Source organism: Variovorax sp. OV084 (assembly GCF_900111625.1).
Lineage (GTDB): Bacteria > Pseudomonadota > Gammaproteobacteria > Burkholderiales > Burkholderiaceae_C > Variovorax.
Genome location: NZ_FOII01000003.1, coordinates 1 through 55,734, shown reverse-complemented (window position 1 = coordinate 55,734; position 55,734 = coordinate 1). Strand labels below are relative to the sequence as shown.

Below are 55,734 nucleotides of genomic sequence, written 5' to 3'. Positions count from 1 at the left end.
GGATTCGCCGATGCCGACACGCTGCGCCGCGCGTTCCAGCGGCAGGTCGGCATCACGCCCGCGGAGTACCGCAAGCGTTTCGGGGCGGCGTCAGTCAGTCTGGAATGACCGCCGTTACCTCGATCTCGACCTTCGCGCGGTGCTCGACCAGCGCCGCCACCTGCACGCAGGTCATGGCCGGGAAGTTGCGGCCCATCGCATCGCGGTAGACGGGGCCGAGCTCGGCGAGCCGGCTGCTGTATTCGTCGCGGTCGGTCACGTACCAGGTCATGCGCACCATGTGCTCAGGGCCCGCACCGCCTGCGCGCAGCACCTCGGCGATATTGCGCAGCGCCAGGCCGCATTGGTCGATGAAGTCGTCCGACTCGAACTGCTGCTGCGCATTCCAGCCGATCTGTCCGCCGACGAACAGCGTCGTGCCGCGCGCGGCAACGCCGTTCGCATAGCCTTTGGGAGGCAGCCAGCCTTCGGGCTGCAGGAGTTTGTGGATCATGATGTTGTGTTGAGTTGTCTCAGTTTGAATCGCTGGAGCTTGCCGGTTTCGGTGCGTGGCAGCACCGGCACGAACTCGATTTCCCGCGGGTATTTGAAAGGCGCGATCGTCGCCTTCACGTGGTCCTGCAGCGCCTTCACGAGGGCTGCGTTGCCCTCGTTGCCGGGCTTCAGGACACAGAACGCCTTCACGATCATGCCGCGGTCGGCATCGGGCTTGCCGATCACGCCGCACTCGGCCACGGCCGGGTGCTTGAGCAGCGCGTCTTCGACCTCCGGACCGCCGACGTTGTAGCCGGCCGTGATGATCATGTCGTCGGCGCGTGCCTGGTAGAAGAAGTAGCCGTCGTCGTCCTGCACGAACGAATCGCCCGGATAGTTCCAGCCGTTCTTCACGTAGTCGGCCTGGCGCGGATCGTCGAGATAGCGGCAGCCCACTGGGCCCTGCAGCGCGAGTTTGCCGACCGTGCCGCGCGGCACCTCGTTGCCTTCATTGTCCACCACCTTCGCGGTGAAGCCCGGCACTGCCTTGCCGACCGCGCCGCGGCGCACGTCGTCGCCCGCAGCCGAAATGTAGATGTGGAACACCTCGGTGCCGCCGATGCCGTCGAGCATCTCGATGCCGGTGGCGTCCTTCCACAGTTGGCGCGTGGCGTCGGGCAGGGCCTCGCCGGCACTTACGCTGATGCGCAGGCTGGGCATGCCGTGCTGCTTCACGAACGGCGCCATCTGGCGATAGAACGTCGGTGCCGTGTAGCAGATGGTCGCGCCGACCTCGTTGATGAGCTTCACCAGCCCCTCGGGCGTGAACGGCGCGTCGGGAAAATAGACCGAAGCCCCCGCCCACATCGGGAACACCAGCAGCCCACCGAGGCCGAAGGTGAAGGCCAGCGGCGGCGAGCCCACCACGATGTCGTCGCTGCGCGCGCGCAGCACATGGCGCGGCCAGGTCTCGCACATCGCGAGCACGTCGCGGTGCGTGGTGACGGGCGCCTTCGGCTTGCCCGTGGTGCCTGATGTGAAGGCCAGCAGCGCGATGTCGTCCGATGCCGTGGGGCAGGCCTTGAACACACCGCTCTTCTTCGCCGCGCGTGCAGAGAGCGAGTCATCCGCATCGGGCTTGTTGAATGCAATCACCGTGGCGAGCACCGGATGTGCCTGCTGAGCGATCACGAGCTCGTCGAGCAGGCGCCCATCGCACAGCGCGGCCACGGGTTGCGCCTTCTCGACGATCTCGCCCAGCTCCTTCGCGCGCAGCAGCGGCATCGTTGCCACCGCGATCAGCCCGGCCTTCACCACCGCGAGCCACGACAGCGCCATGGCCACCGAGTTGCCGCCACGCAGCAGCACGCGATTGCCCGGCATGAGCCCGAGGTCTTCCATCAGGACCTGCGCGATGCGATTGACCTCGATGGCCGCTTGCGCGTACGTCAGCGTGCCCTGCGGCGAACGCAGCATCGGCTTGTCGCCGATGCCCTTGGCCACCGCCTTGTCGAGCAGCTCCTCGACCAGGTTCAGCTGGTCGGGCAACTGCAGCTCGGGCAGTTCGTAGCGAAAGACGGGCAGCTGCGCGGCAGGCGGCAGGCGGTCGTGAACGAAGCGGTCGACTTGGGCAGACACGGTGTTTATCCCCGCAGAACAGATTTACCGATGATCAGTTGTTGGACTTCCGTCGCGCCCTCGTAGATGCGCAGCGAGCGGATGTCGCGGTAGAGGCTTTCAATCTTCGTGCCAACCTTCACGCCGAGGCCGCCGTGCATCTGCAGCGACATGTCGATCACGCGGCTTGCGTTTTCGGTGGCGCACATCTTGGCCATTGCGGCTGCGGCAGAGACGTCGCCCACTGCCGGTGCACCGCGTTGCTCTGCATCGTCGCGCATCCATGCAGCGCGGTACGTGAGCAGCGCAGCGCTGTCGATCAGCGCGGCCATCTCGCCGAGCTTGGCCTGCGTGAGCTGGAAGTCGGCCAGCGTCTGGCCGAACATGCGGCGGCTCTTCGAATGCGCAATGGCTTCAGCCAACGCGCGACGACCCATGCCGAGCGCAGCAGCCGCTACCGAAGCGCGGAAGATGTCGAGCGTGCGCATCGCGAGCTTGAAGCCGCCGTTGAGCTCGCCGAGCTGCGCCGAGCGCGGCACGATGCAGTTTTCGAAACGCAGCGTGGCGAGCGGATGCGGCGCCATCACGTCGATGTGCGCAGAGGTGTCGAGGCCGGGCGTCGCTGCATCGACGATGAAGGCCGTGATGCCGCGCGTGCCACCGGTGGGGTCGGTCTTCGCGAAGACGCAGTAGAAGTCGGCGATGCCGCCGTTGCTGATCCAGGTCTTCTCGCCGCTGAGCTTCCAGCCGTCGGTGGTTGTTTCGGCGCGCATGGCCATCGCGCCCACGTCGGAACCCGCTTCGGGCTCGCTGAGCGCGAAGGCCGCGATCTTGCTGCCCTTGGCAACCGCCGTCAGGTAGTTGGCGTGCTGCTCCGGCGTGCCTGCAAGTGTGATCGCCCCGCTTCCGAGGCCCTGCATCGCGAACGCGAAGTCGGCAAGCGGCGAGTGAAAAGCAAGCGTTTCGCGCAGCAGCACGAGGGCACGCGAGTCGAGCCGTTCGAGCGCGCCGCCGGACGTGCCCGGCACGCAGTAGCGCAGCCAGCCGCCGGCGCCGAGCCGCTGAACCCAGTCGCGGCAGGCGGCACGGTCATCGCGCTCGTCGACTTCCTGCGCAGCGGCCCAGGGCAGCAGGCCGTCGGCGAGCGCGCGATGCGCATCGTCGAAGAACGGCAGCGCAAGGTGCGCAGTCGATGGCGGGGCGGGTGCTTTGGTCATCATCGCGTCAGTCTCCGCCGAACACCGGCTTGCGCTTGGCCGCGAAGGCTTCGTACGCGCGCTTGAAGTCTTCCGTCTGCATGCAGATAGCTTGTGCCTGCGCTTCGGCCTCGATGGCCTGGTCGATGGTCATTGACCATTCCTGCGACAGCATGGTCTTCGTCATGCCGTGCGCGAAGCTCGGGCCTTCGGCCAGCTCGCGCGCAACCTTCGTGGCGGCTTCGAGCAGCGCATCGCTTTCATGCAGCGCGTTGAAGAAGCCCCAGGCGTGGCCTTCCTGCGCCGTCATCGCGCGGCCGGTGAACAACAGCTCCGATGCGCGGCCCTGGCCGATCACGCGCGGCAGCAGCGCGCAGGCGCCCATGTCCGCACCGGCAAGACCCACGCGCGTGAAGAGGAATGCAGTGCGCGTGGCGGGCGAGCCGTAGCGCAGATCGCAGGCCAGAGCGATCATCGCGCCGGCGCCGGCACACACACCGTCGATGGCTCCGACGATGGGCTGCGGGCACGCGCGGATGGCCTTCACCAGATCGCCTGTCATGCGCGTGAACTCCAGCAGCTCGGGCATGCGCATGCCGGTCAGCGGGCCGATGATCTCGTGCACGTCGCCGCCAGAGCAGAAGTTGCCGCCCGCGCCGGTCACGACGATCGCCTTCACGTCGGTCGCGTAGTTCAGCGCGCGGAACAGGTCGCGCAACTCGGCATACGAGTCGAACGTGAGCGGGTTCTTGCGCTCCGGCCGGTTCAGCGTGACGGTGCCGACGCCGGCCTCGTAGCTCCATGCGAAGTGCTCGGCCTTGTAGGCTGCCTTCGCTTCGAATTGCGCGCGCATGGGGTTGCCTGCGCCGATGTAGTGCTTCATTCGGTCTCCACGATCAATTGGTTGTGTGAGTGTTCCTTGACCTTGCCGAGCAGCTTGTGGAGCTGGGAGATCTCCTTGCCGCTGAGGCCCGCGAAGGCTTCGACGATCCAGTCTTCGTGCTGCTGCGCCATTTCGTTGAAGAGCTTGCGCCCGCGCGGCGTGAGGCGCACGCGCCAGGCGCGGCGGTCGCCCTCGACGTTGATGCGCTCGACCAGCCCTTCGGTCACGAGCTGGTCGGTGATGCCGGTCACGTTGCCGCCCGTCACCATCATGCGGCGCGAGAGCTCGTTCATCTTGAGACCGTCGGGCGAGCGTTCGAGCTGCGACATCAGGTCGAAGCGCGGCAGCGTGGTGGCGAACTGCGAGCGCAGTTCGTTGCGCACCTGCTTCTCGATCAGCTGGGTGCAGGTGAGCAGCCGCAGCCAGAGCCGCAGTGCTTCGGGGTGTTCGCTGTGCGCGCGCGCTTCGAGGTCCATGTCAGTGCGTCTCCTCGCCGCTCTGGGCGGCCATCGCGGCATTCGCTGCCGCTGCGAGCTGTTGCTGCTTGGCGATCTCGCGGTACATCTGGTCGCGTCCGCTCAGGTATTGCTTGGGCCAGTCGACGTCGCGGCTCTGCAGCTTGGCGGCTTCGTGCAGCGTCCACGCCGGGTCGGCCAGGTGCGGACGCGCGACGGCGCACAGGTCGGCGCGGCCGGCGGCGATGATGCTGTTGGCCTGGTCGGCGTCGGTGATGGCGCCGACCGCGATGGTCGAGATGCCGACCTCGTTGCGGATGCGGTCCGAGAACGGCGTCTGGTACATGCGGCCGTACACCGGCTTCGCGTCGCGCGTGGTCTGGCCGGAAGACACGTCGATGAAGTCGGCGCTGGCTTCCTTGAAGAGGCGCGCGATCACGATTGCATCGGCATCGGTGTTGCCGCCGGGCGCCCAGTCGTGCGCGGAGATGCGCACGCTCATGGGCTTGTCTGCTGGCCACACGGCGCGCATGGCGCGGAACACTTCGAGCGGATAGCGGCAGCGCGCTTCGATGTCGCCGCCGTACTCGTCGGTGCGCAGGTTGGTGAGCGGGCTGATGAAGGCCGACAACAGGTAGCCGTGCGCGCAGTGCAGTTCGAGCCAGTCGAAGCCGCATTCGACGGCGCGACGAGTGGAGGCGACGAACTGGTCGCGCAGCGTGTCCATCTCGGCCCGCGTGATGGCGGCGGGCAGCTGGTTCTGTTCGCCGTAGGGCAGCGCGCTCGCAGCCAGCAGCGGCCAGTTGCCGCTTTCAAGCGGTTCGTCGGTGCCTTCCCAGCCCACGCGGGTGGAGCCCTTGGGGCCGCTGTGGCCGAGCTGCATGGCGATCTTTGCGCTCGACTGCGTGTGCACGAAATCGACGATGCGCTTGAACGCTGCCTGCTGCGTGTCGTTGTACAGGCCCGTGCAGGCCGGCGTGATACGGCCTTCGGGCGTCGGGCTCGTCATTTCGACGAACACCATGGCGGCGCCGCCGAGAGCACGTGCGCCCAGGTGCACGAGCAGAAAGTCTTGCGGCACGCCATCGACCGCGCTGTAGGTGGCCATCGGCGACACCAGGATGCGGTTCTTCAGCGTGAGCCCGCGCACCTTGTAGGGCATGAGCATCGGCGCCATCGCCTTGCCGCCCGCAAGCCATTGCTCGTAGCCGCCGAGCCATTGCGTGTCGCGCACGCGCAGGTTCTCGTGGCTGATGCGCTGCGAGCGCGTGAGCAGCGAATAGGCGAACTGCTCGATCTCCATGCCGGTGTAGCGCGGCACGTTCTCGAACCACTCGGTGGAGTTGCGCGCGGCGTTCTGGATCTTCAGTACCTCGACGCTGCGGCGCGCTTCGTAGCCTTCGAGCACATGGTCGACCGTGCCGCCCTGCGCGAATTCGTTGGCCAGGTCGATCGCGTCTTCCAGCGCGAGCTTGGTGCCAGAGCCGATGGAGAAGTGCGCCGTATGCGCGGCGTCGCCCATCAGCACCACGGGCACCGAGCGGCCTTCGACGTCGATGCGGTGCGTCCAGCGCTCGCACACCACGCGCGGAAAGCGGATCCAGTTGGCCGAGCCGCGCAGGTGCGTGGCATTGCTGATGAGCGAGTGGCCACCGAGGTACTTGGCGAACAGTTTCTCGCAAAAGGCGATGGCCTCGGGCTGCTCCATCCGGTCGAGGCCATGGGCCTTCCAAACGGCCTCGGGCGTCTCGACGATGAAGGTCGATGTCTTGTCGTCGAACTGGTAGGCATGCGCCTGGAACCAGCCGTGCTCGGTCTGTTCGAAGGCGAAGGTGAAGGCGTCGAAGGTCTGGTGCGTGCCCAGCCAGACGAAGCGGCAGTTGCGCAGATCGACGTCGGGCTTGAACACGTCGGCGTAGCGCTGGCGGATGCGGCTGTTGAGGCCGTCGCTGGCAATGACCAAGTCGGCCTTGTACTGCGCGGCAATGGCCTGGTCGTCGGTGGCGTCGGTCTCGAACACCAGATCGACGCCAAGCGCGAGGCAGCGCTCCTGCAGGATGTTCAGCAGCCGCTTGCGGCCGATGCCGCAGAAACCGTGGCCTCCCGAGCGCACGTGGCGGCCCTTGAAGAACACCTGGATGTCGTCCCAGTGATGGAACTCGTTGCCGATGAGCGCCGCGGTGTCGGCGTCGGCCGCGCGCAGGTTGCCCAGCGTCTGGTCGCTCAGCACCACGCCCCAGCCGAAGGTGTCGAAGGGGCGGTTGCGCTCCACCACGGTGATCTGCAGCGCAGGGTTGCGCGCCTTCATCAACAGGGCGAAGTAGAGACCCGCCGGCCCCCCGCCAATGCACAGGATGCGCTGGAGGTCCGAAGCCGGAGCGGATTTGAGCGGGCTGATGCTGTTCATGGTTCAATAGTTTAGACATAAACAATTTCATGTCAATCCCGATTCGCACCGGGCGCCCGGCGTGCCGCTCGCGGCCCCCGCTGACACGGGTAGTCATGCAAAAACTTGGAAAAATCAATACCATGGGCCCCATGCAAAACTTGATACCCAAGATCGAGTCGCAGCTGGCTTCGCTGCCTGTCCCCATCGCGCTGGAGCTGCCAGATGGCCGGCGCGTTGCCCAGGCGGGAGCCCGCGTCACCCTGGCCTTCAAGGAGTGGACGGTGCTCGCCAAGCTGGCGGCCCGACAGGTGGGAGCCATCGGCGAGGCGTATGTCGAGGGCAAGGTGCAGATCGAGGGCGCCATGCGCGACCTGATCGACGCCACCGTCGGCATGCTGCCCGGCAACCCCGCCGAAACCGACACCGGCTGGTGGAGCCGCCTGCAGCACCGGGCCAAGTCCCACGGTTCGCATTCGCTGCGCAAGGACGCGGCCCAGATCGAGTTCCACTACGACGTCTCCGACGACTTCTACGCGCTGTGGCTGGACCCGCGCCGCGTGTATTCATGCGCTTACTTCCGCACGCCCGACCTCACGCTGGCGCAGGCGCAGGAAGCCAAGCTCGACCACATCTGCCGCAAGCTCATGCTGCAGCCGGGCGAGCGCTACCTCGACATCGGCTCAGGCTGGGGCGCGCTGCTGCTGTGGGCGGCCGAGCACTACGGGGTGGACGCCACCGGCATCACGCTGTCGAAGAACCAGCATGCCTACGTGCAGCGGCTCATCGAGCAGAAGGGCCTGCAGGGCCGCGTGCGCGTCGAACTGCGCGACTACCGCGAGCTGTCGGTCGACCAGCCCTTCGACAAGATCTCGTCGGTCGGCATGTTCGAGCACGTGGGTGCGGCCAACATGCCGACCTACTTCCGCAAGATCCATTCGCTGCTGAAGCCGGGCGGCCTGGTGATGAACCACGGCATCACTTCGGGCGAGCTCAACTACCGCCAGCTGGGCGCCGGCATGGGCGACTTCATCGAGAAATACATCTTCCCCGGCGGCGAGTTGCTGCACGTGACGCACGTGCTGCGCGAGACGGCCGCGGCCGGCCTGGAGATGGTCGACACCGAGAGCCTGCGCCCGCACTATGCGCGCACGCTCTGGGCCTGGTCGGATGCACTCGAGGCGCAGCTCGACACCGCGCGCGAGGTGCTGCAGCGCAACGGCGGCCGCCAGGCCGAGAACGCCGAGCGCGTGCTGCGGGCCTATCGCCTCTACCTCGCGGGCTCGGCCATGAGCTTCGAGCAGGGCTGGATCTCGCTGCACCAGATGCTGTCCACCAGGCCCGACGGCAAGGTCGAGCACGGCGTTTTGCGCGGCGCGCAATCGGTGTACCCTTTTGCCCGTGACTACATCTACAAGTGAGTGAAAACACCATGCTCTATCGATTCCAGTCCCGAGCCTCCCCCGACTTCGTGATGCTCGAAGTGCATGCGCGCCAGTTGCTGGACATCGTCGGCAAGTCGGCGGCCCCGCAGGGCATCATCACGGTCGAGCAGATCCCCGGCGCCATCGCGGCCATCGAAGCCGCGCTGGCGCGCGAGGGCTCCAACGCCCACAACAACGACGACTACGCCGTCGAAGGCCACGCCAACGAGGCCGAGAAGCAGCATGTCGGGCTGCACCAGCGTGCAATCCCGCTGCTTCACATGCTCAAGGATTCGCTGGCCGAGAAGAAAGACGTGACCTGGAAGACCTGAGCTCCGTCAGTCGACTTTCGCGCCTGAGTCTTTGACGACCTTCGCCCACTTCACGTGCTCGCTCGCAATGAGCTTCGTGAAGTCGGCGGGTGAATTTCCGCTCGGAATCGCGCCCTGCGCGAGCATCTTTTCCTTGATGGCCGGCGTGCCCAGCGACTTGGCCACTTCCTGCTGAATCCGGTTCACGATTTCGGGCGAGGTGCCGGCCGGTGCCAGCAGCCCGAACCACGAACTCGCCTCGAAGCCCTTGAGCGACGGGCCTCCCACTTCTTCCACGGTCGGAATGTCCGGCAGGGCAGGCGAACGCTGCGCGCTCGTCACGGCCAGGGCGGTGAGCTTGCCTGCCTTGATCTGCGCCATCGACGAGGGCAGGTTGTCGAACATCACGTCGGCGTTGCCGCCCACCATGTCCAGCAGCGCCGGGCCCGAGCCCTTGTACGGGATGTGCGCCATGAAGGTGCCCGTCATGCTCTTGAACAGCTCCCCCGCCAGGTGGATCGACGTGCCACTGCCACTGGAGGCCATGTTCAGCTTGCCCGGGTTGGCCTTGGCGTACTTGATGAAGTCCTGCACGTTGCGGATGTTCAGCGTCTTGGCCTTGTCGGCGTTCATCTCCATCACGTTCGGCACGGCGGCCACCAGCGTGATGGGCGCGAAGTCCTTGATCGGGTCGAAGGGCAGCTTGGGGTACAGCGCGCGGTTGATGCCGTGCGTGCCCACCGTGCCCATCAGCAGCGTGTAGCCGTCGTTCGGCGCGCGCGCCACGATCTCGGCGCCCACGTTGCCGCCCGCGCCCGCACGGTTGTCCACGATGAACTGCTGGCCGAAGGCCTTCGACAGTTCGGGCGCCACGGCGCGCGCCAGGATGTCGGTGGTGCCGCCAGCCGCAAAGGGCACGACGATGCGCACCGGCTTGGTCGGCCAGGTGCCTTGGGCCCACGAAGGGGCGGCCATCAGGGTCAGGGCGGTGGCTACGGATGCGGCCAGCGCGGTGCGGCGACTGGGCTTGAAGAGAGGGAAAGAAGAAGTCATGCGCGCGTTTGTACAGGTGCGCGCCACGGGCGTCGCGGGTGAAAACCCCGTGAGCCGGTGGGTCGACGCACGGTCGGCTCAGGCGACCTGCATGCGCTGCGCAAACCGCTCGTTGCGAAAACGCTCCAGCACGAAGTCGATGAACACGCGCGTCTTCGGCGGCAGCAGCTTCTTGCTCGGGTAGTAGAGCCACACGGCGCCCGCGTCCTGGTGCCATTCGGGCAGCAGCCGCAGCAGTTCGCCGCTGCGCAGCCCGCGCTCCACGAAGGGCATCGGCAGCATCGCCACACCCAGCCCCATCAGCGCGGCATGCGCGATGGCTTCGGGGTCGTTGAAGATCGCGCGCGGCCGGGGCAGATCGACCGTGACCTCCTCTCCGCGTGCCTGCCGCAGCGTCCAGCTGCGCAGCCGCCCCGTGGGCGAGGAGCGGCGCAGCAGGGTGTCGAGTTCCACCAGATCCGAGGGGTGTCGCGGCCGCTTGCGCCCCTCCATGTAGCGCGGCGACGCCACCGCCACCACGTGGATGCGCGCCAGCTCCCGCGCCACCAGCCCGGCCGACAGCTCGATGCCGCCGCCGATGGCAGCGTCGAAGCCCTCGCCGACCAGGTCGACCTGCTGGTTGTCGAAATGCCAGTCCGGCAGGATGGCCGGGTAGCGCGCGAGAAAGTCGCCCATCAGCGGCAGCACGTGCTCGCGCCCGAAGGCCTGGCCCATGCTCACCTTCAGCGTGCCGGCGGGCTGACCGTCGTCGGTGTCGATGCCGGCCACGGCCTCCTGCAGCGTGGCCAGCGCGGGGCCGATCTGCGCCAGGAAGCGCTCGCCGCCCTCGGTCAGCGTGAGGCTGCGCGTGCTGCGCTGGAACAGCCGCACGCCCAGCCGCGCCTCGAGCCGCGCCACATTCTTGCTGACCGCGGCCGGCGTCAGCCCCAGGCGCCGGGCGGCGGCCGAGAAGCTGCCGCCCTCCGCGCTCTGCACGAAGGATTCGAGGTGATTGAGCGGTTCCATGGCCGCATTTTCATTCTCATCTTCAACTTTAGGTTGAATTTGATTGCGCCAATTGATGGCTACCGCCGAGGGAATGAAATGCCGACACTGAAGGTCTTCTTTCTCCCGTCCTCCTTCAACTGATCGGAAAAATCATGACTTCCAGCACTGCTTCTTCTTCCCCCGTCCTGGCCGGCAAGGTCGCCTTCGTCACCGGCGGTTCGCGCGGCATCGGCGCCGCCATCGTGCGCCGCCTGGCACGCGACGGCGCCGCCGTGGCCTTCAGCTACGCCAGCTCGGCCGCCCCGGCCGACGAACTGGTGCGCAGCATCCAGTCCGAAGGCGGCCGCGCCCTCGCGCTGAAGATCGACAGCGCCGACGCTGCCGCGCTCACCGCCGGCATCGACGAAGCGGCCCGCGCCTTCGGCAAGATCGACATCCTCGTGAACAACGCCGGAGTGTTCCTCGGTGGCACCCTCGACGACTTCTCGCTCGAAGATTTCGACAAGACGCTGAACGTCAACGTGCGCGCCGTGTTCGTCGCGGCCAAGGCGGCCTCACGCCACATGGGCGAAGGCGGCCGCATCATCAACATCGGCAGCACCAACGCCGAGCGCATGCCCTGGCCGGGCGGCAGCGCCTATGCGATGAGCAAGTCGGCGCTGGTCGGCATGGTCCAGGGCCTGTCGCGCGACCTCGGCCCGCGCGGCATCACGGTCAACAACGTGCAGCCCGGCCCGGTCAACACCGACATGAACCCGGTCGACGGCCCCAACGCTGCCGCCATGCACGGCCTGATGGCACTGGCCCGCCATGCCCATCCGGAAGAAATCGCCGGCATGGTCGGCTACCTGGCCAGCCCCGAAGCCGCGTTCGTGACCGGTGCCAGCCTGAACATCGACGGCGGCTTCGCGGCCTGACTGTTGCTCGCCAGGCCGGTCCCTTCTTCTCTACTTATTTTTCTTATTAGAGATAGTAGTAGTAGATAAGGGTAAACCCCCGCTGTGGAAACTGTGCTTTTTTCCATGGCTGACAACGACTTGCGCTGCCTGCTTCGCTGTGCGCACCTCTGCTTTCGGGGCTGCCTAGAAAAAGGAACAACTTAAGGGCGATCGGGCCGGCGGTGGACAACCGGTCCCTTGTGCCAAAACTTTCCCCAGAGTTTTCCCGAACGTGTCGCGGCGAACAGTCGCACGACCGATAGCGGCCTCGATTCCTACGCCACTGAAAGACGCCTCGGCAATCGGTTGCAGGACGAGCGCCCGACCTGTGCCGCGGGCCTTCGATCCGCGAACGCGTGTGGCATCGTCCTGTCCTCCTTCCGCTTGCTCGCGGCCATCCACCTGCCAGGAGGCACATACCATGATCAAGATCGGCATCGTCGACGACCACGCCGTCGTTCGCACAGGCCTGAAGGCGTTCTTCTCTACATTCGTCGACTTCCGCGTTGCCGGCGAAGCAGGCACCGGTCGCGAAGCCATCGATCTCGTGCGTACCGCCGACCTCGATGTGCTGGTGATGGACCTGTCCATGCCCGGCCAGAGCGGCATCGATGCGCTCGCCATGGTGCGCGCCAAGGCGCCGGACCTTGGCGTGCTGATTCTCAGCGGCTACCCGGAAGAGCACTACGCGGTGCACCTGATCCGCCAGGGCGCCTCGGGCTATCTCAACAAGGAATGCGAGCCCGATGAAATCGCCAAGGCGATACGCACGGTCGCGCTGGGCCGCCGCTACATCTCGCCGTCGGTGGCCGAACTGCTCGCGGGCCAGCTGGAGCGCAAGGACAACGCGCCGCCGCACAAGCATCTGTCGGAGCGCGAGTTCCAGGTGTTCCTGAAGCTTGCCAAGGGCGAATCGGTGGGCGCCATCGGAGAGGCGCTGTCGCTGTCGGTGAAGACCGTCAGCACCTATCGCACGCGGCTGATGGAGAAGATGAACCTCTCCACCAACAGCGACCTGACCTACTACGCCATCAAGACGCAGCTCATCGACTGAGCACGCGGCGCGTGACCTCCGGCATGCGCGGATCCGACGGAGCTCGCCTATCCTCGGGGCTTTCATCCGACCCGACCCGCGTCCCATGCGCTTCCGATCCATAGCCCCGACACCCGCCGCGAACATCGCGCAAACCGCCATCGACGTATCGCCAGACCGGCCGGCGGCAGGGGGCTGCGGATGCTGAGCCCCGCGGCCCGGCGCCGGACCGTCATTGCGCTCCTGGTCGCCGGGGCGTTCGTCGCGACTGGAGTGTCCGTGTACGGGGCTGCGACCTATCTCAATCTCAATCCGTCGCGGGAAGTGGGCTCGGTGGTCGACGAGTTCAACGGCGTGAAGGTCTACTACAACGGCGGCGTCAACAACTCCGAGGGACGCAACCTGTTCCGCGATGGCTACAACCTGGGCATCAAGTACCAGTGCGTGGAGTTCGTCAAGCGCTATTACTTCGAGCGTTTCGCCCACCGGATGCCGGACCCCTATGGCCACGCCAGAGATTTCTACGACCCGGCCACACCGCACGGCGCCCTGAATGGCAAGCGCGGGCTGCGCCAGTACCGGAACGCGCAGTCCGAGCCGCCGAAGGTGAATGACCTGATCGTGTTCGCGCCCACGCTCTTCAACCCCTACGGGCACGTCGCCATCGTGGCCGGCGTGACGGACCGCGAGATCGAGATCGTGCAGCAGAACCCCGGGCCGTTCTCGCACAGCCGGGCCCGCTTCGCGATGGATGCCGCCGAAGGCCGCTGGACGGTGGCGGGCGGCGTGCTCGGCTGGCTGCGCCCGGACGGCGGTGGCAGCGCTGCCGGCAAGCCTGCATAGTTTTGCCACCCCTCGACCTTCTTCGAAGACCGGCCAGATGACCACAGTGCAGCAGCAAATCGGCATTTCAGTGGCGGCGGATGTCGCCGTTTCCGCGCTGGCAATGTCGCCGCCTTCGGCCGATGCCTGCCTGGTCCTGGCCCATGGTGCCGGCGCGGGCATGGCACATCCGTTCATGAACGCGGTGGCCGAGGGGCTCGCGCAGCGGCGCATCGCCACGCTGCGCTACCAGTTTCCCTACATGGAACAGGGCGGGAAGCGCACGGACGCGCCGGCCCTGGCGCATGCCACGGTCCGCGCGGCGGTGGCATGCGCGTGCGCGCACTTCGGGGGGCTTCGCCTCTTCGCCGGCGGCAAGTCCTTCGGCGGCCGCATGACCTCGCAGGCCCAGGCGCTGGCGCCGCTGCCGGACGTCGAAGGGCTGGTCTTCCTTGGCTTTCCGCTGCACCCGTCGGGCGCGCCGTCGATCACGCGCGCCGCGCATCTGCAGGACGTCGACGTGCCCATGCTCTTTGCACACGGCCCGCGCGATACGCTGGCCGAGCCGCGGCAGTTCGACGCAGCAATCCAGGCGCTCGGGCCGATGGCCACCGTGCTGGAGATCGACGGTGCCGACCACTCGTTCCACGTGCTCCGGCGCTCCGGGCGCACCGACGAGGAGGCGCTCGACGAACTGCTCGACGGCATCGCCGTGTGGGCGCAAGCGTGGCGCCTCGGCTGAGCCGGGCCGCCGATGCTTCAGCCGGCCATGGCCGTGCGCTTCACGAAAAGGCCGGGACCTCCCGGCCTTTTTCACGCGCGCCTTCGCCCGGATAGCGCACGCATTGCAGCGCCTCGAAACCCTTCTGCGTGACCGCCAACACTTGCACCACGCGCAGGCCCGGCATCTTCGCGATGTCCGCGGCCGAGGGCACCAGCGCGAGCACCAGTCCGGCTGCACGCAGTTTCAGGACTTCATCGATGTCCTTGCGCGAGGACATCACCATGGGTAGCCGCGTGGCGGCAATCTGCCTGAGCATGAGCATGTCTGTGAGCATTTCTTGTCTCCTTGTTCATCGGCGACAAAGGCCGGGAGAGCGTTCGGAATAAGGCCTCCCGCCAGGCGGGAGGGATGCGAAAGGTACCGGGCCGCACACGCCCGCAACGTAGGACCGCATCCCGCGACAAGGGTCGCAATGCGCTCCGGGAATTCCCGGATGCCCAGAGCCCCGCCGCGATGGGATAGTTAGTTCGCCCTTCAAACTAACTAATTTCTTACACGGCTGATCCCTGCGGGGCGCACCAACATTGGAGAGACATCGATGCAACTGAAACACACCCTGGCCGCCATGGCCTTCGGTCTTACGGCCGTGGGCGCGATGGCGCAGACCGTGGTCGGCGTGAGCTGGTCGAACTTCCAGGAAGAACGCTGGAAGACCGACGAGGCTGCCATCAAGGCCCAACTGGAGAAGCTCGGCGCCAAGTACATCAGTGCCGATGCGGGCGGCTCGCCCGAGAAGCAGCTCGGTGACATCGAGGGCCTGATGTCCAAGGGCGCCAAGGCGCTCATCGTGCTGGCGATGGACAAGGACGCCATCCTGCCCGCCGTCACCAAGGCCACGCGCCAGAAGGTGCCCGTGGTGGCGTACGACCGGTTGATCGAGGCGCCCGGCGTCTTCTACATCACCTTCGACAACGTCGAGGTCGGCCGCATGGAGGCGCGCGAAGTCTTCAAGGTCAAGCCCAAGGGCAACTACGTGATCATCAAGGGCTCGCCGAGCGATCCGAACGCCGACTTCCTGCGCGCAGGCCAGCAGGAAGTGCTCGACGCCGCCGTCAAGAAGGGCGACATCAAGATCGTCGGCGACGAATACACCGAAGGCTGGAAGCCCGAGGTCGCGCAGAAGAACATGGAGCAGATCCTCACCAAGAACGGCAACAAGGTCGACGCGGTGGTCGCGGCCAACGACGGCACGGCCGGCGGCGCGGTGGCTGCGCTCACGGCCAAGGGCATCCGCGGCATTCCGGTGTCGGGCCAGGACGCCGACTTCGCAGCGCTCAACCGCATCGCGCTGGGCACGCAGACCGCCACCATCTGGAAGGACTCGCGCGAACTCGGCCGCGAAGCCGCCACCGCCGCCGTGGCGCTGGCCGCCGGCAAGCCGGTAGACAAGGCCGCGCCCTGGGCCGGCGGCGCCAAGAAGATCTCGCTGTCCTCGCGCCTGCTGACGCCGGTGCCGATCACGCGCGACAACCTCGACGTGGTCGTCAAGGCCGGCTGGATCAAGAAGGACGAGCTTTGCAAGGGCGCCTCGGGTGCGAGCGCGCCCGCCGCCTGCAAGTAAGCCGTAGCAACGGACGCGCCGGTCGCGCGTCCATCCGCGCAACGCTGCCGCCTCGGGCTGGCCCATCACGGGCCCGGCCAGGGCAGGTTGCGCACCTGTAGTCCCTGGGGGTTTCAAGAATGAGCAATCCAACACCGGGCTGGTGGCGCCGCACGGGCATCGACCTGCGGCTGATATTGATGTGCGTGCTGCTGGCCGTGATGGCCGTGGTGTTCAGCGTCATGTCGGGCGGCGTGTTTCTGTCGCCCGAAAATCTCTACAACGTCGCGCAGCAGACGGCCGTGGTCGGCATCGTGTCGACCGTGATGGTGCTGGTCATCGTGGCGCGCCACATCGACCTGTCGGTCGGCTCGGTGATGGGCTTCGTCGGCGTGCTGATCGCGTACCTGCAATACACCTCGGGCTGGTCGTGGCCCACGGCCTGCCTCGCGGGGCTCGCGGTGGCGCTGCTGGTGTCCATCTACCAGGGCTGGCTCACGGCGGTGCTCGGCGTGCCGTCGTTCGTGGTCACGCTGGGCGGTCTCATGTCGTTTCGCGGCGCGGCCTTCCTGGTGGCCGACGGCAAGACGCAGCCGGTGAACGACGAATTCTTCCAGCGCCTGGGCGGCGGCTACGACGGCGGCATCGGCGTCACCGCGAGCTGGGTGCTCGCTGCCATCGTGGCGCTGGTGCTGTTCGGGCGCATGCTGCAAAAGCGCCGTGCGCGCCAGCGCTACGACATGCCGACCGAGGCGCTGTGGCTCGACGTGCTGATCACCGCGGTGCCGGTGGCGGTGGTGATCGCCTTCGCATGGGTCATGAACAACTACCAGATCTCATCGAAGAGCGAGCCGCAGGGCATTCCGATTCCGGTGCTGATCTGGGCGGTGGTGGCGATCGTGCTGTCGTTCATCGTGCACCGCACGCGCTTCGGGCGCTATGTGTTCGCGATGGGCGGCAACCCCGACGCGGCAGCGCTGGTGGGTATTCCGGTCAAGCGCGTCACGCTGATGCTGTTCGCGCTGCTGGCGGTGCTGGTCACCATTGCGGCCATCGTGTCGATCGCGCGGCTCAATGCGGGCACCAACTCGCTGGGCACGGGCATGGAGCTGTACGTGATCGCGGCGGCCGTCATCGGCGGCACGGCGCTCGCGGGCGGCAGCGGCTCGATCTTCGGGTCGGTCCTGGGCGCGCTCATCATGCAGTCGCTCGACAGCGGCATGCTGCTGCTCGACGTGCCCATCGGCAAGCGCATGGTCATCATCGGGCAGGTGCTGATCGTGGCCGTGGTGTTCGACGTGCTGTATCGCCGCAAGTTTGGGGAGAACTGAAATGGCAGACATCGACACCTCCAGACCCCTGGTGGAACTGCGCGAAATCCGCAAGGCCTTCGGCGGCGTCAAGGCCGTGGACGGCGTGAGCGTCAATCTCTACCCCGGCGAAGTGGTCGCGCTGCTGGGCCACAACGGCGCGGGCAAGTCCACGCTGATGAAGATGCTCGCGGGCGCCTACCCCATCGACTCCGGCGACACGCTGATCGCGGGCGAGAAGGTCAACATCCGCACGCCCGCCGAAGCGCAGGGCCAGGGCATCGAGACCATCTACCAGACCCTCGCGCTGGCCGACAACCTCGACTCGGTGTCGAACCTCTTTCTCGGCCGAGAGAAGATGACCCCGTGGCGCACGCTCGACGATCACTTCATGGAAGTGCAGGCGCGCAAGGTGTTCCACCGCCTCAACAAGAACTTCACCAACATCCGCGTGCCGGTGCGCAGGCTCTCGGGCGGGCAACGGCAGGTGGTGGCGATCTCGCGTGCGCTGTACTTCAACGCGCGCATCCTCATCATGGACGAGCCCTGCGCGGCGCTCGGCCCCGAAGAAACCGCGATGGTCGGCGGCCTCGTGAAGCAGCTCAAGGCCGATGGCGTGGGCATCTTCCTCATCACGCACGACATGCCCGACGTGTTTTCGTTGAGCGATCGCCTCGCGGTGATGAAGAACGGCAAGCTGGTCGGTACCTACCGTACCGCCGACGTGACCGAAGACGAAGTGCTCGGGATGATCATTGCCGGCAAGCGGCCCGAGGGCAAGGAGCAGGCCCATCACGCCGACACCGCCGCGCTCGCCTGATGTTGTCGTGAAGACGATAGGCGACCAGCAACTGCTCAAGCGCATGAACCGCAGCGTGCTGCTGCGGCTGCTGCGCGCGCAGCCCGGCCTGTCACGCGCGCGGCTGGCCAGCGAGAGCGGCCTCACCAAGTCGACCGTGAGCCTGCTGGTGCGCGAGCTGATCGACGAAGGCTGGCTCAGCGAGGCCGGCGCCACCGTGGCCGACGGGCTCGGCCGGCCTTCGACGCCACTGCAGATCAATGTCGGCGTGCGCGCGCTGATGGGCGTGGAGATTGCGGTAGAGACTGTGCGCCTCGTGTGCGTCTCGCTGCAGGGTGAGGTGCTTCACTCGAACACCCACGCACTCACCGACGGCTCGCCGGCCGGCGTGTGCGCGCAGGTCGCGCGCATGGCGGCCGCCGCGAATGCGCAGCTGGAGCAATTGGGCCTGCGCCTGTCGAGCATCGGCGTGTGCGTGCCCGGCGCGGTGGACGACTGCACCGGCGTGGTCCGCTTCGCGCCCAACCTCGGCTGGCGCAACGTGAGCCTGCTGCCCGCGCTCGAAGAAGCCTTTGCCGCCATTGGCCTGCCTGGCGTGACCGTGCAACTGCAGAACGACGCCGATGCCGCTGCGCTTGGCGAATACGAGTTCGCGGCGGGCGAGGGCGAAGACCCGCTGGTCTTCGTCAACTGCGACGTGGGCGTGGGCGCTGGCGTGGTGCTGAACGACCGGCTCTTCACCGGCGCGCAGGGCATGGCCGGCGAGATAGGCCACACCATCCTTGAACTCGACGGGCCTCTGTGCTCGTGCGGCCGACGCGGTTGCGCCGAGGCCTTCTTCGGCTCGCGCGTGCTGGAGCGCAAGGGGGTCGACCTGCCGCGCGCCGCCGCCTTCTTCGGCGTGCTGCTGCAGAACCTGTGGGTCACGTTCAACCCGCGCGCGATCGTGCTCGGCGGCAAGGCGTGCGCCGAGCATCGCGGCTTTGCGCAAGCGGCGTTCGAAAGCATGAAGCGCCACGCCGACGATGCCGGCATGCCCGCGCCCGACCTGCGCACCGCGCGCTACGGCGCGCTGGCCCCTGCGGTGGGCGCAGCTGCATTGGCGCTGCACGAATACCTGCGGCCGTTGCAGCCCGATGCGAAGGCGCGTCGCGCGCGTGCGCTGGCCCGCGCCGCGGCCTGATCAGTCCGCGGCGTCTTCTTTCCAGCCGCGCAGCCGGCGATAGAGCGTGCCGCGCGACACGCGCAACTGCCGCGCCGCCTGCGACACATTGCCGCCGTGCGCCACTAGCGTTTCCTCGATCAGCTTGCGGCTGTGCTCGCGCAGCGTTGTCTCGGCATGGGGCTCGGGCTCGCAGGCTTCGGCAGCAGGCATCTGCGCATCCTGTTCGATGGCCAGCGGCGTGGCTTCGCCGGGCATCGCCACCGCATGCCGGAAGTCCACGCCATCCGCGCCCTTCAGCCGCGCCTGCACCCACACGCCTAGCCCGCTCGCCAGCCGCAGCGGCTGCGCCGCCTCACGCCGCCCAAGGCGCAGCAGGCTCGCAAGGTCATGCCCCAGCAGGCATTCGACATCGCGCTCGTCCGCCGCTTCGGGCAACCGCCCCAGGAGCCGCGCGCCCGCGTTGTTGAGCCACGCGATCGTGCCGTCGGGCGCGATGCCGGCCAGCGCCTCGAGCGGCGTGCCCAGCAGCGTGGGGCTGGCCTGGAAGCGCAGGATCAGGTGGTCGCGCGACTGCGCCTGCAGCAGCCGGTTCTCGATGGTCGTGGCATAGAGCGCCACCATCGATGCCGCATCGAAGCCGAAGCGCCGCGCCTCCGCCGTGAGGTCGAGCACGCCGGCCAGTTGCCCCGTCACGTCGCGTATCGGTGCTGCCGCGCACTGCATCTGGCACAGCACGTCGAAGTAGTGCTCCGCGCCGTTGACCGTGCAGGCCTGGCCGGTGCTCGCCACGATGCCCGGTGCCGTGGTGCCGACGATGCGCTCGGAGATGTTCACGCCCACGCGCGCGGTCTTGCACAGCACCGGCTGGTGCGCCATGGCGGGCTGCTGCGTGACGTGCACCAGCACGCCCTCGCTGTCGGTGAGGATCACGCGGCAGTCGGTGCCCGCGAGCGCGTGCTCCATCTGCACCAGCTCCTGCCGTGCCACCTCGAGCAGTTCGCGGTTGCGCGCGAGCGTGGCGTGCAGCCGGCTCGGCGTGACCGCGTCGAAGGGCACGATGCGCTGGCGGTCGGTGTGCGTGCGGCTGCAGCGCATCCACGACTGGATCACCGCCTCGCCGACGAGGCCCGAGGGGCGCACGCCTTCCTCGAAGAACTGCTGCCGCGCGAGCGCCACGCGCTGCGCGGGCGTGCTGGCAAAGAGTTGGCGCGGCGCATCCGCCGTGCCGATTCTTCTTCCGTCGAGGGCCATGGTGTTCGCTGCCTCCCGCAAGGGACCGAGTCCGGGACCAACGCTGAATGTGTTCCGCAATGGAACAGCGCCGGACTGGGGAAATCCCGAAGATGAATGCGAAGCCCGCACAGACCATCCTTGAGCCACAAAGGAGACCTGCGATGAAAAAAACACACTCCGGGCTGCTCGTGCTCGCCGGCGCTTTGCTGTGCCTGGGCGCAAACACGGCGGCCACGGCCCAGAGCGCACAGGACCGCGCGGCAGCCGCCACCAAACGCGTGGACGGCAGCTTCATCCGCGCCAACGCGGCGCAGAAGAAAACACCCGACTGGCCCAGCGTCGGCCTCGACTATTCGGAGTCGCGCTTCAGCCAGCTCGACCAGGTGAACGCCGGCAACGTCAAGCAGCTGGGGCTGGTCTGGTCGTACAACCTCGAGTCGACGCGCGGCGTGGAGGCCACGCCGCTGGTGGTGGACGGCATCATGTACGTCACCGCCTCGTGGAGCGTGGTGCATGCCATCGACACCCGCACCGGGCAGAAACTGTGGACCTTCGATCCGCAGGTCGATAAGTCCAAAGGCTTCAAGGGCTGCTGCGACGTGGTGAACCGAGGCGTTGCGATCTACGAAGGCAAGGTCTACGTGGCGGCCTACGACGGCCGCCTGATCGCGCTCGACGCAGCCACCGGACAGAAGGTCTGGGAGAAGAACACCATCGAGGGCCAGAAGGGCAGCTACACCATCACTGGTGCGCCGCGCGTGTTCAAGGGCAAGGTCATCATCGGCAACGGTGGCGCCGAGTACGGCGTGCGCGGCTTCGTCACCGCGTACGACGCGAAGACCGGCGACCAGAAGTGGCGCTGGTTCGTGGTGCCGGGCGACCCGGGCAAGCCCTTCGAAGACGAATCGATGGCGCGCGCTGCCAAGACCTGGGACCCGAGCGGCAAGTACTGGGAAGCCGGCGGCGGCGGCACCGCATGGGACAGCTTTGCCTTCGACCCCGAACTCAACCTGATGTACGTGGGCACCGGCAACGGCTCGCCATGGGCCGCCAAGGCGCGCAGCCCCAAGGGCGGCGACAACCTCTACCTGGGCTCGGTGGTGGCGCTCAACCCCGACACCGGCAAGTACGTGTGGCACTACCAGGAGACGCCCGGCGATAACTGGGACTACACCTCCACGCAGTCGATGATCCTGGCCAACGTGAAGATCGACGGCAAGGCCCGCAAGGTGCTGCTGCATGCGCCGAAGAACGGCTTCTTCTTCGTCATCGACCGCACCAGCGGCAAGTTCATCTCGGCGAAGAACTTCGTCGAAGTGAACTGGGCCACCGGCTACGACAAGAACGGCCGGCCCATCGAGATTGCCGCCGCGCGCCAGAACGAGAAGCCCGGCGACAGCATCCCCGGCCCCTTCGGCGCGCACAACTGGCACCCGATGTCGTTCAACCCGCAGACCGGCTTTGCCTACCTGCCAGCGCAGCACGTGCCGATCAACCTGATGGACGACAAGGACTGGAAGTTCGACCAGAACGCGCCCGGCCGTCCGCATGCCGCGCTGGGCTGGAACACCGGCAAGTTCGCCAACGTCGAGCCGCCCACCAGCAAGCCCTTCGGCCGCCTCGTGGCGTGGGACCCCGTCGCGCAGAAGGAAGCGTGGGGCGTCGACTACGCATCGCCATGGAACGGCGGCACCCTCACCACCGCCGGCAACCTCGTGTTCCAGGGCACGGCCGATGGCCGCCTGCTGGCCTACAACGCGAAGACCGGCGAGAAGCTGTGGGAAACGCCCACCGGCACCGGTGTGGTGGCCGCGCCCTCGACCTACATGGTCGACGGCAAGCAATACGTGTCGGTCGCGGTGGGCTGGGGCGGCGTGTACGGCCTGGCGCAGCGCGCCACCGAGCGGCAGGGCCCGGGCACGGTCTACACCTTCGCGGTGGGCGGCACGGCCAAGATGCCCGACTTCGTGCAGTACCGCATGGACAAGCTGGTGCAGGGCGTGAAGTACGACCCCGCCAAGGTTCAGGCCGGGACCATGCTCTACGTGAGCAACTGCGTGTTCTGCCACGGCGTGCCCGGCGTGGACCGCGGCGGCAACATTCCCAACCTCGGCTACATGGACCCGGCCTACATCACGAACCTGGACAAGTTCATCCTCAAGGGCCCGGCCATGGCGCGCGGCATGCCCGACTTCACGGGCAAGCTCTCGGGGGACGACATCGAGAGCATCAAGGCCTTCATCCAGGGGACGGCGGACGCCATACGCCCGAAGTAGGGAGGGCCGCTCTCTCCTTCTCTACCGGCCGCCGTACCAGTACTGGGTGCTGGCGGCCCAGGTCGAATCCGGGTATTTCGCGTGCAGGGTCTGAAGGCCCTTGCGCGACCAGTCGCCCACCGCCTTGTCCGGGCAGGCGTAGCGCGCCATCTTCACCGCGACCGATAGCGCCTGCGGCACCAGCGGATCAGCGCGGTTGCGCTGCATCAGCGCCAGGCTTTCCTGGGTGAAGTAGATCGAGTCCTGCGGAATGGCGCGCAACTTTGCGACCAGCGCGGCCTGTTGCGCGCGCTCTTCTTGCGGCAGGAACTCGGGCATCTCGAAATCGGCAGCCGTGGCGGCCTGCGGGCCGGTGGTCATCACGCCGAGCGGGCGGCACCACTTGCTGTAGCTGCCGGTGGCCATGCTGCGGTCGTACGCCGGTTCGAGCCAGGGCTTGAGCGGCGTGGGCCGGATGCCGTCTGCCACGGGCCAGTGCGGCGGCAACAGCACCTCGGTGGTGCTTGCCATGCGCTCCAGCAGCAGGTGACGCCAGGCGGCGGTGTCAGTGACCGACAGCGCCATCGAGCGGCGGATGCCGGCGATCATGTCCGGCCCCTTGGCGGTAGCCCCCTGCGACGGTGACGCGATACGCATCTGCGCAGCGCGGCGAGCGCTGGCGTAGTCCTCGGCCAGCACGGCGCGGGTCCATGCGGTCTCCAGCAGGGAGTCGCGCAGCGCGGGCGAGAGCGCCGGGTCGGCCGCGAGCCGCAGCCACATTGCGAGCGGCGCGCGCGTGTTCAGGAAGCGCGTCGCGTCGTCGTCGAAGGTGCTGGCCAGCGGCACCGCATTGGGTTTGGCTTCCATCGCCTCGGGGTCGCGGCGAGCAACCACCAGGCGGATCGCCAGGCGGCGCCATTCCTCTTCCGACGAGGCCGTGGGCAGCAGCAGCGCCTTCACGAGGTTCTGGCCCGAGAGGCTGTGTGCGATCAAGGGCGAATCGGCTGCATCGGCGATCAGTTCGCGTGTCTCCTTGAAGCGGCCCTGGGCAAACAGGCGCTGGGCGCGCAACTGGGTGGCGGCGAAGCGTGCGGGGTGGTCTTCGGGCACGGCCGCCAATGCGGCCTGCAGTTCGGCCTCGCGCTTGTCGTCGGTGGCGGTGCTCACGGGCACCAGGCTTGCCGCGGCCATCAGCCAGGCGAGGTCGTGCGTGCGCTGGTAGTTGCTCCAGCTGAACTTCTCGCGCCACTTGTCCTGGGCGGTGATGCCGCTCGCCGGACCGTTGAAGCCGCGCACCGTGTTGAGCCACTGCACGAGATCCGACTTCTGATCCGGGCCGGCGTACGAACAACCGGCCATCATGCAGTAGCGGAACTCGTGGTTCAGCAACAGCAGCCTGGCGGCGGCGACATCGGGTGCGCCCATGGTCTTCAGGCTGTCGGCCAGGCGCTGCAGGCGCGTGCCGGGCGTGAGGTAGCGGATGCGCAGTGCCTCGGCCAGCCGGTGCACCGACGGATGCAGCGCCTGGAGGCGTGGGTTCTTCAGCAGCGGCAGCGCGATGGCATCGACCGCTTTGGTAAGTTCGGCCTGCTGCTTCAGCGCCTCGGGGCTTTCCTTGCCGGCGTCGTCCCGTTCCGAGAAAGACGGCTCGCCGCCCGGGTTCTGCCGCGCCAGCACGCGCAGCCGCATGTAGGCCGCGAGGTCGCGCCAGGGGCTGGCCTTGTCGGCCGCGATCTCGGTGAACGCGGTGTCGGCCTCGTCGAGATCGTCGGCGTAGAAGCGCTGTGCGGCCAGCTGGTAGGCATGGTCGGCCTGCAGCCAGGCGGGGGCGCGGGGTGGCAGTTCGGGGATGGTGCCGGGCTCCTTGTTGCAGGTGTCGAACACCGCGTCTTGCGCCTGCAGCCAATGCCGCACGTAGGGGGTGGCCGCCTTGTCGCCGGCGGCACGCGTCATGCGCTGGGCCAGCGTCTTCGTGGCATTGCGGAAAGCGTCGCCGTAGAAGCAGTTGGGGCTCGCCTGCAGGCTGTTGGCGTTCCATTTCGGCTGCTGCTGCGAAGGCGCCAGCAGGGCAGGCCTGTCGCGGGGCGACTGGGGATCGAGCTTCGCATTGGCGTCGTCGCGCGCTTTTCGCCATTCGATCCAGGCGTCGTCCGTTTCGGCCATGCCGTTGTCCTCTCGCGGCAGCTTCTCCAGCAGATCGGAGAAGGCCCGCACGGCGTCGGAAGAGAACGGCTGGCCGTGCAGGCGCCAGTACCAGAGCACCTGGTAGGGCACGAGGTAGTCGGTGTAGTAGCCCGCGGGCCGCTCGACGAACTCGCGCACCGGCTGGTCGGGCCGGGTGGTGGCGAAGAACAGGTCCTCGGGGTCGCCGCCGCCGCTGGCATGAGCCGCGAGAGTGCTGCCGAGCAGCGCAGCCATTGCGAGCAGCCTGGCGCCGGCGCGCATCGCGTTTGCTGTTGAAAGAATCATTTATGCGAATCCCTGTTGCCGAGTTGTTCGAAGTCTTCGTTCTTCCATGCGCCCGCGTGGAACACGTAGCGCCGCTTCACGCTGCCGAGCACGGGCCATGCCTCGCCGAGCATCAGCCCCGCCGCGTCGCGGCAGGCCGGCACCGTGGCCGCGCCCGTCGCGTCGAGCCGCTGGCGGATGCGCGCGGATTCCGCCCCCATGCGGAAGTACATCGGCACGATCTCGTCGAGCAGGCCGGGAGGCAGCCACGCGTCGCTCATGCACCATGAGGCGAGCGCCGTGGCCGAGAGCCGCACGCCGCCGGCGCGCACCGGCTGCAGCCGCCGCAGCAGTGCGACATACGCCTCGCGCTGGCTGCGGCGCGCCTCGAAGTCGAGCTGCACCCAGCCCGATCGGTTGCCGTGCTTCGCGGCATGTTCGATGGCGGCGGCAATGGCCTCCTGCTGCGCGTCGTTGACGGGCGAGGGCGCGAGGTTGTCGAGTGAAACATGGACCACCGGCACCACGGTGGTGGCGCGCGGCGCGATGCGCAGCGGCCACTGACGCCAGCTCGTGCGGCTGCGCTCGCCGCTCAGCTGCACCGTGGCATGCAGGTAGGCCACGCCCGTGCCTTCTGGCAGCGCGGAAAAAAGCTGGGGCCGGTCCCAGACCCACAGCAGCGTCTGCGGCTGGGCCATGCCGTCATGCGCCAGCAGGGCCAGGAAGACCGGAAAGGCCGCGCTGCGAAAACGCATGGGAGAGGGCGAAAGGGGCGGGAGGGTGGAAGAAAAATTCCGGCCAGCATAACGAAAAAAGCCGCCTGGCCCGGGGGGCGCAGGCGGCCTTGCGGCTGCTTGTGGCTGCGGTGAATCGATCAGTCGGCGTACACGCCGGCAGCCTTGATGATCGGACCCCACTTCGCGATTTCAGCCGAGACGAACTTCTTGTGCTCCGCCGGCTCGACGCGCTTGTCGGTCGTGATCACGGCGCCCAGCGCTTCTTCGCGCTTGATGAAACCCGGGTCCTTCATCGCGGCCTTGATGGCCTCGTTGAGCTTCTTCAGCACCGGCGCGGGCGTGCCCTTGGGCGCGTACATGCCGTGCCAGATCGTCACTTCGAAACCCTTCAGGCCCGACTCGTCCAGCGTCGGCAGGTCTTTCAGCGCGGGGGTGGTCAGGCGCTTGGCGGTGGTCACGGCATAGGCCTTGACCTTCTTGGCCTCGATCTGCGACGTGGTGTTGGTCGTCTGGTCGCACAGCAGGTCGATCTGGCCGCCCAGCAGGTCGGCGATGGCCGGGGCCGTGCCCTTGTACGGCACGGGCGTCATCTCGACCTTGATCGCGCTCTGGAACAGCAGGCCGCACAGGTGCGACGCAGCGCCCAGGCCGGCGTTGCCCAGGTTGATCTTGCCCTTGTTGGCCGCGATCCAGGTCGTCAGCTCCTTGTAGTTGTTGGCGGGCAGGCCGGGCTTGCCGATCAGCGTCATCGGCACTTCGTTGACCATGCCCAGGTATTCGAAGTCGGTCTCGACGTTGAAGGGCAGCTTGCGATACAGCGCCGGCATCGTCGACATGCCGATGTGGTTCAGCAGCAGCGTGTAGCCGTCGGGGTTGGCGCGCGCCACCTTGGCGGTGCCGATGGAACTGCCCGCGCCCGCGGTGTTGTCCACCACGATCGTGGTGCCGAGCGTCTTCTGCATGGCCTCCGCCAGGTCACGCGCGACACGGTCGGTCGGGCCGCCGGCTGCGAAAGGCACCACCAGCGTAACGGTCTTGCCCGCGGGAAAGTCCTGGGCGTGAGCACCGGCGGCTGCGGCGGCAATCGCCGCGAGGGCGAACAGTTTCTTCATGTCGTCTCCGGGAGGGGGTAATAAAAACGCCGCGATCTTAAAGGCTGACTGCTGCCTGACCTATAGCGAATAGCCCTTAGGTTCGCGTCGTCATCCGATACCCTTGCTTCTTCCGCGCATGCCACCGCATGCGCCATGTAAAGCGAGAAAAAGCATTCCCATGACGACGACCCCTTCCCCCGCAAGCGCGCAGCGCCTGCCGCGCGATCTTGCGCTCGTCACCGTGGCCATCGATGCCGCGATGGTGCTGGTCAACATGGCCATCCAGCTCTGGCCCGATTCGCCCCACGGCGAGCAGCTGCGCAGCACCTATGCCCTGCCGGGCGTGTGGATACCGATGGTGTTCAGCATCGGCATGGCCTGGGTGCTGGCGGCGGCACTGGCCTGGAGCCATGGGCGCAACGCGCTCGAAAAGCGCGGCGTTGGCAGCGTGGCCCGGCTGCCGCACCCTCGCATCCGCTACGCCGCGGTGTACATCGCGGTGCTGGTGCTCAACTTCTACTTACTGAGCCCGCTCTTCTACGAAGTGCAACTGCTCTTCATGCCGGGCGGCCGCCTGCATGATCTCTTCGGCTCGACGTCCATGAGCGCGGCGATGGCGCTGTTCACGGTGCTGCAGTCCGTCGCGCAGTTGATCTTGCTCGTGCTCGGCGTGTGGGTCTCGGCCTGGTTCGCGTTGAGGGCGGCCAGTGCAGCGCCTTCCGATGCGCAGCAGCAGGACGGCGATGAAGCCATCGGTGCATCGCCACGCCGTGCCGTGGCACTGGTGGGCGCCGCGGTGTTCGCATCGCTGCAGATGTGGAGCGGCGTGGTCGTGAGCCGCTGGACATCCGTCGCGCGCGGCATGGATGGGCTCGAACTGCTGATCGCCTGGATGCTGCCGCCATTGGTGGCCTTCGCGCTCGCGTTCTGGGGCGGCTGGCTGGGCGCCAATGCCGGGCTCGCGCGGGTGCGGCCTTTCAGGGCCGTGGCGGCCGCGGTGCTGGCCTTCGTGCTGGTGCAGGTCAGCTGCATCGCCATCGCATTGGCCTGGGTGATGCTGGCGACCTGGTCGCACAGCTTCGACAACGCGGGCGGACTCATCGGCTTCGCCCTGGCGCTCGTGCTGGTCTATTCGGTGCTCGTGGTGGTGTTGATGCGTGCCGCCACGCGCTGGCTGTACCGCCGTTACTGACTGGCTACTTGTAGCTGCGCGCGTCCTCGATCACCTTGCCGTCGTTGGGCAGACCGCCCGCACCCACGACGACGACCTCGCCACGCAGCTTGGTCACTTCGCGGATCACCGCGCTCACGCGGGCCTCGAGCCCTTCGGGCACCGCCCCCGCGCATTCGAGCTGCAGCGTCATCTTGTCGTCGCCCATCTCGCCGGACACGATGAGCCGCGCGCGCTGCACTTCGGGAAAGCGCCGCGCGATCTCGGCCACCTGCGAGGGATGCACGAACATGCCGCGCACCTTGGTGGTCTGGTCGGCGCGGCCGAGCCAGCCCTTGATGCGCTTGTTGGTGCGGCCGGTGGGGCAGGTGCCCGCGAGCACGGCAGAGAGGTCGCCGGTGCCGAAGCGCACCAGCGGGTAGTCGGGGTTGAAGGTGGTGACGACGATCTCGCCGACCTCACCATCGGGCACCGGGTCGCCGGTGCCGGGCCGCACGATCTCGACCAGCACGCCTTCGTCGATCACCAGCCCTTCGCGCGCGCTGGTCTCGTAGGCGATCAGGCCCAGGTCGGCAGTGGCATAGCACTGCGTGCCTTTCACGCCGTGCGCGGCAATCCAGTCGTGCAGGCTGGGTGGAAAGGCTTCGCCGGAGACGAGCGCCTTGGTGAGCGAAGGCAGCTTCTGCCCTTTCTCCTCGGCCTTCTCCAGCAATATCTTCAGGAAGCTAGGCGTGCCCGCATAGCCTTCGGGCTTCAGGTCGACCATGGCTTCGAGTTGCTGCTCGGTCTGCCCGGTGCCGCCCGCAAACACGGTGCAGCCCATGGCACGTGCGCCGCTTTCCATGATCGAGCCGGCGGGCGTCATGTGATAGCTGAAGCTGTTGTGAATGAGCTCGCCGCTGCGAAAGCCCGCCGCATGCAATGCCCGAGCGGTGCGCCAGTAGTCGCGCGCTTCGCCCTCAGGCTCGTAGATGGTGCCGGGGCTCGCGAACACGCGCGGCATGCGCGGGCCGCGCACGATGGTCGAGAAGCCGCCGAAGGGGTCGTCGGTGCGGCGTGCCTTCTGCAGGTCGAGCAATTCCGATTTGCGCGTGACCGGTAGTTTCGCCAACGCCTCGCGTGTCGTGATGTCTGCGGGCTTCACGCTGGAGAGGATCTTTGCGAATGCGGGTGCTGCTGTCTGGGCCTGTGTGATCTGTTTTGGCAGCGCGGCCAGCAGGTCGCGTTCGCGTTCGGCCGGGTCGCGGATCTCGAGCTTGTCGTAGTGGTCGGTCATGTCCGTACCCTTTGTCTTTCAGTTCGGTTTTTCGCCACGCTGGCGTTCGTTCGGGGTGCGTGCGAATGGCACCGGGTGCTCCCCTCCGAGAATGTCCCCTGTCGGCGTGATCGCACCCCGAGCAGCGACACATGAATACATCAAGCCAGCCACCTCTTGCGCCGCTTGTAGCTCTTCACATCGCGAAAGCTCTTGCGATCCGCACCGCCAACGCCAAGGTAGAACTCCTTCACGTCCTCGTTCTCGCGCAGGCTCTTGGCCTCGCCATCCATCACGATGCGCCCGTTCTCCAGGATGTAGCCGTAGTCGGCGTAGCGCAGCGCCATGTTGGTGTTCTGCTCGGCCAGCAGGAAGGTCACGCGCTCCTTGGTGTTGAGGTCTTTCACGATCTCGAACACCTCTTCCACGATCTGCGGCGCCAGGCCCATAGAAGGTTCGTCGAGCAGCACCATGCTCGGGTTGGCCATCAGCGCGCGGCCGATGGCGCACATCTGCTGCTCGCCACCCGATGTGTAGGCCGCCTGCGAAGTACGCCGCGTCTTCAGGCGCGGGAAATATGCGTAGACCTTCTCCAGCGTCTGCTGCACCGCCGCCTTGCCATCGGTGCGCGTGTAGGCGCCGGTCATCAGGTTCTCTTCGATGGTCAGGTGGGCGAAACAGTGGCGGCCCTCCATCACCTGGATCAGCCCGCGCTTCACCAACTCGGCGGGCGAAAGCGCCTCGATGCGATCCCCGCGCAGCTCGATGGTGCCTTTGGTGACAGCGCCGCGCTCACCCGCGAGCAGGTTGCTCACCGCGCGCAGCGTGGTCGTCTTGCCCGCGCCGTTGCCGCCGAGCAGCGCCACGATGCCGCCGTCGGGCACCGTGAGCGACACGCCCTTGAGCACGAGGATCACGTGGTTGTAGATGACCTCGATGCCGTTGACATTGAGAAGGATGTTGGGTTCGCTCATGGTGTGGTCCGAAGCATTCGCAAGAACAGCGCGTGCAGCGCAGTGCTGTTCTTGCGAATGGCGGCTCTCGCGAGCCGCCACGGCACGCTCAGTGCATCAGGACTGGCAATCCGCTGCCTCGCGGCGCGTCAGCTTCTTCTCGCCCGCGTACTTGTCGGCAGCAGACTTCACCATCGGCTTGATGATCTGGTCGTCGGCCTGGTACCAGTCGGACATATCGCCCCACTTCGCGCCGTCCCAGGTGTGCACGCGCGCCCAGGTCGAGCCCATGTGGTCCTGGCACGAAGTGCTCACCGGACGCATCACGCCCGAGAAGCCGAGTGCGTCGAGCTTCTTCTGGTCGAGTGCCAGGTTCTCCATGCCCCAGCGCACTTGCTCGCCGGTCATGACCTTGCCCTTGCCGAAGCGCTCCTGCGCGCGCTTCACGGCCTCGACGGTCAGCATCTGGATGATCACGCCGCGCGTGTAGAGCACCGAGCCCACTTCGTCCTTCGGCCCTGTGCCCTGGCCCTTGTCGTGCACCTGCTTCAGGATGTCCTGGATCACCTTGGGCTGCGTGCCCGAGGTGTTCAGCGCCAGCGCGTGGTAGCCCTTGGCATTGGCGCCCACGTCCTTCACGTCAGGCTCGGCACCGGCCCACCACACGCCGTACATCTTCTCGCGCGGGTAGCCCGTGGCCACGGCCTCTTTCAGCGCGGTGGAGTTCATCACGCCCCAGCCCCACAGCAGCACGAAATCAGGGCGCTGCTGGCGCACCTGCAGCCAGGCCGACTTCTGCTCCACGCCGGGCGCGGTCACCGGGATCAGCGACAGTTCGAAGCCGTTCTGCTTGGCGCGCTCCTGCAGCAGCGGAATGGGTTCCTTGCCGAACGGCGAGTCGTGGTACACGAGGGCGATCTTCTTGCCCTTGAGCTTGTCCATGCCGCCTTCGGCTTTGCCGATGTGCTGGATCAGGATGTCGGCCGCGGTCCAGTAGGAGCCCATCAGCGGAAAGTTCCACTTGAAGACACCACCGTCCTGCGAGGCGGCCAGGCCGTAGCCCAGCGTGATCAGCGGGATCTTGTCGGTCGGCACCTTGTCGGTCAGCGCGAAGGTGATGCCGGTGGCTTGCGGGTCGAACAGCGCAACGCCCGGGCGGCCCTTCAGGCGCTCGTAGCATTCCACGCCCTTGTCGGTGGCGTAGCCGGTCTCGCATTCTTCGTATGTGATCTTCACGCCGTTGATGCCGCCGGTCGCGTTGACCAGCTTGATGTAGTCCTGCTTGCCGTTGGCCCAGGGCGTGCCGTTGGGTGCATAGGGGCCCGTGCGGTACACCAGCAGCGGGAAGAACTGCTCCTTGGCCTGCGCATTGGCGAGCGATGGCGCGAGCAGGGCGCCGAGGGTGCTGGCCACCAGGGCGGCGGTCAGAGCGAGCGATTTCAGTTTCATGCCTGTCTCCTTTGTGGGCACCTCGGTGCCGGGTTTTTTACGAACGGGAACTAACTCATCAATCAGTGAGGGAAGGGCCAGAGCCGCAGCTTCTCTTTGGCCGTGGACCACAGCCGCGCAAGACCGTGCGGCTCGACGATCAGGAAGAACACGATCAGCGCGCCGAAGATCATGGTCTCCAGGTGCGAGGCCAGCGCGGTCGAAATCGAGAAGCCCAGCCACCCCGGCAGCTGGTTCAGAAACAGCGGCAGCAGCACGATGAACGCGGCGCCGAAGAAGCTGCCCATGATCGAGCCGAGCCCGCCGATGATCACCATGAACAGCAGCTGGAACGAGCGGTCGATGCTGAACGCCGCCGGCTCCCACGCACCCAGGTGCACGAAGCCCCACAGCGCGCCGGCCACGCCGACGATGAAGCTGCTCACCGCAAAGGCAGTGAGCTTGGCGTACACCGGGCGAATGCCGATCACCGCGGCTGCCACGTCCATGTCGCGCATTGCCATCCACTCGCGGCCGATGGCGCTGCGCACCAGGTTCTTTGCCAGCAGCGCGAACACCACCACGAAGAGCAGGCAGAACAGATACTTCTGCACCGGCGATTCGATCGGCACGCCGAACACGTTGAGCCCCGCCACGCTCACCGAGCCCGACGAAGAATTGTTGGTGAACCACTGGATGCGCAGGAAGGCCCAGTCGGTGAAGAACTGCGCCGCCAGCGTGGCCACAGCAAGGTACAGCCCCTTGATGCGCAGGCTCGGTATGCCGAACAGCACGCCGATCACCGTCGCGCACAGGCCGCCCAGCAGCAGCGATGCGATCAGCGGCATGCCGTCGATGCGCACCTGGAAGTTGTAGGCCGCGTACGCGCCCACCGCCATGAAGGCACCCGTGCCCAGCGAGATCTGGCCGCAATAGCCAACCAGGATGTTGAGGCCCAGCGCCGCGAGCGAAAGAATCAGGAAAGGCGTGAGGATCGCGCGCATCCAGTAGTCGGACACACCCAGCGGCACCACGACGAAGGCCACGAGCAACAGCACCAGCATCGCGATGCGATCCTGCGCAATCGGAAAGATCTGCTGGTCGGCCCTGTAGCTCGACTTGAACTGACCGTTTTCTCTGTAGAACATTGCTCAGACCCGATCGATGATTTTTTCGCCGAACAGGCCTTGAGGCCGAACGAGCAGGAAGACCAACGCCAACACATAGGCAAACCAGATCTCGATGCCGCCACCGAGCATGGGGCCGAGATAGATTTCAGACAGCTTCTCGCCCACGCCGATCAGCAGGCCGCCGATGATGGCGCCCGGAATCGAGGTGAGCCCGCCGAGGATCACCACCGGCAACGCCTTCAGCGCCACCAGCGAGAGCGAGAACTGCACGCCGAGCTTCGATCCCCAGATGATCCCGGCCACCAGCGCCGAGAAGCCGGCCACCGACCACACGATCACCCAGATGCGCTTGAGCGGAATGCCGATGGACTGCGCGGCCTGGTGGTCGTCGGCCACAGCGCGCAGCGCGCGGCCCGTAGCCGTCTTCTGGAAGAAGATGGCCAGCACCACCACGAGGCCGGCCGCCACCAGCGCGGCGATCAGGTCTTCCTGGCTCAGCAGCAGCCCGCCCTGGAAGGTGCCTTCGAGCACCATCAGCGGTTCCTTGGGCATGCCCACGTCGATCTTGTAGATGTCGTTGCCGAAGATCGTCTGGCCCACGCCGTCGAGAAAGTAGGCGATGCCCAGCGTGGCCATCAGCAGCGTGATGCCTTCCTGGTTCACCAGCTTGCTGAGCGCGAGCCGCTCGATCAGCCAGGCCACCACCACCATCACCGCCATCGCGGCAATGAAGGCCAGGATGTTCGCGAGGATCTGGCTCTGGAAGCCGAACCACAGCGGGAACCACTCGGAGAAGCGCGCCATGGCCAGCGCAGCGAAGAGCACCATCGCGCCCTGCGCGAAGTTGAAGACGCCCGAGGCCTTGTAGATCAGCACGAAGCCGATGGCGATCAGCGAATAGAGCATGCCGACCATGAGGCCGCCGAAGAGGGTTTCAAGAAAAAAGCCCATCGTGTTCTTTCGTGATCAGTGCTCGACGCCGAGGTAGGCGCGGATCACGTCTTCGTTGTTGCGCACTTCATCCGGCGTGCCGTCGCCGATCTTCTTGCCGTAATCCAGCACCACCACCCGGTCGGAGATGTCCATCACCACGCCCATGTCGTGCTCGATCAGCACGATGGTTGCGCCGAACTCGTCGTTCACGTCGAGGATGAAGCGGCTCATGTCCTGCTTCTCTTCCACGTTCATGCCGGCCATCGGCTCGTCGAGCAGCAGCACCTGCGGCTCCATTGCGAGCGCGCGGCCCAGGTCGACGCGCTTCTGCAGGCCGTAGGGCAGGCGGCCCACCGGTGTCTTGCGGTGTGCCTGGATTTCGAGGAAGTCGATGATGTGCTCGACGAATTCGCGGTGCCGCAGTTCCTCGCGCTCGGCGGGGCCCCAGCGCAGGGCTTGTGCGAGCAGGCCGCTCTTCATCTTGAGGTTGCGCCCCGTCATGATGTTGTCGAGCACGCTCATGCCCTTGAACAGGGCCAGGTTCTGGAAGGTGCGCGCCACGCCCATCTCGGCCACCTGGCGCGAGTTCATGTGCTTGAAGGTCTGGCCGCGGAAGGTGATGGAGCCCTGCTGCGGCCAGTACACGCCGTTGATGCAGTTCAGCATCGAGCTCTTGCCCGCGCCATTCGGGCCGATGATTGCGCGCACCTCGTGCTCGCGCACGTTGAAGCTGATGTCGGTCAGCGCCTTCACGCCGCCGAAGCTCAAGGAGATGTTCTGCACGTCGAGGATGACCTCGCCTGTCTTCCGGGTGCTCATGCCGCCGCCTTCACGATGGGAAACGTCTTCGCTTCGACGACTTTCAGCGTGGCGCTGACAACCCCCGTGCGTCCGTCCTCGAACTTGACCTGGGTCTCGATGTACTGCTCGGTCTTGCCGCCATAGAGCGCGGCCACCAGCACCGCGTATTTCTCGGCGATGAAGCCGCGGCGCACCTTGCGCGTGCGGGTCAGTTCGTCGTCGTCGGGGTCGAGCTCCTTGTGCAGCACCAGGAAGCGCGCAATCTGCGTCTCGCCCATGCCGTCTTCGCTCGCGAGGTCGGCGTTGACCTTGGCGATGCAATCGGCCACCAGCGCCAGCACGTCGGGCTTGCCGGCCAGGTCGACGTAGCCGCCGTAGGCGAGACCGCGGCGCTCGGCCCAGTTGCCGACGGCTTCGTAGTCGATGTTGATGGCCGCGCACACTTCGTCTCGCGCGTTGCCGAAGCACACGGCTTCCTTGATCTGCGGGAAGAACTTGAGCTTGTTCTCGATGTAGTTGGGCGCAAAGATCGCGCCGCTCACGAGACGGCCCACGTCCTTGGCGCGGTCGATGATGCGCAGGTGCCCTTCGCTGTCGAGCACGCCCGCGTCGCCGGTGTGGAAGTAGCCGTTTGCATCCAGCACTTCGGCCGTGGCGTCGGGGCGCTTGTAGTACTCCTTGAGCACCGATACGCCACGCACCAGCACCTCGCCGTCTTCCGCGATCTTCAGCTCGATGCCCGGCGCGGCCGTGCCCACGGTCTGCAGCTTGACCTTGCCGTCCTGCTGCAGGCACACATACGCGCAGGTCTCGGTCTGGCCGTAGAACTGCTTGAGGTTGACGCCGATGGAGCGGTAGAAGCGGAACAGGTCGGGCCCGATGGCAGCGCCAGCGGTGTAGGCCACGCGGATGCGGCTCATGCCAAGCACGTTGCGCAGCGGTCCGTAGATCAGCAGGTTGCCCAGGCCGTACATCAGGCGGTCGCCGGTGCCCACGGGCGCTCCGTTCAGGATGTCCGCGCCCACGCGCCGCGCCAGCGCCATGAACTTCGCATAGAGCCAGCGCTTGGGCGCGGCCGCGTCTTCCATGCGGATCGACACGGCCGTGAGCAGCCCTTCGAAGGTGCGCGGCGGGCCGAAGTAGTAGCTCGGGCCGATCTCGCGCATGTCGTTCATCACCGTCTCGGCCGACTCGGGGCAGTTGAGCGTGAAGCCGCCCACCAGCCATTGCGCCACCGAGAACAGGTGGTCGCCCACCCACGCCATCGGCAGGTAGCTCATGATGTTGTCGCCGGGGCCGAGCTTGTCGGTCTGCACGCCGCCGCGGCCGGCAGCGATGAAGCTCGCATGCGTCTGGCATACGCCCTTGGGGCGGCCGGTGGTGCCCGAGGTGTAGAGGATCACGCCGACATCCGTAGCCTCTCCGCTGGCCACCGCGCGGTCGTAGTAGCCGACGTTGGCCTTGTCGAACTCGCGGCCCAGCGCGCGCAGTTGCTCGTAGCTCATCAGGCCCGGCTGGTCGTAGTGACGCAGGCCCTTGGGGTCGTCGTAGATGATGTGGCGGATGCCGTGCTGCTGGTCTTTCTGGAGCTCGCGGCATTCGAGCAGTTTGTCGACCTGCTCCTGGTCTTCGACGATCACGAAGTCGATGGCCGCGTCCTGCAGCATGAAGACCATCTCGCTTGCCACCGCATCCTGATACAGCGGCACCGGCACGCCGCGCAGGCTTTGCGCCGCGACCACCGCCATGTACAGGTGCGGCCGGTTGGCGCCGACGATGGCCAGGTTGTCGAAGGGCTTGAAGCCGAGGCTCGCGAGACCGCAGGCCATTTCGCGCACTTCCTGCGCCACGGCGTTCCAGGTCCAGGTTTGCCAGATGCCGAGATCCTTCTCGCGCACGGCGGGCGCCTCGGGTTGGGCGTCGGCATGCGCGAGCAGCAGACGGGGGAAGGTGGGGGCGGTTGTTTGCACAGTGGGCGGATCGTAGGTCTCACTTTGACGCCCGGTTGTCGTTCCAACGACAATCCTAGGGACACTACTCCCCGGAGTTTCCCGATGCCTCACGGCAATCTCAACCACAACGTGCTCGGCGGTTCGATCAAGGATCGCGTGCGTCCCGCCAATGCCGCGGAGCTCGAAGGCATCCCCTGGCTGCCCACGCTCACGCCCGCCGAGCGCCGCCGCGCCGAAGCCGCGCTGGTGGTGGGCGAGGCCGAGCCCGGCGACCTGGTGTGCCGCGTCGGCCGCTCGCCGACCTACTGGTTCGGCGTGGTCGAGGGGCTGCTCAAGATGAGCAACGACAACGCCGACGGCGGCTCGGTCACCTACACCGGTGTGCCGCCAGGCGGCTGGTTCGGCGAAGGCACGGTGATGAAGCGCGAGCCCTACCGCTACAACATCCAGGCGCTGCGGCGCAGCCTGGTGGCGGGGCTGCCGATCGAAAGCTTCCACTGGCTGCTCGACCACTCCATCGGCTTCAACCGCTTCGTGATGAACCAGCTGAATGAACGGCTGGGCCAGTTCATCGCGGCGCTGGAGATCGACCGGCTCAACAACCCCGACGCGCGCGTGGCGCGCAACCTGGTGTCGCTGTTCAACCCGGTGCTGTACCCGGGCGTAGGCGAGGTGCTGCGCATCACGCAGCAGGAGCTGGCCTACCTGGTCGGCCTCTCGCGCCAGCGCGTGAACGAGGCACTGAACGGCCTTTCGGCGCAGGGCCTGATCCGCGTGGAGTACGGTGGGCTGCGCGTGCTCGACCTGCCGGGCCTGCGCGCGACCGCGATGTCGAACAGGAAGAACGCCTCGGCGGAAACGGAAAACACATGACCCTCAAAGACCAGCTCCAGGTGGTGCCCGCGAACGCGGAAGCCGCTTTCATCCCACCGTCAGAGGCGCCGAAGACGAAGGCCGAGGACAGCGGCCCGACGCTGCAGGAGGCCATCGAACGCAACGAGGCGTTGAACGAGAAGCTCGATGCGCTCAACGAAATACTGGCCAAGCCGCTCAGCGAAATTCTTGCCGACCGCGAGAAGTCCGAAGAGGCCGCGCTCGCGTGGGACCGCTTCGGCGCGATGTGGATGCTCTCGCAACGCGCGATGCGACGCGTGGCGCTCGACCTCGCAGCGCAGCTCGGCGTGAGCGAGGAAGAAGTCGTCGCGCGTGCCATGGCCAATGCCAATGCAGTACTCAACGGCGCAGACGAGGTCGACCTCGACGGCACCATCGCTCCTGCGCAGCTGCAGCACATCGCCCGCCACCGCAACTTCCTGCGCAAGCAGTTCCGTACCGGCTGAGCACCAAGGCCTCTCGATACCGCTTAACCTCCCCGCCTTCGTTCAAGAAAGAGCTTCCCGATGACCGCTTCCCACCTCACCCTCATCACCGGCGCCTCGCGTGGCCTGGGCCGTGCCATGGCCGAACAGCTGCTGCAGGCCGGCCACACGGTGCTGGGCATCTCGCGCAAGCAGGATCCGGCGCTTGCCGAAGTAGCCAAGGCCGCCGGCGCCGAACTCGTGCAATGGGAGCAGGACCTGTCCGACCCCGTGGCCGCATCGGCCCGCGTGTCGGCATGGCTCAAGACCATCGACGCGCAACGCTTCGACAGCGTCACGCTCATCAACAACGCCGGCACCGTCGGCAACCCCGCGCCGCTGTCGAGCGCGGTGGAGGCCGAGCTCTCGCTGGCCCTGCGCATCGGCCTCGAAGCGCCGATGCTGCTGACGGCAGCCTTCCTCGGCGCGACCCGCGAATGGCGCGGCGCACGCAAGGTGCTGAACATCTCGTCGGGCCTGGGCCGCAACGCCATGGGCAGCCAGGCGCCCTACTGCGCGGCCAAGGCCGGCATGGATCATTTTTCGCGCGCCGTGGCGCTCGAGGAAGCGAATGCACCGAACGGCGCGCGCATCGTCTCGCTTGCGCCCGGCGTGATCGACACCGACATGCAGGTGCAGCTGCGCAGTGCGTCGGCCGAGAAGTTCCCGGACCGCACGCGCTTCGTGAGCATGAAAGAGGACGGCCGGCTCGACAGTCCCGCCACTGCGGCGGCCAAGGTACTCAAGTACCTGGCGCGCGAAGACTTCGGCAACAACCCCGTGGCCGACGTGCGCGACCCTGCCTGATCGAAACGAAGGACACGCACGCCATGGCCACCGCCAAGTCGATCGACACCATCGAGTACAAGCTCTTCCCGTCGCCGAGGAACGTGCACCGCATCGTCTTCGAGCACCAGGTCTTCGTGCCGTACCCGTACGCACTGATCGTGATGGACGAGTTCTACTTCAAGGGCCGCTACAGCCTGTTCTCGGCCTGCAGGCTGAGCGACGGGAAGATGGGGCAGGTGGCGACGTTCGAGGATGCGTCGGACGTCGCCATCTTCAACACGAAGTTCGTGCCGGACTGAACTGCGACTACTGCATCGCGAACCGGTCGCGCTGCGCCTGCGCGCATTCGCCCATCACGTTCAATGCGCGCTCCACCGTGGGCGTGCCCATCACGAAGGGGTTCGCCGCGCCGGCCGGCTGCTGCCGCATCGCCGCCATCTTGGCCTGCGAGCTGTCGACGTTCGAGTGGTTCGACAGCATCACGTCGATGCCTTGCGCCTTCACCAGGGAGTCCATGCGCCGGGTGGACGCGATGTAGCTGTCCAGCCGAGGCACGTCCTTGCCGAAGTTGAAGCCTGTGCCGCCCCAGAGCATGGCGCGGTGCTTCCTGCCGTTCTCGCTCACGTCGAACACCGGCGAGAGCGTGCCCATGGTGTGGCCCGGCGTGAGGTACAGCGTGACGGTGGTGTCGCCCAGGGTGACGCGGTCGCCGTCCTTTGCCGAGATGTCGCCCGCGCCGCGCTTGGGCGGCGCGCCCCAGATGGGCGTGGCGAACTCCAGCTTCGTCTCGGTCATCGTCCAGTCGGCCTCGCTCATCACCACGCGCGCGCGGTACTTCTGCGCGAGGTAGGGCGCGCCGCCGTAGTGGTCGCCGTGGCCGTGCGTGACGATCACGTACTTGATCTGCGCCGGGTCGAGGCCCAGCTTGCGCATGCCGCCTTCGATCAGCGCGGCGGCCTCCACCTGGTTGTTCAGCGCATCGATGAGGATGATGCCGTCGGAGGTCTTGATGGCCCAGGCACTGACCCAGTCGGCGCCCACGAAATACAGGTTGTCGAAGGCCTTGGCGGGCGGTGGCGCCGGCTTGTTGATGAGCAGGGGGAGTCCCTTGTCGAGCTCCTCCTGCGGCGGACGAGTGGCTGGGGCGGGCTTGCATAGCGTGAGCAGCGGACCGAGGTCGGTGCCCGCGGCCTGCGTGGCCGCCGCGACGTGGGCGGCCACGGTTGCGTCGGAGGGTTTCTGCGCGGGCGTCTGTGCGCAGCCCTGGACGAGGGCGACAACCGCCGCGCTGGCAGCTGTCTTCAGGGAAAAGGAAGGAACCATCGGTGTCTCCATGCCGTCGTTGCGGCTTGTTCTGGAGACACCATTCTGCGGCGCGCAGGCTTATTCGATTGTCGCGCCCGAGGCTTGCACGATGCCCTTCCACTTCTCGTAGTCGGTCTTCAGCAGCGCGCCGAACTGCTCCGGCGTCATGCTCTGCGGCTCCGCGCCCTGCGCGATGATGGCCGCCTTCATTTCAGGCGTGGCCAGCAGCTTGTTGATATCGGCATTCAGCAGCGTCACCACGTCCTTCGGCGTACCGGCCGGCACGAAGATGCCATACCAGGTGCTCACGTCGAAGTCCTTGTAGCCGAGCTCGGCCACGGTGGGCGTGTCGGGCAGCGAGGTGCTGCGCCTGGCCGAGGTGACTGCCAGCGGGCGCAGCTTGCCTGCCTTGATCTGCGCCATGGCCGAGGGCACCGACGACACCATCAGGTCGACGTTGCCCGCGAGCACGTCCATCATGGCCGCGTTGGAGCCCTTGTAGGGCACGTGGCGCATCTTGATCTTGGCGGCGCTGTTGAAGATCTCGCCGGCCAGGTGGATGGTGGTGCCGTTGCCGGGCGAGCCGTAGGTGACGGTGTCTGGCGCGGCGCGCGCGGCTTTCACCACGTCGTCGAGCGTCTTGAACTTGGAGTTGGCCTGCGTGACGATCACCACCGGCGTGTAGGCCACGTGGGCCACCGCGGTGAGGTCTTTCACGGGGTTGTAGCTCAGGTTCTTGTAGAGCCAGGGCGCAACGACCATGTTGTCCTTCTGGCCCATCACGATGTCGTAGCCCGTGGGCGCGGCGCGCGCGGCCTCGGCGATGCCGATGGTGCCGCCGGCACCCGCGCGGTTGTCGGGCACCACGGTCCAGTGATTCACCTCGGTGAGCTTCTGGGCCACCAGGCGCGCCAGGATGTCGGTGCCGCCACCGGGCGGGAAGGGCACGACCATGCGGATGGGCTTGGCGGGGTAGGCCGCGGTCTGTGCATGAGCGGTGGCCGTGAAGGCCAGGGGGAATGCCAGCGCGAAGGCCAGCTTGCCGAGGTGTCTGCGGATCATGGGTTGTCTCTTTGTCGGGGTCGATTCGGGGTTGCAGTCGTTGCCGTCGTCACTGCACCGGGGGTGCAGTGTGCCGGAAGCCGGGTAAGAAGGATTTCTTCATTTGCGATGGGGCTCGTATCGACTTGCGGGGTGCCATTTTCCGATGCCTTGACAGGGCCCTGTCCGACGCAAATACTGCACCGTATGGTTGAGTATTTTTGGCAAGCCCGGCATGCGTCGATGGCACGCCGGGCCTCCCCGAAGGAAACCCAGGAGACTCGCATGCTCGGAAACATCAACGCAGTGGCCAATCTCGCGGTGAAAGACCTCGCGGTGGCCCGCCGCTTCTACGAAGACACGCTGGGCCTGTCGCAGGTCGATGCGGAGGGCGATGAAGTCATCGTCTACCGCAGCGGCAACACGCGAATCAACGTGTACCGCTCGCAGTTCGCCGGAACGAACCAGGCGACGGCCGTCACCTGGCAGGTGGGCGAAGACATTGAGCGCCTCGCCGCTGCCCTCAAGGCCAAGGGCGTGCGCTTCGAGCATTACGACATGCCCGACACGAAGCGCGTGGGCGACCTCCATGTCATGGGCGACATGAAGGTCGCATGGTTCAAGGACCCGGACGGGAACATCCTGAACCTGATCAACGGCTGATCGATCAGCCGAAGTTTCAGCCGAAGTTCTTCGCCGCGAAGTCCCAGTTCACCAGCTTGACCAGGAAGGTCTCGACGAACTTCGGGCGCAGGTTGCGGTAGTCGATGTAGTAGGCGTGTTCCCAGACGTCCACCGTCAGCAACGCGGTGTCTGCAGTGGTCAGCGGCGTGCCCGCGGCGCCGGTGTTCACGATGTCCACCGAACCGTCGGCCTTCTTCACGAGCCACGTCCAGCCCGAACCGAAGTTGCCCACGGCCGACTTCACGAAGGCTTCCTTGAAGGCGTCGTAGCTGCCCCACTTGGCTTCGATGGCCTTGGCCAGCGCGCCGGTGGGAGCGCCGCCGCCCTGCGGCTTCATGCAGTTCCAGAAGAAGGTGTGGTTCCAGATTTGCGCGGCGTTGTTGTAGATGCCGCCGCTGGACTTCTTGATGATCTCTTCGAGCGTCAGCGACTCGAACTCGGTGCCCTTTTGCAGGTTGTTGAGGTTCACCACGTAGGCGTTGTGGTGCTTGCCGTAGTGGTACTCGAGGGTTTCCTGCGAGTACTCGGGTGCCAGCGCATCGAGGGCGTAGGGCAGGGGTGGGAGCTTGTGTTCCATCGTGGTTTCCTTGTGGTGGTTGCTGAAAAAACAGAGTCAGGCATTCGCCTTGGGTTCGACCCGGTAGGCGCACCTTCGCGCGCCCGCCAGCACGTGTTCGACGCGGCTGACGCTCACTTCGGGCCCCAGCACTTCGTCGAAGAGTTGCAGCTCACTGCGGCAGAAGCCCGTGCAGGCCTGCGCCGCGGTGCAGATGGGGCAGTGGTTCTCGATGAATAGAAAACCCTTGCCCTGTTCGTCGGGCCGGAACTCGGCCATGTAGCCCTCGCGGCTGCGGATTTCCGCCAGCCGCTCCAGCCGAGCCTTGAGGCTGCGCGCGCCGCGCATGGCCTCGGTGTAGTTGGCGCGCATGGTGGCTTCGCGCGCGCTGATGAGCTGGTCCATGCCCTTCTCGCCGAACACGCTGATGACGGCGCTGATCATCTGTACCGTTATCTCGGCATGCGTGTCGGGAAAGCGCTTGTGGCCCTCCCCGGTGAGCCGCCAGATCTGCGTGGGCCGGCCGCGGCCGCTGGAGCGGCTCTCGGCGTCGACCAGGCCTTCGGCTTCCAGCTTGGCCATCTGCTGGCGCACCGCCTCAACCGTGACGTTCAGCACCTTGGCGATGTCGGGAATGCCGAGCGCGCCGCGGGTCTTGAGCGTCGAGAGGATGCGGTCTGCCGGCTGGTGCGGCATCCAGGTGGGCTTGGCATCGGGGGCGGACATGGCGGATTCGGTCGTAGGGAGGAAACAGCGCCATTGTCAGGTGGTTGGCACTCCCTTCGCAGCGGCGGGTGCTTGCCAGCCGCCGCCCAGCGCCTTGTAGAGCGCGACGAGGCTGGTGTACGAGGCGGTTTCAGCCTCGGCCACCGCGTCTTGCGCGCGCAGCAGGGTGCGCTGCGCATCGAGCACGCTCAGGTAGGGCGCGGCCCCTTCGCGGTAGCGCACCTCGGCCAGCTCGGCGGCGCGGCCGCTGCGGGCGGAGGCTTCCACCAGCCGCTGCAGGCGCAACTGGTTCTGGCCGTAGCCGGTGAGGGCGCCTTCCACGTCCTCGATGGCGCGCAGCACGGTCTGCTCGTAAAGCGCACGGTCGCCTTGGGCGCGGGCTTCGGCGCCACGCACGCGGGCCTTCACCGAGCCCAGCCGGAGAGCCGGCCAGCTCACGCCCGGCGTCACGCTGAAGGCGCGGCTCGGCGAACTGCCCAGGTCGGAGCCCCGCAGCGCGACGAAGCCCAGGAAGCCGCCGATGTCGAAGCGCGGATACAGCTCGGCCGTGACCGCACCCACGTCGGCCGTGCTGGCCGCCAAGCCGCGCTCGGCGCGCAGCACGTCGGGCCGGCGGCGCAGCAGTTCGGCCAGGTCGCCGATGGGCAGGCGCTTGTCGAGCACGCGCAGCTGGCGCGGCTGCAGCATCGGCTCCAGCTCGCCGGGGCGCAGGCCGGCCAGCACCGCGACGCGGTAGGCCGACTGCCGGCGTGTGGTTTCGAGCGCGGGCAGCTGGCTTTCGGTGGTTGCCAGGTTGGCCTGCGCGCTTGCCAGATCGCCTTCGAGGCCGCGGCCGGTCTGCACCTGCGCCTCGGTCACGCGCAGGCTCTGGCGCAGGCTGTCGAGCGTGCTGCGCGTCACGGCAATGCGTTGCTCGGCGCCGCGCATCTCGTAGTAGTTGCGCGCCAGCTCGGCCACGGCAACGATGCGCACCTGTTCGAGATCGGCGGCGCTGGCCTCGGTGCGCGCGGTCGCTGCCCCGTCGAGCCGCTTCAGGCGGCCGAACAAATCGATTTCCCACGAGGCGTCGAAGCCCGCGCGGCTGCTCTGCGACAGCGAACGCACATCAGGCTGCGTGCCGCTGTTGCCTTGCGCAATGCTGCGCGTCTTGCTCGCAACGGCGGTCACGACCGGCAGCCGGTCGAGCTCCGCCTCGGTCTGCGTGGCGCGGGCTTCGAGCAGCCGGGCCTGCGCGATGCGGATGTCGTGGTTCTCGGCCAGTGCGCGGTCGATCAGCGCGTCGAGCTGCGGATCGTCGAGCTGGCGCCACCAGTCACGCTGCACCGCGTCGTCGGCGAACAGCGAGCGCTCGGGCGCAGTGATGGCAACGGGTGCGTCGGCCGGCGCCTTGTAGTCCGGCCCGACGGCGCAGCCGGCCAGCACCAGCATGCTCAATGCGAAGGGAGCGGCGTAGGAAAAGAGTCGGTTCATGGTCATGCTCCTTCGGCCAGCGCATCGAGTTCGGCCGCGCGCTGCGAGTGGCCCGCCGCGCGGTGGTCGCGCGCCAGCAGCGTGTACATCGTGGGCAGCACGAACAGCGTGAACAGCGTGCCCACCAGCATGCCGACCACGATCACCAGGCCGATGCTGAAGCGGCTGTTGGCACCCGCGCCGCTGGCAAACAGCAGCGGCACAAGGCCCATCACCATCGCGGCCGTGGTCATAAGAATGGGGCGCAGCCGGATGCGTGCGGCCTCCTCGATCGACGCGCGCCGGTCGAAGCCCTTGTGCACCTGGATCTCGTTGGCAAACTCCACCATCAGAATGCCGTGCTTGCTGATGAGCCCGATCAGCGTCACCAGCCCGATCTGCGTGTAGATGTTGATGGTGCCGAAGCCCAGTGCCAGCGGCACCAGCGCGCCGCAGATCGACATCGGCACGCTGATCAGAATGATCAGCGGGTCGCGCAGGCTCTCGTACTGCGCGGCCAGCACCAGGTAGATCACCACGATGGCGAACACGAATGCCATCACCAGCGCCGAGCCCTCCTGCGTGAACTGCCGTGCGTCCGACTGCCAGTCGTAGCTGAAGCCGGCCGGCAGCTTCTTCGCCTCTTCGCTCAGGAAGGCCACCGCGTCGCCCATGGTCACGCCGGGCATCGGAATGGCCTGGAAGGTAGACGCGTTGAGCTGGTTGAACTGCGTGAGCTTGTTGGGCCCCACGCTGGTCGACAGCTGCACCAGGTTGGCCAGCGGCACGGGCTGGCCGCTGGCGCTCTTCACGAAGTAGCGCGACAGCGCTTCTGCCGACAGGCGCTGCTCGCGCGGCGACTGCGGAATCACGTCGTACGAGCGGCCGTCCATGCCGAAGCGGTTGACGTAGTTCTCGCCCACCAGCACAGCCAGCGTGTCGCCGATGGACTTCATCGTCACGCCCATGCTGTTGGCCTTGGCTCGGTCGACGCGGATCTCGACCGTGGGGTTGTTGAATTCCAGGTCGCTGTCGACCACGGCGAACTTGCCGCTGTCGCGCGCCGACTTCTTCAGCGCTTCCATCGCCTCGAACACGGTGCGATGGTCGCCCGCGCTGCGAATGACCATCTGCACCGGCAGCCCGCCGGTAGAGCCCGGCAGCGAGGGCAGCTGGAACGCGAAGACGCTGCTGCCTTCCACGTCATTCATGCGGCTCTGCGTGTCGCCCTGGATCTGGTCGGCGTTGCGCTTGCGGTCTTTCCAGTCGGACAGCTGCACGCCGCCGATGCTGTTCGACACGCCGTCCGAGCCGTTGATGAGCCAGCGGCCGGTGTTCTCGGGCAGCGTGGCGAACACCTCGTCCCACTTCTTGCCGAACTTCTCGACGTAGTCGATGTTCGCGTGCTGCGGCGACTTGATGGCCGTGAGCACCATGGCCTGGTCTTCACTCGGGGCCAGCTCGCGCTGCGCCGCGTTGTAGAGGAAGGGCAGGCTCACCAGCACCAGCGCCGCGAACGTGCCGGTCACCCAGCGGTGGTGCAGCGACACGTCGAGCAGCCGGCCATAGCCCGTGGCGAGCCGGTGGAAGAAGGCCTCGGCAGCGCGCGCCATGCGGCTGCCTGCGGTGTCCTGCGGCAGCAGGAACGAGCTCATCACCGGCGACAACGTGAGCGCGATCACGCCCGACACCACCACCGCACCCGCCAGCGTGAAGGCGAACTCCTTGAAGAGCGAACCGGTGAGCCCGCCCATGAGCCCGATGGGCGCGTACACCGCGGCGAGCGTGAGCGTCATCGCGATCACCGGGCCGGCCACTTCGCGCGCGCCTATCAATGCGGCCTGCACGCGCGACTTGCCTTCTTCTATGTGGCGGTGCACGTTCTCCACCACCACGATGGCGTCGTCCACCACCAGCCCGATGGCCAGCACCATCGCCAGCAGCGTCAGCAGGTTGATGCTGAAGCCGAACAGCAGCATCAGCGCGGCGGCGCCCAGCATCGACAGCGGAATCGTCACCACCGGAATGAGCACCGCGCGGATCGAGCCCAGGCACAGGAAGATCACGATCACCACGATGGCGATGGCTTCGAGCAGCGTGTGCCGTACCTCGTCGATGGAAGCCTCGATGAAGCGCGCCAGCTCGAAGGGCAACTGCACTTCAACGCCCGGCGGCAGGTTCTGCTTGATGCCGGGCAGCAGCTCGCGGATGCGCTTCACGATCACCAGCGGGTTGCCGTTGGGCGCCGCCTGCAGGCCGAGGTAGATCGCGGGCACGCCGTCCATCGTCGCGCTGCTGTCGGCGCTTGCAGCGCCCAGCTCCACCGTGGCCACGTCGCCCAGGCGCACGATGGCGTCGCCGTCTCGCTTGATCACCATGTCGCGGAACTCGGCCACGTTCACCAGGTCGGTGTTCACGCGGATGTTCGACACCACGTACAGGCCCTTCACCTGGCCGGGTGCGGCCTGCACGTTGTTCTGGCGCAGCGCGTCGGCCAGTTCGCCGGCCGAGATGCCGCGCGCGGCCATGCGGTTAGGGTCGAGCCACACGCGCATGGCGAGCGTCTGCCCGCCCGACACCTCGACGCCCGATACGCCGGTGATGGAGGCGAACTGCGGCTGCACCACGCGCGAGAGGTAGTCGGTGAGCGCCGGCATCGGCATCGTCTTGCTGGAGAAGCCGACATAGGCCACAGCGGTTGCCTCGCCCGACGACTTCAGGATCACCGGGTCGAAGGCCTCGGCCGGCAACCGGTACTTCACCTGGCTGACCTGCGCCATGGCTTGCGTGAGCGCCTGGTTGGCATCGGCGTTGAGCTTCATGCGCACGCTGATCACGCTGCGGCCCAGCGTGGAAGACGACGAGAGGTAGTCGACGTTCTCGATGGTCGCCACCGCCTGCGCGATCGGCTGCGTGACGAAGCCCTGCATCAGCTCCGGCGAAGCGCCGGGGTACTGCGTGGTGATGGTGAGCGTGGTGCTCTCGGTCAGCGGGTACTGCCGCACCGGCAGGTCGCCCAGCGCACGCGCGCCGAGCAGCAGGATGAGCGTGCTCACCACCAGCGCCAGCACGGGGCGGCGCACGAAGAGGTCGGTGAACTTCATGACTTCGATTCCTGCGCGACGGCCAGCGTGTCTTTTGCAGTCGGCATCACGGCGGCGCCGGTGTACAGGCGCAGCTGGCCGGAGGTGACGACCTTGTCGCCGGGCATCAGGCCTTTTTCGATGACGACCAGGCCGTCCTGCCGCTCGCCGGCTTTCACGAACACCTGCTGCGCCGTGAAGCCGTCACCCTTCTCGGCGGGCCGCACCACGAAGACCGAGTCGCCGTGCGTGCTGTAGGTGATGGCCGTCTCGGGCACGGTGATGGCGTCGGCACGCGCCGGCAGCGCGACCTTGCCGTTGACGAACATGCCCGGCGTGAGGGCGCCGTCGGCGTTGTCGATAGTGGCCTGCAGGCGCACCGTGCGCGTGTCGCTGCCGATCTGCGGCTCGATGGTGCTGAGTCGGCCCTGGAACACGCGGCCCGGGTAGGCATCGACCGAGAGCGCCACCTGCTGGTTGCGCTTGAGCACCGGCAGCGCTGTTTCGGGCAGCGTGAGGTTGGCGAACAGCGTGCGGCTGTCGGTGAGCGACACCAGCGCATCTCCGGCCCGCACGAACTGGCCGAGGTTGACGCGGCGGATGCCGAGCACGCCGTCGAACGGCGCCTTGATGCGCTTCTGCTCCAGCAGCGCCTGCACGCGCCGCAGATCGCCGCTGGCCTGGTCGAAGGCGGCCTGCGCCTGTTCGAGCTGTTCCTGCGTGGCCGCCTGCTGCGGCACCAGGCGGCGCGTGCGGTCGAGCAGTGCCTTGGCATTGGCGCGCTGGGCCGTCAGGCGCTCCAGGTCGCCCTGCTCGGGTGCGTCGTTGAGCTGCACCAGCAGCTGCCCCGCGCGCACTTCGCCGCCGGGCGTGAAGAGAATCTTCGCGACGCGGCCTTCCACTTCCGCCGGCACTTCGACCTGCCGGTTGGCCTCCAGCGTGCCGATGCCGCTGAGGAAGCGTGCCACCTCAGTCTTCTGCGCGGAGGCCACCGCCACCTTGGCCGGCGGCCTGCCGCCACCCTCCGCATGCGCCGGCGTGAGCTTCGTGACGAGCCCGTAGCCGGCTCCCCCAATTACCAATGTCGCGAGGCCGGCGCCTAGCCACGCCCTTGATTGCTTGTTCATTACGACGTCCATTATTAATCAAAGAAAATACTTTGATTATTAAAAGATGCCGGTGGCCTGTCGATGAAGGCGTGGCAATGGCCGTCATAGGCCGGGGCTATTTGTGCAAGGCTGTGCATGTCGAGTTCTCCAGGGTTGCGCGGGGATTCCCGCTGACCTCAAGAAGACGCGCCACCCACCCGGGTTGTGACAACCCGGTGCCTTGCTATCTGTCTATCTGTAGTGAGTCGCCATGAAATCGATGAAGGCGCGCACCGCGGGCTGCACGTGCCGCGTGCGCGGATAGAGCGCCGCATAGGTGCGCTGACCGAGCGTGACCTCCGGCAGAACGCGCACCAGCGCACCCGCCTGAAGATCGGCGCGCACCGTGTGCCATGTCAGCGCCGCAATGCCCAGCCCGCATTTCGCGGCCGAATACAGCGCGGTGATCGTGTCGCACGCGAAGCGCGCATCCGGCTTGAGCGTTTGCTGTTGGCCGTCGCGCAGGTGGAGGGTCCAGTGCGCAGGGCTTTCCGGCCCGTTGTGCTGCAGGCACTGGTGCTGCGACAGGTCTTCCGGCGTGCGGGGCAGGCCGTGCTCGGCCAGATAGCGTGGCGCGGCGACCAGCACCATGTCGGAGACGGCCAGCGTCCGCGCCATCATCGAGGCATCTTCCAGCTCGGCGCTGATGCGCAGCGCGACGTCGATGCCTTCGGCGACCAGCTTGGTGAAGCGGTCGGTGCAAACGACTTCCAGCCGGATGCCTGCATGCCGCGCCTGAAAGGCCGGCAGCCAGTCGGGCAGCTCCAGCGTCGCGATCGAGAGCGGCATGCTTACCTTCAGTGTTCCCGAGGGCGCCTTGCTATCCGCCGCCGCATCGGCATGGGCCGCATCCAGTCGCGAGAGGATGTCCGTGCAGGCGGCGAGATAGCGATGCCCCGCTTCGGTCAGCGTGATACCGCGCGTGTCGCGCCGCACCAGCTGCGCGCCGAGCGACGCCTCCAGTGCCTGCAACTGGCGCGACAGGCTGGAGTGCGTGGTGCCCAGCGACTGCGCCGCCGACGAAAGGCTCTTCGCCTGCGCGATGCGTTGAAAGGCGCGCATCGCCTTCACCTGATCCATGCGCCGCCCTCCCGCGGGTTCTTTAGATTTCTCGCATTTTCAGGCAACCGGCAATGCCAGGATCTGCGCGGTGGTCAGCACCTCGCCGAAGGTGTCTTCGATCTCGGCCAGCGCTGCGCGATGCAGGCTGTCGTGCGAAACGGTGTCGCCGTTCTCGCGGAGGATCGACCGGGTGGCCGTGGCATCGGACGACACCACCACGTCGAAGCCCTGCACAGCGGCGTCGCGGGCCGCACCAGCCACGCATGCGTGGGTCATGAGCCCGGTGATGACGAGCGTCTGCACGCCGGCTGAGCGCAGGCGCTGTGCGATGTCGGTGCTGGCGAACACGCTGACGGTGGTCTTCTGCACGACCGTATCGCGCGCCCTCGGTTGCATGTCTGCGTGGAACTTCACGGTGTCGCCACCTTGGGCGAATGTCGCGGAGCCTGCCGGTGCCACGTGCTGTATCTGGAACACGGGGAAAGCGTGCCGGTCCGCCCACGCCAGCAGGCGCTTCGTGCGGGCGACGGCATCCGATGCGTCGGCAATGGGCATGCGGCCGGTGAAGTATTCGTTCTGGAAGTCGATCACCAGCAAGGCGGTGGCCTTGCCGTTCAATTGCTGCAGAGGTTTCGCGCCCGACATGGCGCGAAGGGTCGGCGTCGGTGCGGGGGAAGACGCGGGTGCGGCAGCGGAAGTGCCGACGATGCCGGCCGCGCAGGGCACGGCCAATACGCTCATGAGTCCGCGGCGAGAGAGTCCTGACATGGTTGCTGTTCCTGGAAGAGATTCATCAAAAGTGATGAGGAAGTCTAGGAACGGCAGCGGACAGCGACTAGGCCGGCACGGCGACAAGTGTTGTGCGGCTTGCGCACACCGCCGCCGGACGCGGATGCAATTCAAGCCGCGTCGGGCATCCGGCTGATGAGCTTGTCCAGCGTGATCGGATAGTCGCGCACCCGTATGCCCGTCGCGTTGTGGATCGCATTCGCCACCGCCGCACCCACGCCGCAGATGCCGAGTTCACCGACGCCCTTGGCCTTCATCGGCGAAGAGATCGGATCGGTCTCGTCAAGGAAGATCACTTCCTGGTGCGGGATGTCGGCATGCACCGGCACCTCGTAGCCGGCCAGGTCGTGGTTGACGAAGAAGCCCAGGCGCTCGTCCACGGCGAGCTCTTCCATGAGCGCGGCTCCTACCCCCATGGTCATCGCGCCGATGACCTGGCTGCGCGCCGACTTGGGGTTGAGGATGCGGCCCGCGGCGCAGACGGCGAGCATGCGTCGCACCCGTATCTCGGCAGTGAATGCGTCGACCCCAACTTCCACGAAGTGCGCGCCGAAGGTGGACTGCTGGTATTGCTTGTCGAGGTTGCCGAACTCCAGCACGTCTTCCGCGACGATGCTCTCGCCGGCCGCGATACCGGCGAGCGGCACGCTGCGGCCACTGGCGCGCACCATGCCATCCGCGAAGACGGCGCCGGCGGAGTCAAGGCCCGCCCGCTGCGCGACGGCCTCCCGCAGCTTGGTGCAAGCAGCGTAGACGCCAGCCGTCGAGCAGTTGGCGCCCCATTGCCCGCCGGAACCGGACGACGCGGGAAAGTGCGAATCGCCGAGCCGCACGACCACGCGTTCGAGCGGCACGCCCATCATCTCGGCGGCCGTCTGCGCAATGATCGTGTAGCTGCCGGTGCCGATGTCCGTCATGTCGGTCTCGACCGTCACCACGCCGCGCGCATCCAATGCCACGCGTGCGGCCGACTTCATCACCTGGTTGTTGCGGAACGCCGCCGCCACGCCCATGCCGACGAGCCATCGGCCGTCGCGCACGAGGCCGGGCCGCGCGCTGCGCTTGTTCCATCCGAAGCGCTCGGCACCCGTGCGCAAACACTCGATGAGGCGGCGCTGCGAGAACGGACGGCTCGGGTTGGCCGGGTCTACCTGCGTGTCGTTCAGCACGCGGAACTCGATGGGGTCGATGCCCAGTTGCTGCGAGATTTCGTCGACTGCAATCTCCAGTGCCATCAGCCCCGGCGCCTCGCCCGGTGCGCGCATCGCGTTGCCTTCGGGCAGGTCGAGCAGAGCCAGCCGGGTGCCGGTGAGCCGGTGTTCGCCCGCGTAGAGCAGGCGCGTCTGCTGCACTGCGTTCTCGGGTTTGCCGTCCACCAGGTTGCCGGACCAGCTTTCATGGCCGATGGCGGTGATCTTTCCCTGCGCAGTGGTGCCGATGCGAATGCGCTGGATCGTCGCGGGCCGGTGCGTGGTGTTGTTGGCGATCAGCGGGCGCTGCAGCGCGACCTTGACCGGCCGGCGCGCAATGCGCGCGCCCAGCGCCGCCAGCAGCGTGTCCGCCCGCAGGAACAGCTTGCCGCCGAAGCCGCCGCCGATGTAGGGAGACATGAGGTGGACCTTGTCCTTGGGTATGTCCAGCGTCTTCGCGAGTTCGCCGGTGGTCCAGTCGATCATCTGGTTCGAGGTCCACACGGTGAGCCTGTCTCTATCCCACGCGGCGATGGTGGCTTGCGGCTCCATCATCGCGTGCGAGTGGTCGGGCGTGGTGTAGGTCTGGTCCAGCCGCACCTCGGCCTTGGTGAATGCGCCGGCGAAGTCGCCGACGGTGTTGTCGCGGTTGATCGTTTTCTTGTCCGTAGAAGCCTTCGCATCCGCGAGGCCGAAGCTGCCTTCGGCGCGTGCGTACTTCACCTGCACGAGCTGCGCCGCGGCGCGCGCCTGCTCGAAGGTCTGCGCCACGACGAGCGCAACGGCCTGGTGGTAGTGGTCGATGACGGGGCCGCCGAGCAGCCGGGCCGTATTGAAATTGCCCTTGCCAAGCTTGCCTGCGTTCTCGTGGGTGACGATGGCGATCACGCCCGGCGCGGCCTTCGCGCGGCTCAGATCGATCGAAACGATCCGGCCCTTGGCAATGGCCGATCCGACGATGTAGCCGTAGGCCTGGTTGGGCACCACGTCATGCCGCTCGTATGCGTAGGGCGCAGTGCCCGTGGTCTTGAGCGGACCGTCGATGCGGTCCACCGGCTGGCCGACCACCTTCAGCTGGTCGATGGGGTTGGTGGTGGCGGGGGTGTCGAACTTCATCGCTCAGCTCCTGGCTTGCGTCAGCACCGCATCGAGCGTGCGCTCGACCAGCGACACCTTGAAGGCGTTCTGTGAAGTGGGCTTGGCGCCGGCAAGCAATGCCGCGGTCACGGCCCTGGCACCGCGAGGCATCTCGGCCTCCGCCGCCTCGACGCGCCACGGTTTATGTGCGACGCCGCCCACCACAATGCGGGCACTGCCGTCGCGCTGCACGATCGCGCCTACCGAAACCAGCGCGAAGGCATAGGAGGCCCGGTCGCGCACCTTCTGATAGATGTGCCTGCCGCCCACCGGTGCGGGGAGCTTGACCGACGTGACCAGCTCGCCGGGGGCCAGCGATGTTTCAACATGCGGCGTGGCGCCGGGCAGCTTGTGGAAGTCGGCGATCGGGATGGTGCGCCGCGAGCCGTCGGCGCGGATGGTCTCCACCGTTGCGTCGAGCGCACGCATCGCGACGGCCATGTCGCTGGGATGCGTCGCGATGCATGCATCGCTCGTGCCCACGATCGCATGCTGCCGGGTGTATCCGCCGATGGCCGAGCAGCCGCTGCCGGGCTGGCGCTTGTTGCAGGCCTGGTTGGTGTCGTAGAAGTAAGGGCAGCGCGTTCGCTGCAGCAGGTTGCCCGCGGTCGTTGCCTTGTTGCGCAACTGGCCCGAAGCGCCGGCGAGCAGGGCGCGCGACAGCAAACCGTGGTCGCGCCGCACGCGGCTGTCGGCGGCAAGATCGGTGTTGCGCACCAGCGCGCCGATGCGCAGGCCACCGTCTGGCGTGCTTTCGATCTTGTCGAAGCCCAGGCCGTTGACGTCGATCAGGTGCGCGGGCGTCTCTATCTCCAGCTTCATGAGGTCGAGCAGGTTGGTGCCGCCCGCGATGAAGCGCGCACCCGGCACCCTTGCCGCCTTCATGACGGCCTCCGTCGGCGACGACACGCGCTCGTAGGTGAAGGACTTCATGCCGTTCTCCCCGCGGCCGCTTCGGTGATCGCATCGACGATGTTGCTGTAGGCCCCGCATCGACAGATGTTGCCGCTCATGCGCTCGCGCAGTTCCACCACCGTGACCTGGGGTCTTGCCGTCAGGTCGGCGCTCACGTGGCTGGGGATGCCTTCGCGAATCTCGTTCAGCACGGAGACGGCGGAGCAGATTTGCCCCGGCGTGCAGTAGCCGCACTGGTAGCCGTCGTGCTTCACGAAGGCGGCCTGCATCGGGTGCAGCGCACCCGGCTTGCCCAGGCCTTCGATGGTGGTGACCTTGGCGCCTTCGTGCATCACCGCCAGCGTCAGGCACGAGTTGATGCGGCGGCCGTCCACCATCACGGTGCAGGCGCCGCATTGGCCGTGGTCGCATCCTTTCTTGGTGCCGGTCAGGTGCAGGTGCTCGCGCAGCGCATCGAGCAGGGTGGTGCGGTTGTCCAGTGTCAGGACGTGTGTCTTGCCATTCACTTCAATGGTCGTCTTCGACAGGCCGGAGAGCTTTGGCGCGGGGGTCGTCGCCGCGTTGGCCGCGGGAGCCTCCGCGACCACTGCCGCCGAAGCGGCCCCGGCAATCAGCAGATCGCGCCTGGAGATGGTGGTGGGTTCGTCGGGGGTATTCATGCCGTGCCGCGTGCCTTTCATCTCGAACAACTGCAATCCACCAATGTAGGCCGGTACCCCCGGGCCGAACTAGGCGGAACGGCCTTGATGCACTGACAAGTTGCTCTTGATAATCGACGGCCACACTGGAGGCCTTTATGCCTATCAATGAACTGCGTTCCATCGCCACATTCGCCAGGACGGCCGAACTCGGCAGCCTGCGACAGGCCGCTGCGGCGCAAGGGATGACGCCGCAGGCCGCCAGCCAAGCCCTGGCCCAGCTGGAGCAGCACCTCGGCGTGCGGCTGTTCCATCGCACCACGCGCAGCATGGCGCTCACAGACGAGGGGCGGCAGTTTCTTGAAGCCGCGCAGCCCGCGCTGCTCGGCCTGCAGCGTGCCCTGCACATGGCGCGCCGGGCAACCGACGAGATTGCCGGGCCGCTGCGCATCGTGGGGCCGCGATCGACCTTCGCTCCCGTGTTCTGGCCCCTGCTCGACGAGTTCTGCAGGCTCTACCCTGAAGTGCAGCCCGACGTGCAACTGGATGACCGCATCGGCAACTGGGTGGAAGACCGGGTCGACGTGGGTTTTCGCGTCGGCCCGTCGCCGGCCGAGGGCGTCATTGCACGAAGGTTGTTCGGCCTCCAGCTCATCGTCTGCGCGGCCCCGTCGTACCTTGACCGCCATGGCGCTCCCGACAGCCTGAACGCGCTGGCTGCGCATCGCTGCAGCGGCTTCCGTCTCCCGAGCACGGGCAAGGTCATGCCCTGGTACGTGAAGGTCGGGGAGGATGTCGTCGAGCATCACATCGTTCCGGCACTGTGCGTCAACGACGAAGCGCTGGAAACCGAAGCGGTGCTGGCCGGGCATGTCATCGGTTCGATGACCAGCGTGAGCGCCAGCGCGCACATCCGGGCCGGGCGGCTGATACCGCTGCTGAGCGAGCACGCCGCCGACCGTTCGGCCGTGTTCGTCTACTACGGAAGCCGCGCGGCCCAGCCCGCGCGCGCCAAGGCATTCATCGACCTGGCCATCGAGCGGCTGACCAACAACCCCGCCTACCTGCTGACGGCGGAAGAACTGCGTTCCGCGGAATCCGCAGGGCGGCTTGCACATGCACGTCGTTAGGGTGAGTCGACATTCAATCCGATGCGCTAACCTGTGCCGCCGATGAACGACGTTTCCCGCCCTGATCCCGACGCCCTGCTGGCCCAACTGCGAAACGACGAAGCGCGCGCATTGCGCGGCAAGCTGCGCATCTACTTCGGCGCCAGTGCCGGTGTCGGCAAGACCTG

General features: G+C 66.9%; 51 protein-coding genes (1 of these 51 only partly in view). 19 read left to right on the top strand and 32 right to left on the bottom strand.

Translation table 11 applies throughout. The features are described 5' to 3' along the window. Window positions 1-108, top strand: partial view of a GlxA family transcriptional regulator gene (locus tag BMW87_RS10310; protein ID WP_093076149.1) — the final stretch only. 876 nt of this gene lie to the left of the window's left edge; 108 of the gene's 984 nt are visible here — the last part of the coding sequence; the start codon falls outside the window, past its left edge; its stop codon occupies window positions 106-108. Here BMW87_RS10310 and BMW87_RS10305 read toward each other — a convergent pair. From BMW87_RS10305 to BMW87_RS10280, 6 genes are read right to left on the bottom strand one after another with little or no spacing between them, the layout of a single operon-like run. Continuing rightward, a complete protein-coding gene (locus BMW87_RS10305; RefSeq protein WP_093059376.1) occupies window positions 95-493 on the bottom strand; it encodes a RidA family protein in 399 nt (132 codons plus the stop codon). The genes BMW87_RS10310 and BMW87_RS10305 overlap by 14 nt on opposite strands. Beyond that, window positions 490-2,112: an AMP-binding protein gene (locus tag BMW87_RS10300; protein WP_093076148.1), complete on the bottom strand. Its 1,623-nt coding sequence runs from the start codon at window positions 2,110-2,112 to the stop codon at window positions 490-492. The genes BMW87_RS10305 and BMW87_RS10300 overlap by 4 nt, the downstream gene beginning before the upstream one ends. A gap of 5 nt (window positions 2,113-2,117) precedes the next feature. Continuing rightward, window positions 2,118-3,311, bottom strand: coding sequence for an acyl-CoA dehydrogenase family protein (locus BMW87_RS10295; RefSeq protein ID WP_093076146.1), 1,194 nt, complete (start codon window positions 3,309-3,311; stop codon window positions 2,118-2,120). 4 nt (window positions 3,312-3,315) lie between these two features. Further along, window positions 3,316-4,170 (bottom strand): enoyl-CoA hydratase family protein, encoded by an 855-nt coding sequence (locus BMW87_RS10290; protein ID WP_093076145.1) that lies wholly within the window; start codon window positions 4,168-4,170, stop codon window positions 3,316-3,318. Beyond that, a complete protein-coding gene (locus BMW87_RS10285; RefSeq protein ID WP_093059368.1) occupies window positions 4,167-4,646 on the bottom strand; it encodes a MarR family winged helix-turn-helix transcriptional regulator in 480 nt (159 codons plus the stop codon). Before BMW87_RS10285 ends, BMW87_RS10290 begins: the two co-directional genes overlap by 4 nt. Before the next feature lies 1 nt (window position 4,647). Beyond that, complete coding sequence (locus BMW87_RS10280; RefSeq protein ID WP_093076143.1) at window positions 4,648-7,032, bottom strand: bifunctional salicylyl-CoA 5-hydroxylase/oxidoreductase; 2,385 nt, start codon at window positions 7,030-7,032, stop codon at window positions 4,648-4,650. A 131-nt stretch (window positions 7,033-7,163) separates the two neighbouring features. Here BMW87_RS10280 and BMW87_RS10275 point away from each other — a divergent pair, with 131 nt between their 5' ends. Both BMW87_RS10275 and BMW87_RS10270 read left to right on the top strand, forming a co-directional pair. After that, window positions 7,164-8,432 (top strand): SAM-dependent methyltransferase, encoded by a 1,269-nt coding sequence (locus BMW87_RS10275; protein WP_093059430.1) that lies wholly within the window; start codon window positions 7,164-7,166, stop codon window positions 8,430-8,432. 11 nt (window positions 8,433-8,443) lie between these two features. Next, entirely contained in the window at window positions 8,444-8,767 is a 324-nt protein-coding gene (locus BMW87_RS10270; RefSeq protein WP_093059364.1) for a DUF1840 domain-containing protein, read from the top strand. A gap of 6 nt (window positions 8,768-8,773) precedes the next feature. On the opposite strand, the gene BMW87_RS10265 is transcribed toward BMW87_RS10270, so the two are convergent. Further along, window positions 8,774-9,799 carry a Bug family tripartite tricarboxylate transporter substrate binding protein gene (locus tag BMW87_RS10265; RefSeq protein WP_093076142.1) on the bottom strand — a complete coding sequence of 342 codons (1,026 nt, stop codon included), beginning with the start codon at window positions 9,797-9,799 and terminating at the stop codon, window positions 8,774-8,776. Window positions 9,800-9,877: 78 nt separating this feature from the next. Continuing rightward, complete coding sequence (locus tag BMW87_RS10260; protein WP_093059360.1) at window positions 9,878-10,804, bottom strand: LysR family transcriptional regulator; 927 nt, start codon at window positions 10,802-10,804, stop codon at window positions 9,878-9,880. A gap of 134 nt (window positions 10,805-10,938) precedes the next feature. Here BMW87_RS10260 and BMW87_RS10255 point away from each other — a divergent pair, with 134 nt between their 5' ends. The 4 genes from BMW87_RS10255 (at window position 10,939) to BMW87_RS10240 (ending at window position 14,321) form a co-directional block, all read left to right on the top strand. Then, window positions 10,939-11,703, top strand: coding sequence for an SDR family oxidoreductase (locus tag BMW87_RS10255; protein ID WP_093076140.1), 765 nt, complete (start codon window positions 10,939-10,941; stop codon window positions 11,701-11,703). A gap of 442 nt (window positions 11,704-12,145) precedes the next feature. Beyond that, a complete protein-coding gene (locus BMW87_RS10250) occupies window positions 12,146-12,778 on the top strand; it encodes a response regulator (RefSeq protein WP_093076139.1) in 633 nt (210 codons plus the stop codon). A gap of 258 nt (window positions 12,779-13,036) precedes the next feature. Further along, window positions 13,037-13,600, top strand: coding sequence for a CHAP domain-containing protein (locus BMW87_RS10245; RefSeq protein WP_256216724.1), 564 nt, complete (start codon window positions 13,037-13,039; stop codon window positions 13,598-13,600). 37 nt (window positions 13,601-13,637) lie between these two features. Beyond that, entirely contained in the window at window positions 13,638-14,321 is a 684-nt protein-coding gene (locus BMW87_RS10240; protein ID WP_093076136.1) for an alpha/beta hydrolase family protein, read from the top strand. A gap of 40 nt (window positions 14,322-14,361) precedes the next feature. On the opposite strand, the gene BMW87_RS10235 is transcribed toward BMW87_RS10240, so the two are convergent. After that, window positions 14,362-14,637, bottom strand: coding sequence for a hypothetical protein (locus tag BMW87_RS10235; RefSeq protein ID WP_093059356.1), 276 nt, complete (start codon window positions 14,635-14,637; stop codon window positions 14,362-14,364). Between the two features lie 264 nt (window positions 14,638-14,901). Here BMW87_RS10235 and xylF point away from each other — a divergent pair, with 264 nt between their 5' ends. From xylF to BMW87_RS10215, 4 genes are all read left to right on the top strand, one after another. Beyond that, complete coding sequence (xylF, locus tag BMW87_RS10230) at window positions 14,902-15,924, top strand: D-xylose ABC transporter substrate-binding protein (RefSeq protein WP_093059354.1); 1,023 nt, start codon at window positions 14,902-14,904, stop codon at window positions 15,922-15,924. Between the two features lie 119 nt (window positions 15,925-16,043). Further along, window positions 16,044-17,234, top strand: a complete 1,191-nt coding sequence (locus BMW87_RS10225) for a sugar ABC transporter permease (protein ID WP_093076134.1) — start codon at window positions 16,044-16,046, stop codon at window positions 17,232-17,234. Window position 17,235: 1 nt separating this feature from the next. Next, the gene (locus tag BMW87_RS10220; protein ID WP_093059350.1) at window positions 17,236-18,033 is read left to right on the top strand and encodes an ATP-binding cassette domain-containing protein; all 798 of its coding nucleotides are present in this window, start codon (window positions 17,236-17,238) and stop codon (window positions 18,031-18,033) included. A gap of 7 nt (window positions 18,034-18,040) precedes the next feature. Beyond that, window positions 18,041-19,195 carry an ROK family transcriptional regulator gene (locus BMW87_RS10215; RefSeq protein ID WP_093076133.1) on the top strand — a complete coding sequence of 385 codons (1,155 nt, stop codon included), beginning with the start codon at window positions 18,041-18,043 and terminating at the stop codon, window positions 19,193-19,195. On the opposite strand, the gene BMW87_RS10210 is transcribed toward BMW87_RS10215, so the two are convergent. Further along, complete coding sequence (locus BMW87_RS10210; RefSeq protein WP_093076131.1) at window positions 19,196-20,428, bottom strand: helix-turn-helix domain-containing protein; 1,233 nt, start codon at window positions 20,426-20,428, stop codon at window positions 19,196-19,198. It abuts the gene before it with no gap. A gap of 143 nt (window positions 20,429-20,571) precedes the next feature. On the opposite strand from BMW87_RS10210, the gene BMW87_RS10205 reads away from it, so the two are divergent. Next, window positions 20,572-22,686, top strand: coding sequence for a PQQ-dependent dehydrogenase, methanol/ethanol family (locus BMW87_RS10205; protein WP_093076130.1), 2,115 nt, complete (start codon window positions 20,572-20,574; stop codon window positions 22,684-22,686). 21 nt (window positions 22,687-22,707) lie between these two features. Here the strand turns inward: BMW87_RS10205 and BMW87_RS10200 are convergent, their stop codons facing one another. The 3 genes from BMW87_RS10200 to BMW87_RS10190 all read right to left on the bottom strand — a co-directional run bounded on the left by BMW87_RS10200 (window position 22,708) and on the right by BMW87_RS10190 (window position 26,962). After that, window positions 22,708-25,134 carry a hypothetical protein gene (locus tag BMW87_RS10200; protein ID WP_143062573.1) on the bottom strand — a complete coding sequence of 809 codons (2,427 nt, stop codon included), beginning with the start codon at window positions 25,132-25,134 and terminating at the stop codon, window positions 22,708-22,710. After that, the gene (locus BMW87_RS10195; RefSeq protein ID WP_093076127.1) at window positions 25,131-25,868 is read right to left on the bottom strand and encodes a hypothetical protein; all 738 of its coding nucleotides are present in this window, start codon (window positions 25,866-25,868) and stop codon (window positions 25,131-25,133) included. Before BMW87_RS10195 ends, BMW87_RS10200 begins: the two co-directional genes overlap by 4 nt. Before the next feature lie 119 nt (window positions 25,869-25,987). Next, window positions 25,988-26,962, bottom strand: a complete 975-nt coding sequence (locus BMW87_RS10190; RefSeq protein WP_093076125.1) for a tripartite tricarboxylate transporter substrate-binding protein — start codon at window positions 26,960-26,962, stop codon at window positions 25,988-25,990. Window positions 26,963-27,122: 160 nt separating this feature from the next. On the opposite strand from BMW87_RS10190, the gene BMW87_RS10185 reads away from it, so the two are divergent. Further along, a complete protein-coding gene (locus tag BMW87_RS10185) occupies window positions 27,123-28,136 on the top strand; it encodes a hypothetical protein (RefSeq protein ID WP_093076124.1) in 1,014 nt (337 codons plus the stop codon). A gap of 4 nt (window positions 28,137-28,140) precedes the next feature. Here BMW87_RS10185 and BMW87_RS10180 read toward each other — a convergent pair whose 3' ends face one another. From BMW87_RS10180 to BMW87_RS10150, 7 genes are all read right to left on the bottom strand, one after another. Then, window positions 28,141-29,391 (bottom strand): phenylacetate--CoA ligase family protein, encoded by a 1,251-nt coding sequence (locus BMW87_RS10180; RefSeq protein ID WP_093076122.1) that lies wholly within the window; start codon window positions 29,389-29,391, stop codon window positions 28,141-28,143. A gap of 140 nt (window positions 29,392-29,531) precedes the next feature. Next, on the bottom strand, window positions 29,532-30,344 hold the full coding sequence (locus BMW87_RS10175; RefSeq protein WP_093059335.1) for an ABC transporter ATP-binding protein: 813 nt from the start codon (window positions 30,342-30,344) through the stop codon (window positions 29,532-29,534). A gap of 96 nt (window positions 30,345-30,440) precedes the next feature. Further along, window positions 30,441-31,772 (bottom strand): ABC transporter substrate-binding protein, encoded by a 1,332-nt coding sequence (locus BMW87_RS10170; RefSeq protein WP_093059333.1) that lies wholly within the window; start codon window positions 31,770-31,772, stop codon window positions 30,441-30,443. Window positions 31,773-31,834: 62 nt separating this feature from the next. Next, window positions 31,835-32,899, bottom strand: coding sequence for a branched-chain amino acid ABC transporter permease (locus tag BMW87_RS10165; protein ID WP_093059331.1), 1,065 nt, complete (start codon window positions 32,897-32,899; stop codon window positions 31,835-31,837). A 3-nt stretch (window positions 32,900-32,902) separates the two neighbouring features. Further along, window positions 32,903-33,832: a branched-chain amino acid ABC transporter permease gene (locus tag BMW87_RS10160; RefSeq protein ID WP_093059329.1), complete on the bottom strand. Its 930-nt coding sequence runs from the start codon at window positions 33,830-33,832 to the stop codon at window positions 32,903-32,905. Window positions 33,833-33,847: 15 nt separating this feature from the next. After that, entirely contained in the window at window positions 33,848-34,633 is a 786-nt protein-coding gene (locus BMW87_RS10155) for an ABC transporter ATP-binding protein (protein WP_093076121.1), read from the bottom strand. Next, the gene (locus tag BMW87_RS10150) at window positions 34,630-36,585 is read right to left on the bottom strand and encodes an AMP-binding protein (protein ID WP_093076119.1); all 1,956 of its coding nucleotides are present in this window, start codon (window positions 36,583-36,585) and stop codon (window positions 34,630-34,632) included. The genes BMW87_RS10155 and BMW87_RS10150 overlap by 4 nt, the downstream gene beginning before the upstream one ends. 84 nt (window positions 36,586-36,669) lie before the next feature. Here BMW87_RS10150 and BMW87_RS10145 point away from each other — a divergent pair, with 84 nt between their 5' ends. From BMW87_RS10145 to BMW87_RS10130, 4 genes are read left to right on the top strand one after another with little or no spacing between them, the layout of a single operon-like run. Next, window positions 36,670-37,440 (top strand): Crp/Fnr family transcriptional regulator, encoded by a 771-nt coding sequence (locus tag BMW87_RS10145; protein WP_093059323.1) that lies wholly within the window; start codon window positions 36,670-36,672, stop codon window positions 37,438-37,440. Then, the gene (locus tag BMW87_RS10140) at window positions 37,437-37,907 is read left to right on the top strand and encodes a hypothetical protein (RefSeq protein WP_093076118.1); all 471 of its coding nucleotides are present in this window, start codon (window positions 37,437-37,439) and stop codon (window positions 37,905-37,907) included. Before BMW87_RS10145 ends, BMW87_RS10140 begins: the two co-directional genes overlap by 4 nt. A gap of 60 nt (window positions 37,908-37,967) precedes the next feature. Then, window positions 37,968-38,732, top strand: coding sequence for an SDR family NAD(P)-dependent oxidoreductase (locus BMW87_RS10135; RefSeq protein WP_093076116.1), 765 nt, complete (start codon window positions 37,968-37,970; stop codon window positions 38,730-38,732). A 23-nt stretch (window positions 38,733-38,755) separates the two neighbouring features. Next, window positions 38,756-39,013, top strand: a complete 258-nt coding sequence (locus BMW87_RS10130; protein ID WP_093059317.1) for a hypothetical protein — start codon at window positions 38,756-38,758, stop codon at window positions 39,011-39,013. 7 nt (window positions 39,014-39,020) lie between these two features. Here the strand turns inward: BMW87_RS10130 and BMW87_RS10125 are convergent, their stop codons facing one another. Both BMW87_RS10125 and BMW87_RS10120 read right to left on the bottom strand, forming a co-directional pair. After that, entirely contained in the window at window positions 39,021-40,037 is a 1,017-nt protein-coding gene (locus BMW87_RS10125) for an MBL fold metallo-hydrolase (RefSeq protein ID WP_093076115.1), read from the bottom strand. Between the two features lie 60 nt (window positions 40,038-40,097). Continuing rightward, window positions 40,098-41,081: a Bug family tripartite tricarboxylate transporter substrate binding protein gene (locus tag BMW87_RS10120; RefSeq protein ID WP_093076113.1), complete on the bottom strand. Its 984-nt coding sequence runs from the start codon at window positions 41,079-41,081 to the stop codon at window positions 40,098-40,100. 264 nt (window positions 41,082-41,345) lie between these two features. Between BMW87_RS10120 and BMW87_RS10115 the strand changes: the two genes are divergently transcribed. Then, a complete protein-coding gene (locus tag BMW87_RS10115; protein ID WP_093076112.1) occupies window positions 41,346-41,723 on the top strand; it encodes a VOC family protein in 378 nt (125 codons plus the stop codon). A 16-nt stretch (window positions 41,724-41,739) separates the two neighbouring features. On the opposite strand, the gene BMW87_RS10110 is transcribed toward BMW87_RS10115, so the two are convergent. The 10 genes from BMW87_RS10110 to paoA form a co-directional block, all read right to left on the bottom strand. Then, window positions 41,740-42,321, bottom strand: a complete 582-nt coding sequence (locus tag BMW87_RS10110) for a superoxide dismutase (RefSeq protein ID WP_093076110.1) — start codon at window positions 42,319-42,321, stop codon at window positions 41,740-41,742. A gap of 36 nt (window positions 42,322-42,357) precedes the next feature. Continuing rightward, on the bottom strand, window positions 42,358-43,026 hold the full coding sequence (locus BMW87_RS10105; RefSeq protein WP_093076109.1) for a helix-turn-helix transcriptional regulator: 669 nt from the start codon (window positions 43,024-43,026) through the stop codon (window positions 42,358-42,360). Between the two features lie 36 nt (window positions 43,027-43,062). Then, the gene (locus BMW87_RS10100; protein WP_093076107.1) at window positions 43,063-44,502 is read right to left on the bottom strand and encodes an efflux transporter outer membrane subunit; all 1,440 of its coding nucleotides are present in this window, start codon (window positions 44,500-44,502) and stop codon (window positions 43,063-43,065) included. Then, window positions 44,499-47,579: a MexW/MexI family multidrug efflux RND transporter permease subunit gene (locus BMW87_RS10095; protein WP_093076106.1), complete on the bottom strand. Its 3,081-nt coding sequence runs from the start codon at window positions 47,577-47,579 to the stop codon at window positions 44,499-44,501. The genes BMW87_RS10100 and BMW87_RS10095 overlap by 4 nt, the downstream gene beginning before the upstream one ends. After that, window positions 47,576-48,685 (bottom strand): efflux RND transporter periplasmic adaptor subunit, encoded by a 1,110-nt coding sequence (locus BMW87_RS10090; RefSeq protein WP_093076104.1) that lies wholly within the window; start codon window positions 48,683-48,685, stop codon window positions 47,576-47,578. Before BMW87_RS10090 ends, BMW87_RS10095 begins: the two co-directional genes overlap by 4 nt. A gap of 213 nt (window positions 48,686-48,898) precedes the next feature. Further along, entirely contained in the window at window positions 48,899-49,786 is an 888-nt protein-coding gene (locus BMW87_RS10085) for a LysR family transcriptional regulator (RefSeq protein WP_093076103.1), read from the bottom strand. A gap of 39 nt (window positions 49,787-49,825) precedes the next feature. Next, complete coding sequence (locus tag BMW87_RS10080) at window positions 49,826-50,536, bottom strand: cysteine hydrolase family protein (RefSeq protein WP_177192755.1); 711 nt, start codon at window positions 50,534-50,536, stop codon at window positions 49,826-49,828. Window positions 50,537-50,667: 131 nt separating this feature from the next. Beyond that, window positions 50,668-52,863 carry an aldehyde oxidoreductase molybdenum-binding subunit PaoC gene (gene paoC / locus BMW87_RS10075; protein ID WP_093076100.1) on the bottom strand — a complete coding sequence of 732 codons (2,196 nt, stop codon included), beginning with the start codon at window positions 52,861-52,863 and terminating at the stop codon, window positions 50,668-50,670. A gap of 3 nt (window positions 52,864-52,866) precedes the next feature. Beyond that, window positions 52,867-53,817 (bottom strand): FAD binding domain-containing protein, encoded by a 951-nt coding sequence (locus BMW87_RS10070; protein ID WP_093076098.1) that lies wholly within the window; start codon window positions 53,815-53,817, stop codon window positions 52,867-52,869. Beyond that, complete coding sequence (gene paoA, locus BMW87_RS10065) at window positions 53,814-54,458, bottom strand: aldehyde dehydrogenase iron-sulfur subunit PaoA (RefSeq protein WP_093076630.1); 645 nt, start codon at window positions 54,456-54,458, stop codon at window positions 53,814-53,816. The genes BMW87_RS10070 and paoA overlap by 4 nt, the downstream gene beginning before the upstream one ends. A gap of 137 nt (window positions 54,459-54,595) precedes the next feature. On the opposite strand from paoA, the gene BMW87_RS10060 reads away from it, so the two are divergent. Beyond that, on the top strand, window positions 54,596-55,567 hold the full coding sequence (locus BMW87_RS10060) for a LysR family transcriptional regulator (RefSeq protein ID WP_093060015.1): 972 nt from the start codon (window positions 54,596-54,598) through the stop codon (window positions 55,565-55,567). Window positions 55,568-55,734: the final 167 nt, after the last annotated feature.

Excerpts from the sequence above, each read along its gene's own strand:
- BMW87_RS10185 (WP_093076124.1), top strand. The coding sequence starts at position 27,123 with ATGACGACGACCCCTTCCCCCGCAAGCGCGCAGCGCCTGCCGCGCGAT.
- BMW87_RS10280 (WP_093076143.1), bottom strand. The coding sequence starts at position 7,032 with ATGAACAGCATCAGCCCGCTCAAATCCGCTCCGGCTTCGGACCTCCAG.
- BMW87_RS10225 (WP_093076134.1), top strand. The coding sequence starts at position 16,044 with ATGAGCAATCCAACACCGGGCTGGTGGCGCCGCACGGGCATCGACCTG.
- BMW87_RS10295 (WP_093076146.1), bottom strand. The coding sequence starts at position 3,311 with ATGATGACCAAAGCACCCGCCCCGCCATCGACTGCGCACCTTGCGCTG.
- BMW87_RS10160 (WP_093059329.1), bottom strand. The coding sequence starts at position 33,832 with ATGGGCTTTTTTCTTGAAACCCTCTTCGGCGGCCTCATGGTCGGCATG.
- BMW87_RS10135 (WP_093076116.1), top strand. The coding sequence starts at position 37,968 with ATGACCGCTTCCCACCTCACCCTCATCACCGGCGCCTCGCGTGGCCTG.
- BMW87_RS10255 (WP_093076140.1), top strand. The coding sequence starts at position 10,939 with ATGACTTCCAGCACTGCTTCTTCTTCCCCCGTCCTGGCCGGCAAGGTC.
- BMW87_RS10085 (WP_093076103.1), bottom strand. The coding sequence starts at position 49,786 with ATGGATCAGGTGAAGGCGATGCGCGCCTTTCAACGCATCGCGCAGGCG.
- BMW87_RS10190 (WP_093076125.1), bottom strand. The coding sequence starts at position 26,962 with ATGAAGAAACTGTTCGCCCTCGCGGCGATTGCCGCCGCAGCCGCCGGT.
- BMW87_RS10180 (WP_093076122.1), bottom strand. The coding sequence starts at position 29,391 with ATGACCGACCACTACGACAAGCTCGAGATCCGCGACCCGGCCGAACGC.
- BMW87_RS10080 (WP_177192755.1), bottom strand. The coding sequence starts at position 50,536 with ATGTCAGGACTCTCTCGCCGCGGACTCATGAGCGTATTGGCCGTGCCC.
- paoC (WP_093076100.1), bottom strand. The coding sequence starts at position 52,863 with ATGAAGTTCGACACCCCCGCCACCACCAACCCCATCGACCAGCTGAAG.
- BMW87_RS10235 (WP_093059356.1), bottom strand. The coding sequence starts at position 14,637 with ATGCTCACAGACATGCTCATGCTCAGGCAGATTGCCGCCACGCGGCTA.
- BMW87_RS10210 (WP_093076131.1), bottom strand. The coding sequence starts at position 20,428 with ATGGCCCTCGACGGAAGAAGAATCGGCACGGCGGATGCGCCGCGCCAA.
- BMW87_RS10275 (WP_093059430.1), top strand. The coding sequence starts at position 7,164 with ATGCAAAACTTGATACCCAAGATCGAGTCGCAGCTGGCTTCGCTGCCT.
- BMW87_RS10260 (WP_093059360.1), bottom strand. The coding sequence starts at position 10,804 with ATGGAACCGCTCAATCACCTCGAATCCTTCGTGCAGAGCGCGGAGGGC.
- BMW87_RS10205 (WP_093076130.1), top strand. The coding sequence starts at position 20,572 with ATGAAAAAAACACACTCCGGGCTGCTCGTGCTCGCCGGCGCTTTGCTG.
- BMW87_RS10110 (WP_093076110.1), bottom strand. The coding sequence starts at position 42,321 with ATGGAACACAAGCTCCCACCCCTGCCCTACGCCCTCGATGCGCTGGCA.
- BMW87_RS10195 (WP_093076127.1), bottom strand. The coding sequence starts at position 25,868 with ATGCGTTTTCGCAGCGCGGCCTTTCCGGTCTTCCTGGCCCTGCTGGCG.
- BMW87_RS10115 (WP_093076112.1), top strand. The coding sequence starts at position 41,346 with ATGCTCGGAAACATCAACGCAGTGGCCAATCTCGCGGTGAAAGACCTC.
- BMW87_RS10305 (WP_093059376.1), bottom strand. The coding sequence starts at position 493 with ATGATCCACAAACTCCTGCAGCCCGAAGGCTGGCTGCCTCCCAAAGGC.
- BMW87_RS10250 (WP_093076139.1), top strand. The coding sequence starts at position 12,146 with ATGATCAAGATCGGCATCGTCGACGACCACGCCGTCGTTCGCACAGGC.
- BMW87_RS10290 (WP_093076145.1), bottom strand. The coding sequence starts at position 4,170 with ATGAAGCACTACATCGGCGCAGGCAACCCCATGCGCGCGCAATTCGAA.
- BMW87_RS10200 (WP_143062573.1), bottom strand. The coding sequence starts at position 25,134 with ATGATTCTTTCAACAGCAAACGCGATGCGCGCCGGCGCCAGGCTGCTC.
- xylF (WP_093059354.1), top strand. The coding sequence starts at position 14,902 with ATGCAACTGAAACACACCCTGGCCGCCATGGCCTTCGGTCTTACGGCC.
- BMW87_RS10145 (WP_093059323.1), top strand. The coding sequence starts at position 36,670 with ATGCCTCACGGCAATCTCAACCACAACGTGCTCGGCGGTTCGATCAAG.
- BMW87_RS10095 (WP_093076106.1), bottom strand. The coding sequence starts at position 47,579 with ATGAAGTTCACCGACCTCTTCGTGCGCCGCCCCGTGCTGGCGCTGGTG.
- BMW87_RS10120 (WP_093076113.1), bottom strand. The coding sequence starts at position 41,081 with ATGATCCGCAGACACCTCGGCAAGCTGGCCTTCGCGCTGGCATTCCCC.
- BMW87_RS10060 (WP_093060015.1), top strand. The coding sequence starts at position 54,596 with ATGCCTATCAATGAACTGCGTTCCATCGCCACATTCGCCAGGACGGCC.
- BMW87_RS10240 (WP_093076136.1), top strand. The coding sequence starts at position 13,638 with ATGACCACAGTGCAGCAGCAAATCGGCATTTCAGTGGCGGCGGATGTC.
- BMW87_RS10165 (WP_093059331.1), bottom strand. The coding sequence starts at position 32,899 with ATGTTCTACAGAGAAAACGGTCAGTTCAAGTCGAGCTACAGGGCCGAC.
- BMW87_RS10270 (WP_093059364.1), top strand. The coding sequence starts at position 8,444 with ATGCTCTATCGATTCCAGTCCCGAGCCTCCCCCGACTTCGTGATGCTC.
- BMW87_RS10175 (WP_093059335.1), bottom strand. The coding sequence starts at position 30,344 with ATGAGCGAACCCAACATCCTTCTCAATGTCAACGGCATCGAGGTCATC.
- BMW87_RS10105 (WP_093076109.1), bottom strand. The coding sequence starts at position 43,026 with ATGTCCGCCCCCGATGCCAAGCCCACCTGGATGCCGCACCAGCCGGCA.
- BMW87_RS10070 (WP_093076098.1), bottom strand. The coding sequence starts at position 53,817 with ATGAAGTCCTTCACCTACGAGCGCGTGTCGTCGCCGACGGAGGCCGTC.
- BMW87_RS10100 (WP_093076107.1), bottom strand. The coding sequence starts at position 44,502 with ATGACCATGAACCGACTCTTTTCCTACGCCGCTCCCTTCGCATTGAGC.
- BMW87_RS10265 (WP_093076142.1), bottom strand. The coding sequence starts at position 9,799 with ATGACTTCTTCTTTCCCTCTCTTCAAGCCCAGTCGCCGCACCGCGCTG.
- BMW87_RS10090 (WP_093076104.1), bottom strand. The coding sequence starts at position 48,685 with ATGAACAAGCAATCAAGGGCGTGGCTAGGCGCCGGCCTCGCGACATTG.
- BMW87_RS10125 (WP_093076115.1), bottom strand. The coding sequence starts at position 40,037 with ATGGTTCCTTCCTTTTCCCTGAAGACAGCTGCCAGCGCGGCGGTTGTC.
- BMW87_RS10130 (WP_093059317.1), top strand. The coding sequence starts at position 38,756 with ATGGCCACCGCCAAGTCGATCGACACCATCGAGTACAAGCTCTTCCCG.
- paoA (WP_093076630.1), bottom strand. The coding sequence starts at position 54,458 with ATGAATACCCCCGACGAACCCACCACCATCTCCAGGCGCGATCTGCTG.
- BMW87_RS10140 (WP_093076118.1), top strand. The coding sequence starts at position 37,437 with ATGACCCTCAAAGACCAGCTCCAGGTGGTGCCCGCGAACGCGGAAGCC.
- BMW87_RS10220 (WP_093059350.1), top strand. The coding sequence starts at position 17,236 with ATGGCAGACATCGACACCTCCAGACCCCTGGTGGAACTGCGCGAAATC.
- BMW87_RS10170 (WP_093059333.1), bottom strand. The coding sequence starts at position 31,772 with ATGAAACTGAAATCGCTCGCTCTGACCGCCGCCCTGGTGGCCAGCACC.
- BMW87_RS10155 (WP_093076121.1), bottom strand. The coding sequence starts at position 34,633 with ATGAGCACCCGGAAGACAGGCGAGGTCATCCTCGACGTGCAGAACATC.
- BMW87_RS10285 (WP_093059368.1), bottom strand. The coding sequence starts at position 4,646 with ATGGACCTCGAAGCGCGCGCGCACAGCGAACACCCCGAAGCACTGCGG.